At 71.3% G+C, this 44,218-nt stretch carries 43 protein-coding genes, 1 other RNA gene, 3 pseudogenes and 1 riboswitch; of the genes and pseudogenes, 29 read left to right on the top strand and 18 right to left on the bottom strand.

Features of this window, described 5'->3' with window-relative positions; all coding sequences use genetic code 11:
* Positions 1-59: 59 nt before the first annotated feature.
* Complete coding sequence (locus ACLZN2_RS47945) at positions 60-476, bottom strand: transglycosylase SLT domain-containing protein (RefSeq protein ID WP_416986367.1); 417 nt, start codon at positions 474-476, stop codon at positions 60-62.
* Positions 477-896: 420 nt separating this feature from the next.
* Between ACLZN2_RS47945 and ACLZN2_RS47940 the strand changes: the two are divergent.
* A pseudogene (locus tag ACLZN2_RS47940) lies at positions 897-1,607 on the top strand (phosphotransferase); the annotation flags it as partial.
* On the opposite strand, the gene ACLZN2_RS47935 reads toward ACLZN2_RS47940, so the two are convergent.
* Positions 1,511-1,951 (bottom strand): nuclear transport factor 2 family protein, encoded by a 441-nt coding sequence (locus tag ACLZN2_RS47935; RefSeq protein ID WP_416986366.1) that lies wholly within the window; start codon positions 1,949-1,951, stop codon positions 1,511-1,513. The pseudogene ACLZN2_RS47940 and the gene ACLZN2_RS47935 sit on opposite strands and share 97 nt — an antisense overlap.
* Before the next feature lie 327 nt (positions 1,952-2,278).
* Here ACLZN2_RS47935 and ACLZN2_RS47930 point away from each other — a divergent pair, with 327 nt between their 5' ends.
* Positions 2,279-5,611, top strand: coding sequence for a S8 family serine peptidase (locus ACLZN2_RS47930; protein WP_416986365.1), 3,333 nt, complete (start codon positions 2,279-2,281; stop codon positions 5,609-5,611).
* Between the two features lie 101 nt (positions 5,612-5,712).
* Here ACLZN2_RS47930 and ACLZN2_RS47925 read toward each other — a convergent pair whose 3' ends face one another.
* A complete protein-coding gene (locus ACLZN2_RS47925) occupies positions 5,713-6,738 on the bottom strand; it encodes an MBL fold metallo-hydrolase (protein ID WP_416986364.1) in 1,026 nt (341 codons plus the stop codon).
* A gap of 112 nt (positions 6,739-6,850) precedes the next feature.
* Here ACLZN2_RS47925 and ACLZN2_RS47920 point away from each other — a divergent pair, with 112 nt between their 5' ends.
* The 3 genes from ACLZN2_RS47920 to ACLZN2_RS47910 all read left to right on the top strand — a co-directional run bounded on the left by ACLZN2_RS47920 (position 6,851) and on the right by ACLZN2_RS47910 (position 9,447).
* On the top strand, positions 6,851-8,308 hold the full coding sequence (locus tag ACLZN2_RS47920) for an aldehyde dehydrogenase (protein WP_416986363.1): 1,458 nt from the start codon (positions 6,851-6,853) through the stop codon (positions 8,306-8,308).
* An 8-nt stretch (positions 8,309-8,316) separates the two neighbouring features.
* Positions 8,317-8,550 carry a ferredoxin gene (locus tag ACLZN2_RS47915; protein WP_416986362.1) on the top strand — a complete coding sequence of 78 codons (234 nt, stop codon included), beginning with the start codon at positions 8,317-8,319 and terminating at the stop codon, positions 8,548-8,550.
* Between the two features lie 90 nt (positions 8,551-8,640).
* Positions 8,641-8,816: riboswitch (TPP riboswitch) on the top strand.
* Between the two features lie 40 nt (positions 8,817-8,856).
* Entirely contained in the window at positions 8,857-9,447 is a 591-nt protein-coding gene (locus ACLZN2_RS47910; protein WP_416986361.1) for a hypothetical protein, read from the top strand.
* Here the strand turns inward: ACLZN2_RS47910 and ACLZN2_RS47905 are convergent, their stop codons facing one another.
* Positions 9,448-10,083 (bottom strand): TetR family transcriptional regulator, encoded by a 636-nt coding sequence (locus ACLZN2_RS47905; protein ID WP_416986360.1) that lies wholly within the window; start codon positions 10,081-10,083, stop codon positions 9,448-9,450. It lies immediately after the preceding gene.
* A 220-nt stretch (positions 10,084-10,303) separates the two neighbouring features.
* Between ACLZN2_RS47905 and ACLZN2_RS47900 the strand changes: the two genes are divergently transcribed.
* From ACLZN2_RS47900 to ACLZN2_RS47890, 3 genes are read left to right on the top strand one after another with little or no spacing between them, the layout of a single operon-like run.
* Positions 10,304-11,686 (top strand): glycosyltransferase family 4 protein, encoded by a 1,383-nt coding sequence (locus ACLZN2_RS47900; RefSeq protein WP_416986359.1) that lies wholly within the window; start codon positions 10,304-10,306, stop codon positions 11,684-11,686.
* Positions 11,680-12,426 carry a class I SAM-dependent methyltransferase gene (locus tag ACLZN2_RS47895; RefSeq protein ID WP_416986358.1) on the top strand — a complete coding sequence of 249 codons (747 nt, stop codon included), beginning with the start codon at positions 11,680-11,682 and terminating at the stop codon, positions 12,424-12,426. Before ACLZN2_RS47900 ends, ACLZN2_RS47895 begins: the two co-directional genes overlap by 7 nt.
* A complete protein-coding gene (locus tag ACLZN2_RS47890) occupies positions 12,423-13,493 on the top strand; it encodes a prenyltransferase (protein ID WP_416986357.1) in 1,071 nt (356 codons plus the stop codon). Before ACLZN2_RS47895 ends, ACLZN2_RS47890 begins: the two co-directional genes overlap by 4 nt.
* Before the next feature lie 20 nt (positions 13,494-13,513).
* Here ACLZN2_RS47890 and ACLZN2_RS47885 read toward each other — a convergent pair whose 3' ends face one another.
* From ACLZN2_RS47885 to ACLZN2_RS47865, 5 genes are all read right to left on the bottom strand, one after another.
* Positions 13,514-14,524 carry an LLM class F420-dependent oxidoreductase gene (locus ACLZN2_RS47885; RefSeq protein ID WP_416986356.1) on the bottom strand — a complete coding sequence of 337 codons (1,011 nt, stop codon included), beginning with the start codon at positions 14,522-14,524 and terminating at the stop codon, positions 13,514-13,516.
* Between the two features lie 99 nt (positions 14,525-14,623).
* Positions 14,624-15,436 (bottom strand): hypothetical protein, encoded by an 813-nt coding sequence (locus ACLZN2_RS47880; protein WP_416986355.1) that lies wholly within the window; start codon positions 15,434-15,436, stop codon positions 14,624-14,626.
* A gap of 169 nt (positions 15,437-15,605) precedes the next feature.
* Positions 15,606-16,586: an N-acetylmuramoyl-L-alanine amidase gene (locus tag ACLZN2_RS47875; protein WP_416986354.1), complete on the bottom strand. Its 981-nt coding sequence runs from the start codon at positions 16,584-16,586 to the stop codon at positions 15,606-15,608.
* 173 nt (positions 16,587-16,759) lie between these two features.
* Positions 16,760-17,584 carry a hypothetical protein gene (locus ACLZN2_RS47870; protein WP_416986353.1) on the bottom strand — a complete coding sequence of 275 codons (825 nt, stop codon included), beginning with the start codon at positions 17,582-17,584 and terminating at the stop codon, positions 16,760-16,762.
* Positions 17,584-18,123 carry a SigE family RNA polymerase sigma factor gene (locus ACLZN2_RS47865; RefSeq protein ID WP_416986352.1) on the bottom strand — a complete coding sequence of 180 codons (540 nt, stop codon included), beginning with the start codon at positions 18,121-18,123 and terminating at the stop codon, positions 17,584-17,586. The genes ACLZN2_RS47870 and ACLZN2_RS47865 overlap by 1 nt, the downstream gene beginning before the upstream one ends.
* A 208-nt stretch (positions 18,124-18,331) precedes the next feature.
* On the opposite strand from ACLZN2_RS47865, the gene ACLZN2_RS47860 reads away from it, so the two are divergent.
* Together ACLZN2_RS47860 and ACLZN2_RS47855 are read left to right on the top strand one after the other, a co-directional pair.
* Positions 18,332-19,861 (top strand): MFS transporter, encoded by a 1,530-nt coding sequence (locus ACLZN2_RS47860; protein ID WP_416986351.1) that lies wholly within the window; start codon positions 18,332-18,334, stop codon positions 19,859-19,861.
* A gap of 217 nt (positions 19,862-20,078) precedes the next feature.
* Positions 20,079-20,735 carry a class I SAM-dependent methyltransferase gene (locus ACLZN2_RS47855; protein WP_416986350.1) on the top strand — a complete coding sequence of 219 codons (657 nt, stop codon included), beginning with the start codon at positions 20,079-20,081 and terminating at the stop codon, positions 20,733-20,735.
* Positions 20,736-20,780: 45 nt separating this feature from the next.
* Here ACLZN2_RS47855 and ACLZN2_RS47850 read toward each other — a convergent pair.
* Positions 20,781-20,852 (bottom strand): annotated as a pseudogene (locus tag ACLZN2_RS47850) (DNA-binding response regulator); the annotation flags it as partial.
* A gap of 453 nt (positions 20,853-21,305) precedes the next feature.
* Here ACLZN2_RS47850 and ACLZN2_RS47845 point away from each other — a divergent pair.
* The 3 genes from ACLZN2_RS47845 to ACLZN2_RS47835 are packed head-to-tail and all read left to right on the top strand — an operon-like array spanning position 21,306 to position 24,294.
* Positions 21,306-22,163, top strand: coding sequence for a MaoC/PaaZ C-terminal domain-containing protein (locus tag ACLZN2_RS47845; RefSeq protein ID WP_416986349.1), 858 nt, complete (start codon positions 21,306-21,308; stop codon positions 22,161-22,163).
* A 55-nt stretch (positions 22,164-22,218) separates the two neighbouring features.
* Entirely contained in the window at positions 22,219-23,295 is a 1,077-nt protein-coding gene (locus ACLZN2_RS47840; protein ID WP_416986348.1) for a Zn-dependent alcohol dehydrogenase, read from the top strand.
* A gap of 15 nt (positions 23,296-23,310) precedes the next feature.
* Positions 23,311-24,294 carry a 3-oxoacyl-ACP reductase gene (locus ACLZN2_RS47835; protein ID WP_416986347.1) on the top strand — a complete coding sequence of 328 codons (984 nt, stop codon included), beginning with the start codon at positions 23,311-23,313 and terminating at the stop codon, positions 24,292-24,294.
* Between the two features lie 77 nt (positions 24,295-24,371).
* Here ACLZN2_RS47835 and ACLZN2_RS47830 read toward each other — a convergent pair whose 3' ends face one another.
* Together ACLZN2_RS47830 and ACLZN2_RS47825 are read right to left on the bottom strand one after the other, a co-directional pair.
* Complete coding sequence (locus tag ACLZN2_RS47830; protein WP_416986346.1) at positions 24,372-24,542, bottom strand: hypothetical protein; 171 nt, start codon at positions 24,540-24,542, stop codon at positions 24,372-24,374.
* A gap of 95 nt (positions 24,543-24,637) precedes the next feature.
* Positions 24,638-25,795: a hypothetical protein gene (locus ACLZN2_RS47825; RefSeq protein ID WP_416986345.1), complete on the bottom strand. Its 1,158-nt coding sequence runs from the start codon at positions 25,793-25,795 to the stop codon at positions 24,638-24,640.
* Positions 25,796-26,103: 308 nt separating this feature from the next.
* On the opposite strand from ACLZN2_RS47825, the gene ACLZN2_RS47820 reads away from it, so the two are divergent.
* From ACLZN2_RS47820 to ACLZN2_RS47810, 3 genes are read left to right on the top strand one after another with little or no spacing between them, the layout of a single operon-like run.
* Entirely contained in the window at positions 26,104-26,961 is an 858-nt protein-coding gene (locus tag ACLZN2_RS47820) for a Nif3-like dinuclear metal center hexameric protein (protein WP_416986344.1), read from the top strand.
* Complete coding sequence (locus ACLZN2_RS47815; protein ID WP_416986369.1) at positions 26,958-27,701, top strand: zinc ribbon domain-containing protein; 744 nt, start codon at positions 26,958-26,960, stop codon at positions 27,699-27,701. Before ACLZN2_RS47820 ends, ACLZN2_RS47815 begins: the two co-directional genes overlap by 4 nt.
* Before the next feature lie 12 nt (positions 27,702-27,713).
* The gene (locus ACLZN2_RS47810) at positions 27,714-29,225 is read left to right on the top strand and encodes a bifunctional RNase H/acid phosphatase (protein WP_416986343.1); all 1,512 of its coding nucleotides are present in this window, start codon (positions 27,714-27,716) and stop codon (positions 29,223-29,225) included.
* Here ACLZN2_RS47810 and eda read toward each other — a convergent pair.
* The 4 genes from eda to ACLZN2_RS47790 form a co-directional block, all read right to left on the bottom strand.
* The gene (eda, locus tag ACLZN2_RS47805; RefSeq protein WP_416986342.1) at positions 29,197-29,859 is read right to left on the bottom strand and encodes a bifunctional 4-hydroxy-2-oxoglutarate aldolase/2-dehydro-3-deoxy-phosphogluconate aldolase; all 663 of its coding nucleotides are present in this window, start codon (positions 29,857-29,859) and stop codon (positions 29,197-29,199) included. The genes ACLZN2_RS47810 and eda overlap by 29 nt on opposite strands.
* A 109-nt stretch (positions 29,860-29,968) precedes the next feature.
* Positions 29,969-30,751, bottom strand: a complete 783-nt coding sequence (gene yaaA / locus ACLZN2_RS47800) for a peroxide stress protein YaaA (protein ID WP_416986341.1) — start codon at positions 30,749-30,751, stop codon at positions 29,969-29,971.
* 90 nt (positions 30,752-30,841) lie between these two features.
* Positions 30,842-31,333 carry a hypothetical protein gene (locus ACLZN2_RS47795; RefSeq protein WP_416986340.1) on the bottom strand — a complete coding sequence of 164 codons (492 nt, stop codon included), beginning with the start codon at positions 31,331-31,333 and terminating at the stop codon, positions 30,842-30,844.
* The gene (locus tag ACLZN2_RS47790; RefSeq protein ID WP_416986339.1) at positions 31,330-32,082 is read right to left on the bottom strand and encodes a MerR family transcriptional regulator; all 753 of its coding nucleotides are present in this window, start codon (positions 32,080-32,082) and stop codon (positions 31,330-31,332) included. The genes ACLZN2_RS47795 and ACLZN2_RS47790 overlap by 4 nt, the downstream gene beginning before the upstream one ends.
* Positions 32,083-32,255: 173 nt before the next feature.
* Between ACLZN2_RS47790 and ACLZN2_RS47785 the strand changes: the two genes are divergently transcribed.
* From ACLZN2_RS47785 to ACLZN2_RS47740, 10 genes and pseudogenes are all read left to right on the top strand, one after another.
* Positions 32,256-32,837 carry a Uma2 family endonuclease gene (locus ACLZN2_RS47785; RefSeq protein WP_416986338.1) on the top strand — a complete coding sequence of 194 codons (582 nt, stop codon included), beginning with the start codon at positions 32,256-32,258 and terminating at the stop codon, positions 32,835-32,837.
* 41 nt (positions 32,838-32,878) lie between these two features.
* Positions 32,879-33,700, top strand: a complete 822-nt coding sequence (locus ACLZN2_RS47780) for a helix-turn-helix domain-containing protein (protein ID WP_416986337.1) — start codon at positions 32,879-32,881, stop codon at positions 33,698-33,700.
* A gap of 19 nt (positions 33,701-33,719) precedes the next feature.
* Positions 33,720-34,499 (top strand): annotated as a pseudogene (locus ACLZN2_RS47775) (DMT family transporter); the annotation flags it as partial.
* Between the two features lie 115 nt (positions 34,500-34,614).
* Positions 34,615-35,022, top strand: an RNA gene (gene rnpB / locus ACLZN2_RS47770) — RNase P RNA component class A.
* 1,121 nt (positions 35,023-36,143) lie between these two features.
* Positions 36,144-36,413 (top strand): hypothetical protein, encoded by a 270-nt coding sequence (locus ACLZN2_RS47765; RefSeq protein ID WP_416986336.1) that lies wholly within the window; start codon positions 36,144-36,146, stop codon positions 36,411-36,413.
* On the top strand, positions 36,406-37,029 hold the full coding sequence (locus tag ACLZN2_RS47760; protein ID WP_416986335.1) for a DUF6879 family protein: 624 nt from the start codon (positions 36,406-36,408) through the stop codon (positions 37,027-37,029). Before ACLZN2_RS47765 ends, ACLZN2_RS47760 begins: the two co-directional genes overlap by 8 nt.
* A gap of 490 nt (positions 37,030-37,519) precedes the next feature.
* Positions 37,520-39,451, top strand: coding sequence for a tetratricopeptide repeat protein (locus ACLZN2_RS47755; RefSeq protein ID WP_416986368.1), 1,932 nt, complete (start codon positions 37,520-37,522; stop codon positions 39,449-39,451).
* A gap of 75 nt (positions 39,452-39,526) precedes the next feature.
* Complete coding sequence (locus ACLZN2_RS47750; protein WP_416986334.1) at positions 39,527-39,679, top strand: hypothetical protein; 153 nt, start codon at positions 39,527-39,529, stop codon at positions 39,677-39,679.
* Complete coding sequence (locus ACLZN2_RS47745) at positions 39,676-40,050, top strand: hypothetical protein (RefSeq protein ID WP_416986333.1); 375 nt, start codon at positions 39,676-39,678, stop codon at positions 40,048-40,050. Before ACLZN2_RS47750 ends, ACLZN2_RS47745 begins: the two co-directional genes overlap by 4 nt.
* Positions 40,051-40,055: 5 nt before the next feature.
* On the top strand, positions 40,056-40,496 hold the full coding sequence (locus ACLZN2_RS47740; RefSeq protein ID WP_416986332.1) for a DUF6262 family protein: 441 nt from the start codon (positions 40,056-40,058) through the stop codon (positions 40,494-40,496).
* A 70-nt stretch (positions 40,497-40,566) separates the two neighbouring features.
* Here ACLZN2_RS47740 and ACLZN2_RS47735 read toward each other — a convergent pair whose 3' ends face one another.
* Together ACLZN2_RS47735 and ACLZN2_RS47730 are read right to left on the bottom strand one after the other, a co-directional pair.
* Positions 40,567-41,208: a hypothetical protein gene (locus ACLZN2_RS47735; RefSeq protein WP_416986331.1), complete on the bottom strand. Its 642-nt coding sequence runs from the start codon at positions 41,206-41,208 to the stop codon at positions 40,567-40,569.
* Entirely contained in the window at positions 41,168-41,614 is a 447-nt protein-coding gene (locus ACLZN2_RS47730) for a hypothetical protein (RefSeq protein ID WP_416986330.1), read from the bottom strand. The genes ACLZN2_RS47735 and ACLZN2_RS47730 overlap by 41 nt, the downstream gene beginning before the upstream one ends.
* 197 nt (positions 41,615-41,811) lie before the next feature.
* Between ACLZN2_RS47730 and ACLZN2_RS47725 the strand changes: the two genes are divergently transcribed.
* The 3 genes from ACLZN2_RS47725 (at position 41,812) to ACLZN2_RS47715 (ending at position 44,126) form a co-directional block, all read left to right on the top strand.
* Entirely contained in the window at positions 41,812-41,991 is a 180-nt protein-coding gene (locus tag ACLZN2_RS47725) for a hypothetical protein (RefSeq protein ID WP_416986329.1), read from the top strand.
* Positions 41,992-42,098: 107 nt separating this feature from the next.
* Positions 42,099-42,452 carry a hypothetical protein gene (locus ACLZN2_RS47720; RefSeq protein ID WP_416986328.1) on the top strand — a complete coding sequence of 118 codons (354 nt, stop codon included), beginning with the start codon at positions 42,099-42,101 and terminating at the stop codon, positions 42,450-42,452.
* Between the two features lie 48 nt (positions 42,453-42,500).
* Positions 42,501-44,126, top strand: coding sequence for an NB-ARC domain-containing protein (locus ACLZN2_RS47715; protein WP_416986327.1), 1,626 nt, complete (start codon positions 42,501-42,503; stop codon positions 44,124-44,126).
* Positions 44,127-44,218 lie beyond the last annotated feature (92 nt).

Genomic DNA, 44,218 nt, shown 5'->3' with positions numbered 1-44,218 from the left:
GGCGGCGGCCCCCGATCCCCGGGGGCCGCCGCCTCAAGTGTTCACGCCGTCGTCGTGGCTCAGTACCAGCCGTTCGCCTGCCAGAAGTTCCAGGCCGCGGCCGGGCTGCCGTAGCGGGAGTTCATGTAGTCCAGACCCCACTTGATCTGGGTGGCGGCGTTGGTCTTCCAGTCGGAACCGGCCGAGGCCATCTTGGAGCCCGGGAGGGCCTGGACGAGGCCGTAGGCGCCGGAGGAGGCGTTGGTGGCGCTGACGTTCCAGTTGCTCTCGTGCTGCACGATGTTGGCGAAGGCGTTGTACTGGCCGGCGTCCGGGATCATCTTGTGCGCGATCGCCTGGGCCTGGGAGGCGCTGGTCACGGTGGCCGCGTGGGCCGGCGCCGCGGTCATGGCGATGCCGGCGGTGGCGGCGGCCAGGGCGACGGTGGTGATGGCCTTCTTCGGGCTGGCGATGCGGCGGATGACGGAGACGGACACGGAGAACCTTTTTTCTTCGGGGACATGTGCGGTCGCCTGCATGCCGGAGTCACGCGGTGCGTGGCCGCTCCGCGTGAGGTGCGGTAGGTGGCTGCATGCGTCGGCGCCGAGGCCCGTGGGCTTGTCGGCGCCGTGCGACGTCATCCAGAGAAGCAGGATCGGCAGCCGTCCGCAAAGACCCCTTTTGCTAGTTGTGGCCGTACTTGGGGTGAACGCCGTTTGTGTGACCTGGCTCTCAAAGTGCAGGTCAGAGGGGCTGATGGCGTGGACATGGCGTCCGATATGCACCACTAGGGTGGTTAGTAGGTGATGTGAGTCATGTGGGGTGCTTCACCGCTCAACCATGATCGTGTGACAGCGGGCGTACGGAGGCTCACGGAGCGGGCGCGTCGAATGTGACGGGCGCCTCGAAGACGGCCCGGCTCCGGCCGTGCGGCGGACGTGTACGAGATCGACGAGGCGTGGGTGCTGCGCCGCGACCGGGAGGGCTGGTTCGACGCGGCGGTCGAGGCGGCGGTCATGGCGCACGTACGGCGGCACGGCTATCCCGCGCCCGCCGTGCGTGGCGCCGCCTCGCGCACCGACCTGGTGATGGAGCGGCTGGAGGGGCCGACGATGCTCCAGGCGTTCGCGGCGGGCGAGCTGGACTCCGCGGAGGCGGGCGCGCTCCTCGCGCGGTTGTTGCGCGAGCTGCACGCCGTGCCCGGGCGCTCGCCGGACGCACCCGGCCTGCGCGTGCTGCATCTCGACCTCCACCCCGAGAACGTGATCCTCACCGCCGACGGCCCGCGGGTCATCGACTGGGGCACCTCGGAGGACGGCGACCCCGGCCTCGACTGGGGCATGTCCTCGGTGATCCTCGCCCAGGCCGCCGTCTCCGCCGAGCCCTACGCGCCGGCGCTCCGCTGGAAGTCCAGTGCGTTACCTGCGGGTTCGTTGTGGCTGGTCGCGCCCACGCGGCGGAGCCGCATGTCGATAGAGCCCCGCGCCCCTTTGGGGCGCTGCCGTACCGTAGCGGACTTCGCCCGGGCTGCTCAGAGGCGGGGCGTGGGGCGGTCGCAGGGGAGGCGTAGGGTGCGGGCCGCGAGGAGCCAGGAGCCGTCGGGGGTGCGGCGCAGGGTGTCCTCGTAGTGGCCGATCCCTACGGGGGTCGGGGCCGGGACCGTGGGCGGCTCGGCGTCCACGCGGTACGTCGTGAAGTACGACATCGCCCGCGCCGTGTCCGGGGAGGTCACCTCGACGCGTACGTCCGCCATCAGCCGGCGGGCGTGCCGGTCGGCGGGGCGGGAGCCGAAGTGGGCGCGCAGGGCGGCGCGTCCCTTGACCAGACGGTCGCCCTCAGGCCAGGTCCAGACGCCGTCCTCGGTGAACAGCTCGGCCACGGAGCCGGGTTCGTCGAGGTCGAGACGGCGGACGAGGTCGAGGAGCAGGCGCTGGCAGGCTCGTTCGGCGAGAAGCTGCGCGATCGGGTCCATGGGTGTCGGCACCTAGGGGTCCGGGACGGGTGTGGTGAGCACCGTAGGGGCGCGTCGTGAACGGCGTGGTTCCCTTCCGTGAACGGCACCGCTCACGGGAGTCCCGCCGAGGGCGCCGTTGCCGTTCCGTTATCGACCGGTCCAGGCTCGGTCACACGCCGGTTGCAGCCTCGTGGGGCGTGATCATTCCCGGGTTCCAGAGATCCAGAGATCCCGAGATTCAGAGATCACGAGATCAGAGATCCGAGAACCCCCCGAGGCGAGAGACAGGTAATGGGTATACCCACACCCCCCAGCAGACATTTACGTACGGCGACCCCGCTGGCGGTGATCGCCCTGGCCGTCGTACTGGCCGCGACCGGAGTTCCCGGCGTGGGTCGGGCCGTCGCGGCCTCCCCCGACAGTTCGGCGGGCGCGGGCGGGAAAGCCGTCCGGACGGTGACCCTGATCACCGGTGACAAGGTGACGGTCGCCGGGGACGGCTCGGTCACCGGGATCGAGCGGGCCGAGGGACGCGAGGGCGCTTCGTTCTCGGTCCGGAAGGTCGACGGGCACACCTACGTCACCCCCGGCGACGCGGCGCTGCCGGTGGTCCAGGGCAAGCTGGACCGGCGGCTGTTCGACATCACCCAGCTGCTGGCGTACGGCTATGACGACGCGAGCCGGTCCGACCTGCCGCTGATCGCCACCTACGGCGGGGACGAGACACCCGCGGCGAGCGCCTTCCGTGACGCACGGGCCCGGGTGAGTCAGACGCTGGACAGCGTCAACGGCGTGGCGCTGCGGGCCGAAAAGCGCGGTGGTTCCGCGTTCTGGGACACCTTCACCGACGGCGCCGACCACGGCGAGGGCACCGCCCGGCTGGCCGGCTCACCGGCGGCGAAGAAGATCGAGAAGGTCTGGCTGGACGGCAAGCGCAAGGCCGACCTGGACAAGAGCGTGCCCCAGATCGGCGCGCCGACGGCGTGGGACGCCGGATTCGACGGCACGGGCGCCAAGGTCGCCGTGCTGGACACCGGCGTCGACGAGACCCACCCCGACCTGGCGGGCCAGGAGATCGCCGAACGCAACTTCTCCGACGTGGCGGACAGCGTCGACCGCAACGGGCACGGCACCCACGTGGCCTCCACCATCGCCGGTACGGGCGCCAGGTCGGAGGGGAAGTACAAGGGCGTCGCGCCGGGGGCGCGCATCCTCGCCGGCAAGGTCCTGGACGACCAGGGCTACGGCTGGGACTCCGACATCATCGCGGGCATGGAGTGGGCGGTCGCCGAGGGCGCCGATGTCGTCAACCTGAGCCTGGGCGGCACCGACACCATGGGCGTCGACCCGCTGGAGGAGACGGTCAACCGTCTCTCCGCCGAGTCGGACACCCTGTTCGTCATCGCCGCGGGCAACGCGGGCGACGGCGAGAGCACCGTCGGATCACCGGGCAGCGCCGACTCCGCGCTGACGGTCGGCGCGGTGGACAAGGCGGACCAGCTCGCCGACTTCTCCAGCCGCGGCCCGCGCGTGGGGGACGGCGGTCTCAAGCCGGATCTGACCGCGCCGGGCGTCGACATCGCGGCCGCCGCCTCCACCGCGAGCGACATGGAGGAGTGGTACCCCGCGGGGACGGCCGGTTACGCCAGCCTGAGCGGTACCTCGATGGCCACCCCGCATGTCGCGGGTGCCGCCGCCCTCCTGGCGCAGGAGCACCCGGACTGGTCCGGTGAGCGGATCAAGGCGGCGCTGACCGGCTCGGCGAAGCCCGGCCCGTACAGCGCGTACCAGCAGGGCACCGGTCGTACCGATGTGGCGCGGGCGATCGGGCAGACCGTCGTCGCCGAGAACGGCCCGATCAGCTTCGGCCGCCCCGCCTGGCCGCACACCGACGACGAGCCGGTGGCCAAGGAGATCACCTACCGCAACCTCGGGACCGAGCCGGCCGTCCTGGACCTGTCCGCCGAGGCGCTCGGGGTGGACGGCAAGCCCGCCCCCGAGGGAATGTTCGAGATCTCGACGCGGCAGGTGACCGTCCCCGCGGGCGGTACGGCGAGCGTCACGGTGACCGCCGACACCCGCGTCGGCGGCGACACCGTCGGCTCCTGGGGCGGCTCGGTGACCGCGGCCTCCGCCGACGGCGGGACCTCGGTGCGCACCGCGTTCGGCGTGGAGCGCGAGGCCGAGTCGTACAACCTGACCATCAAGCAGCTCGACGACGAGGGCAAACCCTCCGGCAACGGCTGGACGATGATCAACGGCCGGGACAGCGACTACACAGCGGATCTCGCCGATTCGGACGGTGAGGTCACCGTGCGCCTGCCCAAGGGCAGTTACGCCCTCACCGGGATCCTCGGGGGCGGTGCCGAGTCGGCCGTCGACTCGTACTTCCTGGCTCCGGCCGTGGAGTTGGACAAGGACACCACGGTCGTCATGGACGCCCGCGAGGCCGAGTCCGCGGCGATCACCATGCCCGACACCGAGGCCGCCAACAACCACGCCCAGCTCGTCCCCGGCTACACCGACACCGACGGGAACGCCCTCGACGCCTGGGCCGTCTACGCCTACCCCGATTTCCAGAGCTTCAAGGTCGCGCACGTCGGCCCGGAAGCGGCGAAGGACGCGGCATACGCCCAGTACAGCGGCTTCTGGACGCGTGAGGACGCCGACGGGCGCGCCGTGAACTACCGCATGGCGTGGAACCGTACGGGTTCGCTCGGCGCCTTCACCGCCGACGTCCGGCGCGAGGACCTCGCCAAGATCGACCTCACGTTCGGCGCGCCCACCCCGGACACCGGGCTGCTGTTCGCGATGCCCCTCTCGCCCGACGACCGGATCGCGGCCGACTTCAGCACCGTCGTCTGGCGGGAACTGCCGCTGCAGACCACCGAATACGTCCTCGGCAACGGCGTGAAGTGGGCGTACTCCGCGGAACAGCGGAACGCGCTGTCCTCGCTGCAGGGGCAGTTCAGGGCGTACGAGCCGGGCAGGAGCTACACCAAGAGGCTCAACATCGGCGTCTTCGGTCCGTCCCTGCCCCCGGGCGAGGGCGAACCGTCGGATGTGTATCCCGGGCTCGCGCGGCGCGGGAACACGGTCAAGGCGAGCCTGCCCCTGTTCGGCGACGGTGAAGGGAACCCGGGCCAAAGCTTCTACACGGTGGACGCCTCGCTCCGCGCCGACGGCGAGGAGATCCCCGCCGACGGCGATCCGCTGTACCGGGCCAGCTACACGGTCCCCGCGGGGGACCGTGCGTACGAGCTGACCCTCGACGCGTCCCGTGACCCCGAGCTGTACCCGGTCAGCACCCGGGTGCAGGCGAAGTGGACGTTCCGCTCGGCGGAGGTGTCCGAGGACAGCTGGACCAGGCTGCCGCTGTCCGTGGTCCGTTTCTCTCCCGAGCTGTCGCAGGCCAGCACGGCGAAGGCGGGCGAGCGGTTCGACGTGCCGTTCACCGTGGAGGGCGCGGCCGGCCGACGGACCGTCAAGAAGCTGAAGTTCCAGGTGTCGTACGACGAGGGCAGGACCTGGACCGCGGCGAAGGTGGTGGCCGGCGACCGGCTGTCGCTCAAGCACCCGGCCGAGCCGGGCACCGTCTCGCTGCGGGCCGAGCTGACCGACCGTGACGGCAACACCCTGGTCCAGACCGTGGAGCGGGCCTACCTCACGGTCCAGTAGCCCTCACCGTCCAACAGGGCGAGGGCACCACGGCGTGTCCGGGACCCACGGGACCCGTTTCCCGGACACGCCGTGCGGAGTTGCCCCTAGGCCGACAGGCCCTAGCATGCCACGTACGTCACCGGATCGCTCCCCGTCACCGCCTCCGCCCGCCCCTGCTTGACCAGGCGCCGCAGATGCGCCTCCGCCTCCGAGACGGCGATGGTGCGTGACCCGTAGGGGATCTGGTCCCAGGGGCGGTTCCACTCCATGCGTTCGGCCAGCTGCCAGGGGGTGAGGGGGGTGGCGAGGAGGGTGAGGAGATCGCTGAGGCGGGTCTCGTGGTGGGTGAGCAGCTCCCGTACCCGGGACGGGGCGTCGGTGAAGGGGTGCTGGTGGGCGGGGAGGATCTCGGCGGGGGCGAGGCGGCCGACGCGTTCGAGGGAGTCGAGGTAGTCGCCGAGGGGGTCGGTGACGGTGGTGTCGTCGGGGTCCTCGTAGAGGCCGATGTGGGGGCTGATCTCCGGGAGGAGATGGTCCCCGGAGAACAGGCGGCCGTGTCCGGGGAGGCCCGCCGGGTGCTCCTCCTCCAGGTGGAGGCAGACATGGCCGGGGGTGTGGCCCGGCGTCCAGATCGCCCGCAGCCTACGGCCGGGCAGTTCGAGGAACTCGCCGGGGACGATCTCCCGGTCGGGCAGGGCGGGGGAGAGGCCGGGGAGCCTACGGCGCCGGGACGTCCGCAGCGGGGCGATGTGCTCCTCGGGGGCGCCGGCCGCGGCCAGCTTGTCGGCCATGTACGTGTACCAGCGCTCGGCGCGGGTCTCGCGCGCCCGGCGCACGATCGACGCGTCCGCCGCGTGCATCGCGACCCACGCCCCTGAGATCTCCCGGACCTTGCCGGAGAGGCCGTGGTGGTCCGGGTGGTGGTGCGTGATGACCACCCCGTGCACCTCCGCCACCGCCGTACCGCAGGCCGCGAGCCCGGCGACGAGCGCGTCCATCGACTCCGGGTCGTCCCACCCCGTGTCGATCAGCACCGGCCCCCGGTCGGTGTCCACGACGTACACCAGCGTGAACCCCAGGGGGTTGTCCGGGATGGGCACCCGCAGGGACCGCACACCCCCACCATGATCGAACGTCGCCGTCATCTGCCCTCCGTCCCCCGGCCGTCGGCCGATCCATGGCCATTGCCCACTATAACTAGAACTGGTATCAGTTTCTGAAACACCGTCAGAAATGATGCGGACGAAGGCAGTGGCCATGGCTGAGCTCGTGGAACACGGAAAGCTGTTCATCGGCGGAGAGTTGACGGACCCCCTGGGCGATGCCGTCCTCGAGGTGGTCTCGCCGCACACCGAGGAGGTCATCGGGCGGGTGCCGCACGCCTCGGCGGCCGATGTGGACCGGGCCGTCGCGGTCGCCCGGCGGGCGTTCGACGAGGGGCCCTGGCCGCGGATGACCCTCGACGAGCGGATCGCGGTCGTCACCCGTATCAAGGACGGGATCGCGATGCGCCACGAGGAGATCGCCCGGGTGATCTCCTCCGAGAACGGCTCCCCGTACTCCTGGAGCGTCCTCGCGCAGGCCCTCGGCGCGATGATGGTGTGGGACGCGGCGATCACCGTCGCCCGGGACTTCACCTACGAGGAGCGCCGCGACGGCGTGCTCGGCAAGATCCTCGTACGGCGTGAGCCGGTCGGGGTCGTCGCGGCCGTCGTCCCCTGGAACGTCCCCCAGTTCGTCGCCGCCGCCAAGCTCGCGCCCGCGCTGCTCACGGGCTGCTCGGTGATCCTCAAGCCGTCGCCGGAGTCGCCGCTGGACGCGTACCTCCTGGCGGACATCACGCGGGAGGCCGGGCTGCCGGAGGGCGTGCTGTCGATCCTGCCTGCGGACCGCGAGGTCAGCGAGTACCTGGTCGGGCACCCCGGTGTCGACAAGGTCTCCTTCACCGGCTCGGTCGCGGCGGGCAGGCGGGTCATGGAGGTGGCCTCGCGCAACCTCACGCGCGTCACACTGGAGCTCGGCGGCAAGTCGGCGGCGATCGTGCTGCCGGACGCCGACCTGCAGAGCGCGGTCGCCGGGATCGTCCCGGCCGCCTGGATGAACAACGGGCAGGCCTGCGTGGCCCAGACCCGCATCCTGCTGCCGCGCTCGCGCTACGACGAGTTCGCCGACGCCTTCGCCACGGCGGCGGGCGCCCTCGTCGTCGGCGACCCGCTGGACCCGGCGACCCAGGTGGGCCCGCTGGTCGCCGAGCGGCAGCAGCGCCGCAACCTCGACTACATCCGCATCGGGCAGGAAGAGGGCGCGAAGGTCCTCACCGGCGGGGGCCGGCCGAAGGGGCTGGAGCGTGGCTGGTACGTGGAGCCGACGCTCTTCGGCGACGTCGACAACTCCATGCGCATCGCCCGCGAGGAGATCTTCGGCCCCGTGATCTGCCTCCTGCCCTACGGCGACGAGACCGAGGCGCTGAAGATCGCCAACGACTCCGACTACGGGCTGAGCGGCAGCGTCTGGACGGCGGACGTGGCGCACGGCATCAAGGTCGCGAAGCAGGTCCGCACGGGGACGTACTCCGTCAACACCTTCAGCCTCGACATGCTCGGACCCTTCGGCGGCTACAAGAACTCCGGGCTGGGGCGCGAGTTCGGGCCCGAGGGGTACGGCGAGTACCTCGAGCACAAGATGATCCATCTGCCCGCGGGCTGGGAAGGCTGACGGGGGCCATGGGTGACCGTTGGCACGTAGAGGTCGACCGCTCCCTGTGCATCGGCTCCGCCCAGTGCGTCCACCACGCCCCGGACGGCTTCCGCCTCGACACCGCCCGCCAGTCCCACCCGGTCGACCCGGACACGGACGCGAACGAGCGGGTGCTGGCGGCGGCGGAGAGCTGTCCGGTGGAGGCGATCGCGATCACGCTGGTGGGGAGCGGGGAGGCGGTGTTTCCACCGGAGGACTGAGCGGCCCTTGAGACGACCCCTGGGGGCGGAAAAATCTTGCCCTCAGGGGGTTCCATTCACTTCTGTCCGTATTATCCTGGTATTGGCCTACGAGGCGAGTGAGGGAGTCCAACCGGAGTAGCCGACTTTGGCGAGACGCGAAGGCATCCGCTGGGGCCGACGTCGACGGTTGGGCTGAGAGGCCGGAAAGCAGCAGTCGGGCTGGAAGGCGACCCCCAACACCTGATCCGGACCATGCCGGCGAAGGGAACCCGTCTCGTAGGTTTTCGCATGCGGTCGTGCGGTGGGGTGCCGTAGCGTGCGGTCGTGACCGAGCACTGGTACAGCGCGGCCGATATCCGTGTCGTAGAGGGCGGCGAAGCCGTGCGCCGCAGGCCGGGCATGTACTTCGGCGTCGGCCTGGACAGCCCGGAACTCCCCTCGCGGGCGTTCGGCCAGGTGGTGGGCTGGTCCCTGCACCCGGCCACGCGGGTCGCGCCCGCGCACACCCTGCGCGTCGAGGCGGAGATCCGCGGCGACCTCGCCTTCTCCGTCTTCGACGACGCGTCCGACGCCTTGGGCGTGGACGGAGTGCCGATCATCGGCTTCGGCTCGTTGATCGGCCCCCACCGCTGGTGCGGCTGGGCCGCCTCCGCGGTGAGCTCGCGCACGGTGGTCGAGGTCTGGCGGGACGGCGTCGGCTTCCGCCAGGAGTTGGCGGTCGGCAGGCCGCTCGGGGACCCGGAACGGTTCGTGCCGCCGGCCGGGGCGGGGACACGGGTGGAGTTCGAGCTCGACGAGGCGCTTCTCGCGCCCGGCGCGGCGATCACCGCCGACCTGGGCTCGCTGGACCTGTGCGGGTCGGCGTGCGCGGAGTCCGCTGGGTCGGCCGGCCTCCGGTTGCGCGACCTGCGGTGATCAGTCCGACGCGAGGTCCGGCGACCGCTTCGGGTCCGTCACGTCGATCAGGCGGCACACCGTCTCGATGTCGATGCGGACCTGGGCGATGGACGCCCGGCCCGAGAGCCAGGTGATCAGGGCCGAGTGCCAGGTGTGCTCGATGACGCGGACCGCCGAGAGCTGCTCGGGCGTGGGGTCGGTCAGACCCATCGCGTCGAGGATGATCGCCGTCGTCTGGCGGGAGACCTGGTCGACCTCGGGGGAGACGCTGCGGTCGGCGAAGGTCAGGGCGCGGACCATCGCGTCGGCCAGATGCGGCTCGCGCTGCAGGGCGCGGAAGGCGCGCATCAGGGTCTCCGCGACCCGCTCCGCCGGGCGGTCTCCGGACGGGGGCTTCTTGCGGAGCGTGCCGTGCATGTGCTCCAGCTGGTCCTGCATGGTGGCGACCAGCAGATGCACCTTGGAGGGGAAGTAGCGGTACAGCGTGCCGAGGGCGACCTGTGAGGACTCGGCGACCTCCCGCATCTGCACCGCGTCGAAACCGCCCCGGCTGGCCAGCTGCGCGCTCGTGTGCAGGATGCGCCGGCGGCGGGCCTCCTGCCGCTCCGTGAGGGAGGAGGAGGCGGGGCGCTGGGTGGTCTCTTCCGCAGGCATGGGCACCGTTCCGTGACAGTCGGTGAGGCTCGGTGATCACACAGCATGGCAGGGCCGCCCGGGCCGCGCGGGTCGTGGCGTGAATCACCTGATCCACTTCTCCCAGCACCCCTACCTGCCGGTAGATTCGGAGCCTCCCGAACGATCAAGTCTGAAACTTGTTCTAGATTAGCGTCTCGTCGTAACCTCGCGGGACAGTGCAGGCAGAAGGGGGCCCGGAGTGACCGCTGAGGCCAGTCAGGAGGGGTCCCGACGTGACCTCGCCGCTGACGGCGGGCGACCGCTCGACATCGCGCTCCTCACCTATAAGGGGAACCCGTTCTGCGGCGGCCAGGGCGTCTACGTACGGCACCTGTCGCGCGAGCTGGTCCGGCTCGGCCACCGCGTCGAGGTCATCGGCTCACAGCCGTACCCCGTGCTCGACGAGGGGTACGACGGCCTGAGTCTGACCGAGCTGCCGAGCCTCGACCTCTACCGTTCCCCGGACCCCTTCCGCACCCCGAAGCGCGACGAGTACCGCGACTGGATCGACGCCCTCGAGGTCGCGACCATGTGGACCGGCGGCTTCCCCGAGCCACTGACCTTCTCCCTGCGCGCCCGCCGCCATCTGCGCGCCCGGCGCGGCGAGTTCGACGTCGTGCACGACAACCAGACCCTCGGCTACGGCCTGTTGGGGGACGTGGGTGCACCGCTCGTCACCACCATCCACCACCCCATCACCGTGGACCGGCGGTTGGAGCTCGACGCCGCCGACGGCCGGCAGCGCCGCTACTCCGTGCGCCGCTGGTACGCGTTCACCCGGATGCAGAAGCGCGTCGCCCGCCGGCTGCCGTCCGTGCTCACCGTCTCCGGCACCTCCCGCCAGGAGATCGTCGACCACCTCGGCGTCCGCGACGACCGGATTCACGTCGTCCACATCGGCGCCGACACCGATCTGTTCTCCCCGGACCCGTCCGTGCCCGTCGTACCCGGCCGGATCGTCACCACGTCCAGCGCGGACGTGCCCCTGAAGGGCCTGGTGTTCCTCGTCGAGGCGCTGGCGAAGGTGCGCACCGAGCACCCCGACGCCCACCTCGTCGTCGTCGGTAAGCGTCCCGCCGAGGGGCCCGTCGCCCAGACGATCGAGCGCTACGGCCTCGAAGGCGCCGTCGAGTTCGTCAAGGGCATCTCCGACGCCGAACTCGTCGACCTGGTGCGCTCGGCGCAGGTCGCCTGCGTGCCGTCCCTCTACGAGGGCTTCAGCCTGCCCGCCGCCGAGGCCATGGCCACCGGGACCCCGCTCCTCGCCACCACCGGCGGCGCCATCCCCGAGGTCGCCGGACGCGACGGCGAGACCTGCCTCGCCGTACCCCCGGGCGACGCGGGCGCGCTCGCGGCCGGCCTCGGCCGGCTCCTCGGCGACGCCGCCCTGCGCGCCCGGCTCGGTGCGGCCGGACGCGAGCGCGTGCTCGCGAACTTCACCTGGGCGCGGGCCGCCGAGGGAACCGTCGCCCGCTACCGCGAGGCCATAGCCGGGGGCGCCCGCCGGCCGGCGACCGGGGTGCCCCAAGATGTTGACGTCGTAAACCGAGCATCCGATCGCGAAAGCAGGGCCACGTGCTGACCGTCGACTTCTCCCGGTTCCCGCTCGCCCCGGGCGACCGAGTCCTGGACCTCGGCTGCGGGGCCGGCCGGCACGCCTTCGAGTGCTACCGGCGCGGCGCCCAGGTCGTGGCCCTCGACCAGAACGGCGAGGAGATCCGCGAGGTCGCCAAGTGGTTCGCCGCGATGAAGGAGGCCGGCGAGGCTCCCGAGGGCGCCACCGCGACGGCCATGGAGGGCGACGCCCTCGCCCTGCCCTTCCCCGACGAGTCCTTCGACGTCGTCATCATCTCCGAGGTCATGGAGCACATCCCCGACGACAAGGGCGTGCTCGCGGAGATGGTCCGGGTGCTGAAGCCCGGCGGCCGCATCGCCATCACCGTGCCCCGCTACGGCCCAGAGAAGGTCTGCTGGGCGCTCTCCGACGCCTACCACGAGGTCGAGGGCGGCCACATCCGCATCTACAAGGCCGACGAACTGCTCGGGAAGATCCGCGAGGCGGGACTGAGGCCGTACGGCACCCATCACGCCCACGCGCTGCACTCGCCGTACTGGTGGCTGAAGTGCGCGTTCGGCGTCGACAACGACAAGGCGCTGCCGGTGCGGGCGTACCACAAGCTGCTGGTCTGGGACATCATGAAGAAGCCGCTGGCCACCCGGCTCGCCGAGCAGGCGCTGAACCCGGTCGTCGGCAAGAGCTTCGTCGCCTACGCCACCAAGCCGCATCTTCCCCCGGTGGGTGCCGAGGTGGCCGACCAGTGACCACCCCCCGGACAGAACACCTCGTCCTGCCCGGGGTCCTCACCGCCGAGCAGGCCGCCGCGACCGTCGCCGGCATCCTCGCCGTACAGCGGGAGGACGGCGCGATCCCGTGGTTCCGGGGCCATCACCTCGACCCGTGGGACCACACCGAGGCCGCGATGGCGCTGGACGCGGCCGGTGAGCACGAGGCCGCCGAGCGGGCCTACCTGTGGCTCGCCCGGCACCAGAACGAGGACGGCTCCTGGTACGCGGCCTACGCCGACGGAGCCCACGACGACGTCACCGACACCGGGCGCGAGTCGAACTTCGTCGCCTACATAGCCGTAGGCGTCTGGCACCACTACCTCTCCACCGGCGACGACACCTTCCTCGACCGCATGTGGCCGGCCGTCTACGCGGCCGTCGAGTGGGTGCTGCGGCTGCAGCAGCCGGGCGGGCAGATCGGCTGGCGGCGCGACCACGACGGCACCCCCACCGCCGACGCGCTGCTCACCGGGTCCTCCTCCGTGCATCAGGCGCTGCGCTGCGCGCTGGCGATCGCAGAGCAGCGCGAGGAGGCCCAGCCGGACTGGGAACTGGCCGCGGGCGCGCTGCGGCACGCCATACGGCGCCACCCGGAGCGGTTCCTCGACAAGGACCGCTACTCCATGGACTGGTACTACCCGGTGCTGGGCGGCGCGTTGACCGGCGCGGAGGCCAAGTCCCGTATAGAGGCGGACTGGGAGCGCTTCGTCGTGCCCGGACTCGGTGTGCGGTGCGTCGTGCCCAACCCGTGGGTGACGGGTGGGGAGTCGGCCGAACTCGCCCTGGCGCTGTGGGCGATGGGGGAGTCGGACCGGGCGCTGGAGATCCTGCAGTCCATCCAGCATCTGCGGGACGCGGAGTCGGGGCTGTACTGGACCGGTTATGTCTTCGAGGACGAGGCGATATGGCCCCGGGAGCTGACGACTTGGACCGCCGGGTCGTTGCTGCTCGCGGTGGCCGCGTTGGGTGGGCACGAGGCCACGTGTGCGGTGTTCGGGGGAGAGCAACTGCCTTGGGGGCTTGAGGTGGACTGCTGCGGCTGACGTGAAAGACCGGAACGGCGCTAGGAGCTGAGGTCGGCCAGCGCCCGCAGAGTGTCCGGGTCCGGGGCCACGGCCAGCAGGTCCGTCACCGGACCCTTGCGCCACAGCTCCAGCCGCTCCGCGATCCGCTCGCGCGGGCCGACCAGGGAGATCTCGTCGGCGAACGCGTCGGGCACGGCCAGCACGGCCTCCTCCCGGCGCCCCGCGAGGAACAGCTCCTGGATCCGCCGCGCCTCCTCCTCGTACCCCATCCGCCCCATCAGATCGGCGTGGAAGTTGCGGGTGGCGTGCCCCATGCCGCCGATGTAGAAGCCGAGCATCGCCTTGACCGGCAGCAGCCCCTCCGCGACATCGGCGCACACCTTGGCCCGCACCAGCGGCGCGACGACGAACCCCTCGCGCAGCTCGCTCAGCCCCGGCCCGTACGCGTCCGGCCGGCTCGGTGACCAGTACAACGGCAGCCAGCCGTCCGCGATCCGCACGGTCTGCGCCACGTTCCGCGGCCCCTCGGCCCCGAGCAGCACCGGCAGACCGGACCGCAGCGGATGCGTGATGGACTTCAGCGGCCGCCCGAGCCCGGTGCCGTCCGCGCCACGATAGGGGTGGGAGTGGAACCGCCCGTCGAGCTCCACCGGCGCCCGGCGCGCCAGCACCTGCCGTACGACGTCCACGTACTCCCGGGTCGCGGTCAGCGGCGACTTCGGGAACGGCCGCCCGTACCACCCCTCCACGACCTGCGGGCCCGACAACCCGAGCCCCAGCGTCATCCGCCCGCCCGACAGATGGTCCAGCGTCAGCGCGTGCATGGCGGTCGTGGTGGGGGAGCGCGCCGCCATCTGCGCGACGGCCGTCCCCAGCCCGATTCGCGAGGTCCGCGCCGCGATCCAGGTCAGCGGAGTGAACGCGTCCGACCCCCACGACTCCGCCGTCCACACCGAGCCGTACCCGAGCCGCTCCGCCTCCAGCGCCAGCTCCACATGGCCGGGGTCGGGGCCACGGCCCCAGTAACCGAGCGCGAGACCGAGCCGCATACCTGCCTCCTGACGATCCGTCAGATACGGGGGTTGCGACTGTACGACAACGGCCCCCCGCCCGGAAGGGCGAGGGGCCGTCGGCGAGGACCGCGAAACTCAGCCGCGCTGGATACCGGAGGTGTCCCGCAGCACGCCGCGCCGCCCGTCCTGGGTCTGCGCGATCAGACCCTGGGCGCCCTGCTCGACCGCGAGGTACCAGGTACCCGGCGCCAGCTCCGCGATCGGCATCGGCGCACCGTCCTCCGCGTACAGCGGGCGCGGCACCGGCACCGCGAACCAGAACGGCGAGAAGTCCGGCGCCGGCGGCTGCGCGGCCGGACCCGGCTGCCCGCCGAACGGCTGCCCCTGCTGCGGCTGCCCACCGAACCCGGGCGGCTGCTGCGCCCCCGGGTACCCGTAGCCGGCGGGCGGCTGGGCGCCGTAGGGCTGCGGCGTCGGCGGCTTGGGGGCGGGGACGAGACCGGCCTGGAGGGCGGGGACGAGGGGGGTGGCCACCGCGCCGGCGGCCATGAGCAGCGTGGCGATCAGGGCGATGATCAGGCCCGTGCCCGCGCTCGGGGCGTTGGAGTTGTCGCCGCCGAAGTTGTCCAGACCGCCCACCGGGTCGATGACGTTGCCGAGGGCGCTCCACGCGGCGAACAGCGCGAACGCGACACCGAAGGGACCGAGCTCCAGACCGGCCACCTTGCGGGGCTGCGGCAGGGCGCGGGCCACGACGACGAGCGCGGCACCGATGAGGCCGGCCAGGACGACACTGAGGAGAACCGGTCCGTTCGACCACAGACTCGGGATGTCGAGGCTGTCGGGAGCGTCGTCGTACGAGTAGTTGTCGAGGAACGACGCGATGAACAGCAACACCGCTGCTCCGATCACCACGCCGTCGCCCCGAGTGAGGGAGCGGATATTCACTTCAGGTCCTTCGTCAGTCGTCTCGTCGTCATCGGTACGTCCGGTAGAGGCGTCGCTGTCACCATGCCGCCCTCGGGCCCCGGTGTGAAGCGCGTGGGTCCCCCTGATCGCAGGGACGACACTATCGCCCGTGTGATCGGACTGTCCGCCGGGATCAGCGCCCCGATCACTACCCGCGCAGGAAACTCACGATTCCCTCAGAGATCCCCTGCGCCGCCTTCTGCCTCCAGGCGCCGCTGGTCAGCAATGCCGCGTCCTTGGTATCGCGCATGTTGCCGCACTCGATGAACACCTTGGGAACCGTTGACAGATTGAGACCGCCGAGGTCCTCACGCGTGACGAGGCCGGTGCCGTCGCCGATGTAGTTGGACGGTGAACTGCCCGTGCTGTGCGCGAAGTCGTCCGCGATCAGCTCTCCGAGTTCCCTCGACGGGGCGACGATCCCGCGGGTGTCCGCGGCGCCCTCGCGCACCGTGCCCGGCAGGATCACATGGAAGCCCCGGTTGCCCTCCGCCGAACCGTCCGCGTGGACCGACACCACCGCGTCGGCGTGCGCCGCGTTCCCGATCCGGGCCCGCTCGTCGACGCACGGCCCGAACGGCCGGTCCCCGTCCTGGGTCAGCTTCACCGTCGCGCCCTGCTCCCGCAGCAGCGTGACCAGCCGGTGCGCCACGTCCAGCGTGAACCTCGCCTCGCTGTAACCGGAGTTGGTGGACGTCCCCGTGGTGTCGCACTCCTTGAGGTTGGTGCCGATGTCCACCTTGCGGTTGATCTCGGCGGTGTGCTGGGAGTTGGTGACGTTGTGGCCGGGGTCGATGACGACGACCTTGCCCTTGAGGGGGACGGTCTCCTGGCTGGGGGAGGCGGAGAGGGTGCCGGGGTTGTCGGAGGAACCGGAGTCGGAGTCGGCCGGTGAGCCGGGGGTGCTTGTCTGGGCCCCCGCCCCCGCCCCTGCCCCCGCCGCCGCGTTCGTCCCGCCGTCCCCGCTGCCACCGGTCCCGCCGAGCACCCCGTACGCCAGCCAGCCCAGCAGCGCGCCGGGCACCAGCACGGCGAGCGCGATGGCCGGCGGGCGGCGCAGCGGGGAGCGACGGGCGCTGGGCTGGTCGCGGGGATCGAAGGGGCTGGGGTCCGGGCCTGTGTACGACACGCTTGCCACCCTAGCGGGCACCCTGTCGAAGGCATCTGGGTGTGGAGCCGGGCAGCGGGCCAGCGGCGCACGCCAGGATGATTCGGCACCGCAAAGCCCATGCCTGCGGCGTGGAACGGCGCCGCACCCACTCCTCCCCCTGCACATCTGAACGGAATTCCTGACTCAGAAGGCTAGTCCGTCACCTCCGCCGACTCGTACTCCGTGCCCTGCGGGGCCAGGCACACGAACCAGCCGTACGGGGAGCCCTCGGCGGTGCGGATCGCCGGCTCGTCGGCGGCGACCTCGGTGTTGGCGGGGGCCTTGGTGAGCTTGGTCGTCGTGCCGTCCTTCCAGGCGCAGGTGACGCGCTGGGTGGTCGGGGAGACATGGCCGATGACCAGACGGGAGGGGCCGTCGTCGTCGGCCGGGTCCAGGGGCATGGCCACCGTCTCGTTGTCGGTGCCCGACTGGGTGTCCGAGGCGGGGACCGAGGCCTGCAGCGTCACGGAGCCCTGGCTCGCGAAGCCGCCGTAGGCGCGCTGGACGAAGTACGAGGTCTTGCCGACCAGCTCGGCGCCCTCGTCCTCGTCCACCGGCGCCTCGCCGTACTCCCACATGGCCGCCAGCTGGCCCTCGGCCTCCGCCGCGTCGCGCGGGGCCGGCCACACGTCGACGTAGACCCGCCAGTGACTGCCCTCGTCGACGCCGCGCGCGAGCGTCGTGCGGTACGGCCGCAGGACGTCCCGCGACACCTCGGCCGACGGCTGCCCGGCCGGGGTCACCCGCTGCCCGTCGCCGCCCGGCAGACCGGTCAGGGCCAGCGCCCCCGTCGAGCCGGCGACGACCAGAGCGGTGGCCGCGGCGACCGCCCAGCGCCGCGCCTTGCGACGGCGGCCGCCGCGGATCAGCGCCTGGGTGGGGGCTATACCGATCTCGACCTCGTCGGCGGCGTCGGCCATGAGGAGGGCGATGTCCTGCTGTGTCATGTTGTGGTTCTTCTCCCGGTCCGCGCTCATCACTTCCGCCCTCCGTGCGTCACCATCTCCGCCAGTCCCGGTATGGCGCGCAGTTTCGCGATCCCCTTGGCCGCGTTGCTCTTCACCGCGCCGACCGAACAGCCCATCGCCTCGGCCGTCTGCGTCTCCGTCAGGTCCTCCCAGTAGCGCAGGACCACTGCCTCCCGCTGCCGCGCCGGCAGCTGGGCCAGCGCCTTCAGCAGGGCATGCCGGTCGTCTGCCTGGGCGATGCGGTCACCCGAGTCGGCGACCTCGTGCGTCAGCCCCGAGTCGTCCCTCGGAGCGAGGAACTCGCGCAGCCTTCTGCGGTACCTGCGGGCATGCGCGTTGATCATCACGCGCCGTACGTACGCCTCCGGGTCCTCGGCCGAGGCGACCCTGCGCCAGGCCACGTAGACCTGCTCCAGGGTCGACTGGACCAGGTCCTCCGCGGTGTGCTGCTCCCCCGTGAGGAGAAATGCCGTGCGCATCAGCCGCGGCCAGCGGCCGATGACGAAGGCCTGGAACTCCATGTCCCGGGCCTGCTTCCGATCCCCCATGAGCACCTCCTAGATATGCAAAGGAGGCCATGAGAGGCCAGGACCGTTGCCTCGACCGGGAAACTTTCTTCGCGAAGTCCGAGGAGGCCCGGACTCCCAAGAGAAGCTAAAGAAACCGTTAGTACGCCAAAGCATCGGAATAGTTGCCCGTGCATACAGGTTCAGCTTCCACGTACCCCTGAACGCCCCGCCCCGGAGGCCCCACCCCATGACGCACACGACCGACCGGCCCACCCGCGGAGCGAGCGGAGCCGTCGTCCCCGTGCTCGCCTTCGCGGGCATCGTGGTCGCGGTGATGCAGACCCTGCTCGTCCCGGTCATCAAGGACCTGCCGCAGCTGCTGGACACCGCCCCCAGCAACGCCACCTGGGTCCTGACCTCCACCCTGCTCTCCGGCGCCGTCGCCACCCCGATCATGGGACGCCTCGGCGACCTCTACGGCAAGCGGCGCCTGCTGATCCTCAGCCTCGCCGTGATGGTCGTCGGCGCGCTGGTCAGCGCCCTCACCAGCGACCTGCTCACGATGATCGTGGGCCGCACCCTCCAGGGCTTCGCGATGGGCGCGATACCGCTCGGCATCGGTCTGATGCGCGACATGCTGCCCCGCGAGCGGCTCGGCTCGGCGATGGCCCTGATGAGCTCCTCGATCGGCGTCGGCGGCGGCCTCGCCCTGCCCGCCGCGGCGCTCGTCGCCCAGCACGCAGACTGGCACGCCCTCTTCTACGGCGCCGCAGGCCTCGGCGCCCTCTCCATCGCCCTCACCCTCCTCGTCGTACCGGAGTCCCCGGCGCGCGCCGAGGGAACCTTCGACCTGCCGGGCGCGCTCGGCCTCTCCGCCGGCCTGGTCCTCTTCCTCCTCCCGATCACCAAGGGCAGCGACTGGGGCTGGACGTCCGGCACCACCCTCGGCCTGTTCGCCGCGTCGGCCGTCGTGCTCGTCCTGTGGGGCGCGTACGAGCTGCGCGCCGCCGCCCCGCTGGTGGACCTGCGGACGACGGCCCGACCCGCCGTCCTCTTCACCAACCTCGCCTCGATCATGGTCGGCGTCAGCTTCTACGTCGTCTCGCTGGTCCTGCCGCAGCTCCTCCAGCTGCCCACCGCCACCGGGTACGGCCTCGGCCAGTCCATGGTCGTCGCCGGTCTGCTCGTGGCGCCGCTGGGCCTGACGATGATGGTCACCGCGCCCGTCTACGCCCGGCTGTCCGCCAAGTACGGCCCCAAGGTCACCCTGATCATCGGCATGCTGATCATCGCGATCGGCTACGGCGCCGGCCTCGGCCTGATGAACGCGGCCTGGCAGAGCCTCGTCATCGCGGTGGTGCTGGGAGCGGGCATCGGCCTCGCGTACTCTTCGCTGCCCGCGCTGATCGTCGGCGCGGTGCCGGCCTCGGAGACCGGCGCGGCCAACGGCCTCAACACCCTGATGCGGTCCATCGGCACGTCCGTGTCGAGCGCCGTCATCGGCATGGTGCTGGCCAACACCGCGAACCACGTGAACGGGGTCGCCGTCCCGACCATGCACGGCTTCCGGGTCTCCTTCCTGATCGCCACCGCCGCCGTCGCCGTCGGACTGCTCTTCGCCCTGATGCTGCCGAAGGCGAACCGGGCTCCGCAGTTGCTCGCCGGCAGCGAGGAGGCGTTGCGCGCCCGGGCCGAGGTCACGCTGATCGACCATCGGGGGCGGGAGGCGGGGGCCACCGTCTCGGGGGATGACGGCAGCTCCCCGGGGAGACGGTGACGGCGTAGCGCCCGGTGGGTTGTGTTGTGTGGCGGCTGCGGGTTGGTTGTGGCTGGTCGCTCCCCCACTCTCGGCTGCGCTCGAGCGGGGGGACCCCCATCGCGGCGGAGCCGCATGTCGATACGGCCCCACGCCCCTTCGGGGCGCTGTTGGTACCCGTCGTTGAATAGGCGAGCATGGGGCGCCAGAGCGTCGTACGACCGAGAGGAAGCGCCCCATGGCTGCCGCCGACCCCAAGCCCTCGATTCTTGCCGCGTTTGAGGCGGCGAAGGGGTTCATGCCCTTGGACGAGGGGCTTGCGTTGTATGCGGCTGCTGTTGAGGCGGGAGCGCTTGGGCTGCCGCTGCTGGAGGTCGGGACCTACTGCGGGCGGTCCACCGTTCTGCTGGCCGACGCGGCTCGGGAGGCGGGAGTCGTCGCGCTCACCGTCGATCATCACCGGGGGAGCGAGGAGCAGCAGCCGGGGTGGGACTATCACGACCCGGAGACCGTCGACCCCGAGATCGGGCTGATGGACACGCTGCCCACCTTCCGCCGCACCCTGCACCGGGCGGGCCTGGAGGAGCATGTCGTCGCCCTGGTCGGACGCTCCCCGCAGATCGCGAAGATCTGGAACTCGCCCCTCGGCCTCGTCTTCGTCGACGGCGGTCACACCGACGAGCACGCCACCGCCGACTACGAGGGCTGGGCCCCGCATGTCGCCGAGGGCGGCCTCCTCGTCATCCACGACGTCTTTCCCGACCCCGTCGACGAGTTCACCGGGCAGGCCCCCTACCGCGTCTACCTGCGCGCCCTGGCCTCCGGCGCCTTCACCGAGGTCTCCGACACCGGCTCGCTGCGCGTACTGCGGCGAACCGGCGGCGCCGGGATCTAGGCCCTGACAACCCCGGTCCCGGCGGCCCCGGTCCGCTACAACCAGCCCCTGGCGGCGGGCCTCGCGCAGGGCCTCCGTGCGGTTGCGGGTGTCCGTCTTGCCGATGGCCGAGGAGAGAGGGGGCTTCCAACCCGGGCGGGCTGAGGTTCACGGGCGCTCGAACGGCTGGCGGCCGCTGTCACCCCTCCGGCACCGGCTGTTCGCCGGGGGCGGGGGATCCCGCCCTGTCCTGCCGCGATGTCGGCGACCGTCGCTCCGCCCGCAGTGCCATCTCTGCTCCCTGCGTTCCAGCGGTGTCCACTCCTTCGACGCTACAACCGCGGACGGCGCTTCGGCAGATCCGGACGTCACCGGTTCACGCTTGGCGAGCCTCCCCGCCCGCCCTCTCTGACACCCCGTCAGGAGCCTTCACAACTGTCGAGCCCTGGGCTATACAAAAGGCGCCGGACTGGAACGCGTTCTAGATCGGTGCGCGACGGCCTCGGTGCGCCCGATCGGTGCGGACGGTCGCACCGAGGTCTTGGACAGGACCGTGACCTCGACGGACCTCGACGGACACTCAGGAGCCCCATGCCCATCGACGCAGCCAAGGCGGTCGCCGCCGAACCCCGGTCCGGCGAGATCTCCTGGACCCGCAAGGACGTCCAGCTCTACCACCTCGGGATCGGCGCCGGCCTCCCCGCCACCGACCCCGACGAGCTGCGCTACACCCTGGAGTCCCGCCTGCACGTCCTGCCGAGCTTCGCCACCGTCGCGGGCTCCGGCTCGCCCGGTGTGATCAGTGGACTGTCCATGCCCGGTGTCGACGTCGACCTCGCCCGCGTCCTGCACGGCGGCCAGCGCCTGGAGATCCACCGCCCCCTGCCGACCGAGGGCACCGCCACCGCCACCGGCCGGATCGCCGCCGTGTACGACAAGGGCAAGGCCGCCGTCCTCGTCATGCGCACCGAGGTGGCCGACGCCGAGGGCCCGCTGTGGACGAACGACGCCCAGATCTTCGTACGCGGGGAGGGCGGTTGGGGCGGTGACCGGGGGCCGTCCGGACGCCTCGACCCGCCCGCCGGGGAGCCGGACCGGACCGTCGAGCGGGCCGTACGCGAGGACCAGGCGCTGCTCTACCGCCTCTCCGGCGACTACAACCCGCTGCACGCCGACCCCGAGTTCGCCAAGCGCGCCGGGTTCGACCGGCCCATCCTGCACGGCCTGTGCACCTACGGGATCACCCTGAAGGCGGTCGTCGACACCTTGCTCGACGGGGACGTGAGCCGGGTGCGGTCGTACACCACCCGCTTCGCCGGTGTCGTCTTCCCCGGCGAGACCCTGCGCGTCCGGATGTGGCGCGGGCAGGGCGAGGTGCGGGTGGCCGTGAGCGCCGTCGAGCGGGACGACGCACCCGTCCTCGCCGACACCGTCGTAGAGCACTCCTGAACCACCCATTTCCGTAAGGGGATCGCCCCGTAAGGGCACCGAGGGGAGCCGCACCATGCGCGCAGCCGTACTGCACGAGATCGGCCAGGACAAGCTGGAGGTCCTCGACGACGTCGAGGCGGTGGGGTTCGGCCCGGGCCGGGTCAGGATCCGGGTCCGGGCCACCGGGCTGTGCCACTCGGACCTCTCCGCGATGGGCGGGGTGCTGCCGCAGCCCGCGCCGTTCGTGCCCGGACACGAGGGCGCGGGCGAGATCCTGGAGGTGGGGGAGGGCGTCACCCGGGTGAAGCCCGGTGACCGGGTCGTCGTCTGCTGGCTGCCCGCCTGCGGCGCCTGTCCCGCCTGCAAGCGCGGCCAGACCGAGCTGTGCCTGGCCGGGTTCATGAACGCGGGGACGCCCAACTTCCGCCGCCCCGGAGGGGATGTGTTCGGTTTCGCCGGCACCGGCACCTTCGCCGAGGAGGTCGTCGTCGACGCGGGCTGCGCGGTCCCGATCCCCGATGACGTGCCCTTCGACATCGCCGCGCTCATCGGGTGCGGGGTGACCACGGGTCTGGGCGCCGCGCTCAACACCGCGGACGTGGAGGCCGGGTCGTCCGTAGCGGTCATCGGCTGCGGCGGGGTCGGCATCTCGGCCGTGCAGGGCGCGCGGCTCAAGGGCGCCGCCGAGATCGTCGCCGTCGACCCGGTCGCCTCGCGCCGCGAGTCCGCCCTCAGGTTCGGGGCCACGAGGGCGGTCCCGCCGGAGGAACTGCCCGGCGCCAAGCAGGAGGTCACCGGCGGCGAGGGCTTCGACTACGTCTTCGAGGTCGTCGGCCGCTCCGCCACCGCCCGCACCGCCTACGAGAACACCCGGCGCGGCGGCACCCTCGTGGTCGTCGGCGCGGGCGCCATGGACGACCACCTCCAGCTCAACATGTTCGAGCTGTTCTTCGACGAGAAGCGGATCCTGCCCTCGATGTACGGCGGCGGAGACGTCCTGACCTCCTACGAGCGCACGATCGCCCTGTGGCGGGCCGGCCGGATCGACCTCGCCGGGCTGATCACCCACCGTGTCCCGCTCGCCGAGATCAACGAGGCGCTGGACCAGATGCGCACCGGGACGGCCCTGCGCACCTGCATAGAGATCTGAGGGGCGGGCCCACGGATGTCACGCCCACGGACGTCACTGCCTCCGGAACTGCCTCCGGAACTGCCACTGGAGGGGCTCGCGGCGGTCGTCACCGGTGCCGGGCGCGGGCTCGGCCGGGCCGAGGCACTGGAGCTGGCCCGGCTGGGCGCGGCGGTCGTCGTCAACGACTACGGACAGCCCGGGCGCGACGGCTCCGGCGAGGCGTCGGCCGCCCCGGCGGAGGAGGTCGCGGCCGAGATCCGGGCGGCGGGCGGCACCGCCCTCGTCCACACGGGCGACGTCTCCGACTTCCGGCAGGCCCGTGAACTGGTCGAAACGGCGATCGCCGAGTTCGGCAGGCTGGACGTCGTCGTCAACAACGCGGGCATCCTGCGCGACCGCATGGTCTTCTCGATGGCGGAGGGGGAGTGGGACGCGGTGATCCGGGTCCACCTCAAGGGCCACTTCAACACCACCCGCTTCGCTGCCGCGCACTGGCGGGAGCGCGCCAAGGCGACGGGCGCCCCCGTCTACGGGCGGATCGTGAACACCTCGTCGGAGGCGTTCCTCGCAGGGTCGGCCGGGCAGCCCAACTACGCGGCGGCGAAGGGCGGGATCGTCGGCCTGACGACGTCCAGCGCGCTGGCCCTCGCCAAGTACGGCGTGACGGTCAACGCGATCTGCCCGCGGGCCCGGACCCGGATGACGCAGGACGTCTTCGCCGGGTTCGAGCAGCCCGCCGAAGGACTCGACCCGCTCGCCCCCGAGCATGTGGCGCCGCTCGTCGGGTACTTGGCGTCACCGGCCGCCGCGCGGATCAACGGGCAGCTGCTCGTCGTGCACGGCGGGATGGTCGCGGTGGTCGAACGGCCGCGGGTGCGGGCGAAGTTCGACAGCAAGGGCGACACCTTCGGCTTCGAGGAGCTGGACACCGTCCTGGGCGCCCACTTCGCGGACCGGCCGGAGGGGGAGACGTTCGCGGCGGCGGAGGTGCTGGGACTGAAGAGAGAACAGCAGTAGGAGAGCGGTGCATGTGCAGGGGCCCGGTCGTCCGGGTGCGGACGACCGGGCCCCNCCGGGCCCCTGCCGCGTACTTGTCAGGCGGCTGCGGCTGCGGCCGCCTCGGCCTTGTTCTCGGCCGGCTTGCGGTGCCGCCCGCTGGGGGCCGCGTTGCCGTCCTGGGCCGAGATCTGCCCCCGGTGCCGGCCGTGACCCGCCGCCTCCTGGGCGTCGGCGGACAGCGGCTGCGTCGTGCTTGCGTCGCTCATCTGGTGAGTTCACCCCGTCAACATGATCTTCTTACAGCCGGGTGATTTTATCCGGCGCACCACGGGGCGAATCCAGGCAGCCGCGCCAACCGCAGCTAGTTCGTTACAAGTCGGCTCAGAGGAGCCTCCTGCAAGGGCACGGGGCGCGGAGTCGTGGGCTCTGGAGCCGTCGGTTCCGGTGGGGCCGGCTCCGGTTCCGCGGTGGGGGCGGGGACGGTGGGCGGGGTCAGCCGGGCCACCGCGCAGGGTTCGTCCGCCGTGGCGTACGGCAGGCGCAGCACACCGTCCGCTGTCCACAGGCCGCTGCCCGCCAGCCAGCCCTCGGGGACGGCGAGTTGGTGGAGCCGCCGTTCCGCCGCGCGCCAGGTGCCGACCCAGGTGCCGCAGGGGCCGTCGATGCGCAGCGCCACCGCGCAGCCCTCCGGGAGGAGCAGTTGCCCGGGCTGGACGGCGAACGGGGTGAGCGTGCAGTCGGGCAGCCGCAGGGACTCCGGGAACCGGACCGGCAGCGTGCTGCCGACCACGCCCCACCCGAGCCGGGGCGTGCCGGGGGAGGGGGCGTCCGAGCGGATCACCAGCAGGCCGCTGTCCGGGTCGGCGAGCAGGAGACGGTCGTCGCTGTCGGCGGCGATCTGCAGCAGCGGGGAGACCTCGCCGCACTCCAGGTCCACCACGACCGTCTTGGTCCGGCCGTCGAGTTCCCGGTCCAGGGCGAGCAGACGGCCCGTACGGTCCAGCCAGACGCCGCCCGAGCAGCGCCCCGGGACGTCGGCGAGGCGCTCGGGGCCGAAGGCGCCGCCTGCCACCAGCCACACGGTGCTGGTGCGCTCACCCACGGCGAGGGCGTAGGCGCGTTCGCCGCAGGGCGCCGGCGCCAGCAGGTGCAGCCGGGCCCCCTCGCCGCGGCACTCCACGGCGCCCAGGGGGAGTTCGCCGGTGCCCGGGCCGGTGGGGTAGAGGAGGGAGAAGGTGTGCCGGTCCTGGACGGACCGGCACACCAGCACCCGGCCGTCGGCCAGCGGCTGCACCTCCGTGCCGGGCTCCTCGGGCTGGTGGACGGGCAGGGGTACCGCGTAGGGCTCGGGGCCGTCGAGGGTCCAGCGCTCCGGGAACCAGGCGTCGGCGTGGGGGCCGCGGGCGAGGCGCGCGGCGTAGGCGCCGTCCGCGCTGATCACACAGGGGGTCGGGAGGACGGGCGGGGTGGGGTCCTCGTCGCCGCCCTCCGCGGTGGGTTCGATCGCACAGGCCGTCATGGGTCGGTCACCTCCGCCGAAGAAGCTAGTTTTCGTACGCGCGGCCGGGCGAGCGGGAGCCGGGGGGCTTCCCTCGTACGAGTGGTGCAGAAGCGATTCATCAGAGGCGGACGGGGTGGCTGTGCTGTTCCCCGCCGGATGCGGCGGTCCCGGATGCGCCGGCGCCGGACGCGGCCGCGGTGCCGACGGGTGTCCGGCGCCCGGAGTCCCGCCGGATGTGGCCGACGCCGGTGGCGGATGCGGCGGTGTCATGTGCACACACTCCCGTCCGTCCCAGGTCCGCGAAGCGGCCAGGTAGCCTTTTCCCCGTGCCCCGTCTGTCTGAAGTCATCGCCGCGCTGGAGAACCTGTGGCCCGCCGAGCGGGCCGAGTCCTGGGACGCGGTCGGCACCGTCGTGGGGGAGCCGGATCAGGACGTCTCCCGGGTGCTGTTCGCCGTCGACCCCGTGCAGGATGTCGTCGACGAGGCGGTGAAGCTCGGCGCCGGTCTGCTCGTCACCCACCACCCCCTCTATCTGCGCGGGACGACGACCGTCGCGGCCTCCACCTTCAAGGGCCGGGTCGTGCACACCCTCATCAAGAACGACATCGCCCTGCATGTCGCCCACACCAACGCCGACACCGCCGACCCGGGCGTGAGCGACGCCCTCGCCGGCGCGCTCGACCTGCGGGTCGTGCGGCCCCTCGTGCCCGACGCGAGCGACCCCGAGGGGCGGCGCGGCCTCGGCCGGATCTGCGAGCTCGACCACCCGGTCACCGTCCGCGAGTTCGCCGCCCGCGCCGCCGAACGGCTGCCCGCCACCGCGCAGGGCATCCGGGTGGCCGGCGACCCCGAGGCGCTCGTGCGCACGGTCGCCGTCAGCGGCGGCTCCGGGGACAGCCTCTTCGATCACGTCCGTGCCGCCGGCGTCGACGCCTTCCTCACCGCGGACCTCCGCCACCACCCGGCGTCCGAGGCCCGCTCCCGCAGTCCTCTCGCGCTGCTCGACGCGGCGCACTGGGCCACCGAATGGCCCTGGTGCGAGCTGGCCGCAGCCCAGCTCGACGAGATCTCCGACCGCAACGGATGGGGCCTGAGGGTCCACGTCTCGCACACGGTCACCGACCCCTGGACCGCCCACGCGGCGTCCAGCCCCACCTCTAGCGCACTGGGAGCCCCCAACTGAACGCCGCGCCCGCCGACCAGATCCGCCTTCTCGACGTCCAGGCCCTCGACGTCCGTCTGCAGCAGCTCGCGCACAAGCGCAGGTCGCTGCCCGAGCACGCCGAGATCGAGTCGCTGACCAAGGATCTGACGCAACTGCGCGACCTGCTCGTGGCCGCGCAGACCGAGGAGAGCGACACCGCCCGCGAGCAGACCAAGGCCGAGCAGGACGTGGACCAGGTGCGCCAGCGCGCCGCCCGCGACCAGCAGCGCCTGGACTCCGGCGCGGTCACCTCCCCCAAGGACCTGGAGAACCTCCAGAAGGAGATCGTCTCCCTCGCCAAGCGCCAGGGCGACCTCGAGGACGTCGTCCTGGAGGTCATGGAGCGCCGAGAGTCCGCGCAGGAGCGGGTCGCCGAGCTGACCGAGCGCGTCGGCGCCGTCCAGGGCAAGATCGACGACGCGACCGCCCGCCGTGACGCCGCCACCGAGGAGATCGACGGCGAGGCCTCCTCGGTCACCAAGGAGCGCGAGGTCGTCGCCGGGTCCGTCCCCGCCGACCTGCTCAAGCTGTACGACAAGCTGCGCGAGCAGCAGGGCGGCATCGGCGCGGCCAAGCTGCACGCCCGCACCTGCCAGGGCTGCCGCCAGGAGCTCGCCATCACCGAGCTCAACGAGATCCGTCAGGCCGCGCCCGACACCGTCGTACGGTGCGAGAACTGCCGCCGGATCCTGGTGCGCACATCCGAGTCCGGGCTGTAGGGGGACTGCGGCGTGCGGGAGTTCATCGTCGAGGCGGACGGCGGGTCGCGGGGCAACCCCGGGCCCGCGGGGTACGGCAGTGTCGTGATCGACGCGGCGACCGGGGAGACCCTCGCCGAGCGCGCCGAGTTCATCGGGGTCGCCACGAACAACGTGGCCGAGTACCGGGGGCTGCTGGCCGGTCTGCGCGCCGCCCTCGAACTCGACCCGTCGGCCACGGTGCGGGTGCGGATGGACTCCAAGCTCGTCGTCGAGCAGATGTCGGGCCGCTGGAAGATCAAGCACCCCGACATGAAGCCGCTGGCCGCCGAGGCCGCCCGGCTCGTCGCGCCCGGGCAGGTCAGCTACGAGTGGATCCCGCGCGAGAAGAACAAGCACGCCGACCGGCTCGCCAACGAGGCGATGGACGCGGGCCGACGCGGCGAGCAGTGGGACCCGGAGGCCTCCCGGGCCGCCCTGGACACGGCCGCTTCCGCCAGGGCCGCCAGGGCCGTGCCGGAGCCGTCCGGCCCGCCCGGAGACGCGACGGCGGGCGCGGCGAAGGCCCGCGAGGCCCTGGCCCAGGCACGTACGCCCCACCCGACGGAGCCCTCGAAGGAGGCGGAGATGCCCACCCCGACAGGCGCCGCGACCACCGACTCAACAGACGTCACCGGTCCCGTCCGTCCCGTCGGCGCCACTGGCTCAGCCGACGTCACCGGTCCCGCCCGCCCTGTCGGCGCCACTGGCTCAGCCGACGTCACCGGCCCCGCCGACACGGACCCCACCGCCGTCCCGAAGGCCGCCGCCGATCTGCGGGCGGCCCGCACGGTCGCCACCCCGGTCGGTACGGGCGCGACCTCGGCCGGTGGTATGGCCACGAGCCCCTCCGTCGGCTGGGGTTCCGCTCCCGACCTGGGTGCCCCCGCCACCTTCGTCCTGCTCCGGCACGGCGAGACCCCGCTCACCCCCCAGAAACGGTTCTCCGGCCGCGGTGGCACCGATCCCTCGCTCTCCGAGGTCGGCCGCGAGCAGGCAGAGCGGGTCGCGGCGGCGCTCGCCCGGCGCGGCACGATCCAGCACATCCTCGCCTCCCCGATGGCCCGCACCCGCCAGACCGCCGGTGCCGTCGCCGCCCGCCTCGGTCTGGAGGTGACGATCGAGGAAGGGCTGATCGAGACGGACTTCGGCGCCTGGGAGGGGCTCACCTTCGGCGAGGTCCAGGAGCGCTACCCCGACGACCTGACCCGGTGGCTCGCCGACCCCGAGGCCGAACCGACCGGCGGCGGCGAGAGCTTCACGGCCACCGCCACCCGGGTCGCCGCCACCCGCGACAAGCTGGTCGCGGCGTACGCGGGCCGCACGGTCCTGCTGGTCACCCATGTGACCCCGATCAAGACGTTCGTACGGCTCGCCCTGGGCGCCCCGCCCGAGTCCCTGTTCCGCATGGAGCTGTCGGCGGCCTCGCTGTCGGCGGTGGCGTACTACGCCGACGGCAACGCCAGCGTCCGCCTCTTCAACGACACATCGCACCTGCGGCCCTGAGCGCGGAGGCGGCGCGTGCCAGGTCCTCGATCCGGGCCCAGTCCCGCGCCGCCACCGCGTCCGCCGGCAGCATCCAGGTCCCGCCCACGCACGCCACGTTGGGCAGCGCGAGGTACTCCGCCGCGTTGTCCGGGCCGACCCCGCCCGTCGGACAGAAGCGGGCCTGCGGGAGCGGCCCGGCGAGGGACCTGAGGTAGGCGGTCCCGCCGGCCGCCTGCGCCGGGAAGAACTTCATCTCCCGCACCCCGCGCTCCAGCAGCGCCACCACCTCGGACGTGGTCGACACCCCCGGCAGATACGGCAGTCCCGACGCCCGCATCGCCGTCAGCAGTACGTCCGTCCAGCCCGGGCTCACCAGGAACCGCGCCCCGGCCGCCGCGCACGCCGTCACCTGCTCCGGCGCGATCACGGTCCCGGCCCCGACGACGGCGTCCGGGACCGCCCCGGAGATCTCCCGGATCGCGTCGAGCGCGACCGGCGTCCGAAGCGTCACCTCGATCGCGGGCAGCCCGCCCGCCACCAGCGCCCGCGCCAGCGGCACGGCGGCGGACACGTCGTCGAGGACCACCACGGGCACGACCGGGGCCAGATCCAGTACCGAGGCAGCCGAAGGGGAGGGCGACGGTGAGGTCATGCGCCTCATCCTGCCCTCGGGGGTGCAACCCGCGCAAAGGCCATTGCGTATGTTGCAACAGGCGCCCAAAAGGCGTCCAAAAGGTGCCCACCGGGCGCTTGGCGCCGGCTCAGTGCACCTCGTCCACCAGCACATCCAGCGTCCAGGGCGTCCCCGCCCCCGCCGGCTCCCGCACCTCCACCACGTACCCGAGCCCGCGCAGCGCCTCCACCAGCTCCGCCGGGCCCTTCGGCGCGATCCCGGCCGCCAGCAGGCCCCGTACGATCCGCCCCTTCGTCGCCTTGTTGAAGTGGCTGACGACCTTCCGGGTCGGCGCGTGCAGCACCCGCACGGTCGCCGTCCGCCCGGCCACCTCCCCCTTCGGCTTCCACGCGGCCCCGTACGCCGCCGACCTCAGGTCGAGCACCAGCCCGTCCCCGGCCGCCTCGGGCAGCACCTCCGCCATCGGCGCACGCCAGTGCGTGCCCAGCGCCCCGAGCCCCGGCAGCCTCACCCCCATCGAGCAGCGGTACGACGGGATCCGGTCCGTCACCCGGACGGCACCCCACAGCCCCGAGAACACCAGCAGCGACCGTGCCGCGCGCCTCTTCGCCGCCGCGTCCAGGGAGGCCAGGTCGAGGGCGTCGTACAGCACCCCCGTGTAGATCTCCCCGGCCGGCCGGGCGCCCGCGGTGCGCAGTTCCGCGTTCTTGGCGACCTCGCCGCGCAGTCCCTCGCTGAGCCCGAGCACCTCGCGCGCCTTCTCCTCGTCGCTCGCGCACAGCTCGGCCAGCTCGCCGAGCACGGCCTCCCGGGCGGCGGTCAGCCCCGGCAGCGCCAGCGACTCCAGCTTCAACGGCGCGCCACGACCGGACGAGGCCTTCCCCTCGGAGGGCGGCAGCAGGACAAGCACGGGGTCTCCTTCTGTAGAGCCCTACTTCTGTAGAACTCTTTCTGTAGAACTCTGCGACAGCGTACGGCGTGCCACCGAGCCGCCTTCGCCCTACGCTCGCCGTATGCCCCGCCGCCACATCCATGTGACCGGCGCGCCCCCCAAGCCGTCCTGCGGGCCGCCCTCGACACACTGCGCACCGAGCTCAAGGTCCCGCTCGCCTTCCCGCTCGGCGTCCTGACCGAGGCGATGGGGGTCCCCCCCCCGCTCGAGCGAAGCCGAGAGTGGGGGAGCGCGGCGAAGGCCCCGGCGCTGCCGCCGTACGACGCCACTGACACCCCCTTCCTCACGATCGACCCGCCCGGCGCCACCGACCTCGACCAGGCGGATCCGGTGCGCGGTGGGCCGGTCGCGCAGCAGCACCGACATGGTGAACGTCTCGACGAGGCACACGAAGGCGAACCCGGCCGTCATCGCGCCCTGCCCCCGCACATACCCGAACGCCCGCCCGTCCCCGACCCCGTGCAGCCGCCGGGCCGCCCACAGCGCCAGGCTGACGAGGAGCCGTATCTCGTGCAGGACGAGGGCCCGGGCCGCTCTCACGACTCCTCCATGAGGATCCGCAGGGTCCGGCGGACGGCCTCCGCCTGGGCCGGGGCGAAGTCGGCGTAGAGCGCGCGCATGAAGGTGTGCTCGTGGTCGACGGCGGCGCCGTCCGGGAGCAGCTCGCGCGGGGTGCAGTCGGCGAGCCGCCGGGCGGCCGTCTCCACCCTGGGGTCGTCGGGGTCGGCGTCGGCGAGCGCGTCCAGCAGGGCGTACGCCTCGTTGGCGCGGGCCACCGCCTCCGGCGACTCCATGATCGCCTCGACCGCCGCCAGCAGCCGCTCCCGCTCCGCCGGGGAGGCGGCCGTCTCGATCAGGGCGAGCACCTCGCGGTCCCGGGCGGCCATGGGCGAGTCCGAGAACCGGTCGGCCGTCCGGGCGAACAGCGCCGACAGCTCCGGCGAGACCGGCCCCTCGGCGGGCAGCCGCCCCGCGTCCAGCAGCACCCGCAGCCGGGCCCGTCGCTCCCGGATCGCGACCTCCTGCCGGGCCAGGTCCTGATCGAGCTCGGTGAGCACCTCCACGAGGTCCTTGCCCGCGTCCTCCGCGAGGACGTCCCTGATCTCCGCCAGCCCGAGCCCCAGCTCGGTCAGCCGCCGGATCCGCGCGAGGACGACGGCGTGCCGCAGCGTGTAGTCCCGATACCCGTTGGCCAGCCGCTCGGGCTCGGGCAGCAGCCCCAGCTGGTGGTAGTGCCGCACGGCCCGCGTGGTGACGCCGACGGCCTCGGCGAGTTCTCCGATCCGCATACGACCAGTAGAGACGTTGACGTCGCGGCAGGGTCAAGCACGGGCGGGGCGGCGCCGTGCCTGACCGTGGCCCCGATCGTGTGCCACGATCGAGGGAACGGTTCCCGATCTCACGGACAGGTGATCCACCGATGCCCGAGTCTGGCGAGCGACCGAAGAAGGAGGGGCGTGACATGACTGCCATGGCCCATGAGCCGCTCACGCAGGAAGAATTCCTGCTGGACGGCTTTCTCGCCCTGGACACCCCGGAGGGTTTCCGGGCGGAGCTTGTCGAGGGGGAGATCGTAGTGACACCGCCGCCGGATGGGGATCACGAGGACTACATCGGGCTCATCCTGGAGCAGGTTCTTGAGCGGTCACAGACCAGGATGCAGTTCTCGGGTCACAAAGGGCTGACGCTGGGGAAGGCGGAGGGGTGTCCGAAGGACCACGTCATCCCGGACGGGACGTTTGCCCCCAGGGCACTGCGCCTCTTTCGGGGAGCCGACTCTTGGATGCCCAGCGACGGCGTAACCCTGGTGCTGGAGGTCACCTCCACCAAGCCCAAGGCCGACCGCGAGGTCAAGCGCCGCTGCTACGCCCGCGCCGGCATCCCGTTCTACCTGCTTGTCGATCGCGACACGTCCGAGATCACGCTCTTCAGTGACCCCAGCGACGGCGGCGACTACACCCAACGCTGCGGCGTCTCCTTCGGCAAGCCCCTCACCCTCCCCGAGCCCTTCGCCTTCGACCTGGACACCTCGGACTTTCTCTGACCCTCCCCGTGTTGCACTCCTTCGGAGGAAAGGGGTGCGGTATGGAACAGGCGCTGTGGACGAGGGCGAGGCTGGGCCGGTGCGGCCCGCCGCTCGATCTTCTGACGGCGCGCTTCGACAAGCACGTCTACGCCCCGCACGCCCACGACGAGTTCACGGTGGGCGTGTGCACCGGCGGCTCGGAGATCATCGACTACCGGGGCAGCCAATTCCGCCACGGCCCCGGCGCCATCGTCGTCCTGGCCCCCGGCGAGATGCACACGGGCGGCCCCGCCACCACCACCGACGGCTACGCCTACCGCGCCCTGTACGCCGGCCCGGCCCTGCTCACCGAGGGTGTCCTCGGCGGTGAACCGCACTTCCGCGAACCACTGATCGACGACCCGGAACTCGCCGCGGCCCTCCGCTCGGCCCACACGGACCTGAGCGCCTGCCCCGACCCCCTGGAGACGGAGTCCCGCCTCCCCTGGCTGCTGACGGCCCTGGCCCGCCGCCACTCGACGGCCCGCCCGGTCGAGGACACCGTCCCCGGCGCGGGCCGCATAGCGCTCGTGGTCCGCGACCGCCTGGCCGACGAACTCCTGGCACCCCCGTCCCTGGCCGACCTCGCCGCCTCCCTCGGCCTCTCCCGATACCAGCTCCTGCGGGCCTTCCGTACGACGATGGGGGTACCGCCGTACGCCTGGCTGGCCCAGCACCGGGTGCACCGCGCCCGCGCCCTCCTGGACAGGGGACTGCGCCCGGCCGAGGTGGCGCCCCTGGTCGGCTTCGCGGACCAGGCCCACCTGACCCGCTGGTTCCGCAGAGTCCTGGGCGTGACGCCGGCGGCGTACCGCAACAGCGTTCAAGACAGTCGACCGTGATCCGGCCGAGACTGCGCGTATGACTGCACGCGGCTGGTTTCTGTTCTCCCTGATGGGAGTGGTCTGGGGCATTCCCTATCTGCTGATCAAGGTGGCGGTGGAGGACCTCTCCCCGTCCATGGTGGTGTTCACACGGTGCGCGCTGGGCGCACTGATCCTGCTGCCCTTCGCGATGAGGCAGGGCGGTTTTCTCCCGACCGTCCGCGCCCACTGGGCCCCGATGCTGGCCTTCGCGTGCATAGAGATTGTCGGACCCTGGTTCACCCTCACCGACGCCGAACGCCACCTGTCCAGCTCCACGGCGGGCCTGCTGATCGCGGGAGTTCCGATCGTCGGCGTCGTCGCGGCCCGTTTCTTCGGGGAGGGCGAGGTGCTGGGCGCCCGCCGGACGACGGGCCTGGCGGTGGGCCTGGCGGGGGTGGGAGTCCTCACGATCCCCCACCTGACCGGCGGAGACGCGAAGTCCCTGGCCGAGGTGCTGCTGACGGTGGTGGGCTACGCGACGGCCCCTCTCATAGCCGCCCGCCGCCTGAAGGACGTCCCGACCCTGCAACTGATCGCCCCCTGCCTGACCCTTTCCGCCCTGGTCTACGCCCCGGCGGCGGCGCTGACCTGGCCGGCCGAGACACCGTCCGCGTCGGTCCTGGGCGCCCTCGCGGCCCTGGGCGTGATCTGCACGGCGGTGGCGTTCGTCGCCTTCCTGGAACTGATCAAGGAGATAGGCCCGACGCGCTCGACGGTCATCACGTACGTCAACCCGGCGGTCGCGGTGGCGGCGGGCGCGATCTTCCTGGACGAGCCCCTGACGGCGGGCGTCCTGGCGGCCTTCGCCCTGATCCTCGCGGGTTCGGTGCTGGCGACGGCGGCGGGACCGAAGAAGGACGCGCGCCCGGTAACATGGTCGACACGGCAGACGAGCCGGGCGGACGGCCGCGTGGAGTCCCCCTAGGGGGCTTCCCGAGGAACGTCCGGGCTCCACAGGGCAAGGTGGTGGCTAACGGCCACCCGGGGTGACCCGCGGGACAGTGCCACAGAAAGCAAACCGCCCAGCACCTCGGTGCTGGGTAAGGGTGAAACGGTGGTGTAAGAGACCACCAGTGCCCAGGGTGACCTGGGCAGCTAGGTAAACCCCACCCGGAGCAAGGTCAAAAGGAGCCGCTGTGAAAGGCGCGCTCTGCGCGGACGTTCGAGGGCTGCCCGCCCGAGTCCGCGGGTAGACCGCACGAGGCCGGTGGCAACACCGGCCCTAGATGGATGGCCGTCTCCCCGGCCGCCGCGAGGCAGCCGGGCGACAGAACCCGGCGTACAGCCCGACTCGTCTGCCGCCACCTGCGGCTTTGCCTTGGAAAGGGCCTCTGATCTGCGACGGAGGCCCTTTCCGGTCTTTCAGGGGCTTGCCGCGTTAGGCGGCGGAAAGTCCCTCGGAAGTCCCTCGGACAGCGCTGAAAGTCCCTGAAAAGTCCCTGGAGCGGAGGGGCGGATGACGCCTCTGAGCTGGGGGTCGATGGGACATCACGCTGTCGCTCTGCCCCGCAGTTGACCGAAGCGAGCGTCACGGCCTAGCGGTTTTGCTCGGCTATGTCACCGGCTGGACTGCCGGCCGCGCGCAGGGCCTGCGCGGCATCGTCTCGGGCTCGGTGCAGTCTGCCGCCCCGGACAGCGGCGGGTGGTCTGACTCGGCTCATTTGAGCGGCGTCTGGAAAGGTTCAGAGATTCGGGCTGCGGTGAGGATGGTTGCGCCTCTACCGTGGGTCAGTCGAAATGAGACCGGGAACGTGTAGTCGAGGAGACGCCTTGGATCCGGTATCGGTGGGAGTGTTGGCGGCGCTGGCAGGCGGGGCCGGGGGCGAGCTGGGTCGGCAGGCCTGGGCAACGCTGAGTGAGTTGGTGCGGAGACCGTTCGGCAGGCAGGCGGCCTCCCCGGCACCCGGGGAGGCCGAGTTGGTGGCGCTGAGCGAGGCGCCAGGCGAACCGGCACGGGCAGAAGCGTTGAGTGGTGCCCTCGCCGCGCGGGCGGCCGTTGACCCGGAGTTCGCTGCCGCGCTGGACTCGTGGCGTGGCCAGATTCCAGCGTTGGCTGACGGCTCGGTGACCAACACAGTCAGTGGCGGTACCCAGCATGGTCCGGTGATCCAGGGTCGGGACTTCTCCGGCATCACCTTCAACAGTCCTACAGCTCCTCCCGCGCGGGAGAGTTGAAGGCTTCGGTCGACCCTTGCGACGTCCCGGGCGGCCCCGGTTCGGATGCCGTCGACGTAGGGGGTTGCGTCCCACCATCTGAATGACTTGGATCACCCGTGCGGTATTGAGCGGTAGCTCAGGACGTCCGAGCGTCCGCTGGGGGAGTGCTGCGTGGACTGGCGGTTTTCCTGATGTACGCATCCAGGTGTGCCCGGTATCGTTGAGGACACTGTCAGTGATGTTGTGGATACTGGAGGCAGTCGTGGCCCGCGCATGGGAAGCCGATCCGTCTGCGTTATTCGTCAAGCGCCTCGGTAAGTCGGCGGCGGAGCTGGGCAACTCCAAGGACGACGACGAGTGCCCGGACATCTGGCAGCTGAGCAACGGTGACGTTGCCGTGATCGGCCGCGATCTCACCGCGCACTACCGGTCGTGCCTGCCGAGCGAGGTGAACCTGGGGCCGGACGAGCGGTTGGTCGTCATCCCGGGCAACATGCTGAGTGCGGCGAAGGTGGACATTCCCGATGCTTGATCTCCTCGCTCCTGGGCTCCCGGACGAGCTGGGTGAGCGGCTCACACGCCAGGACTACAAGCGGGACTTCCGGGAGCGGCGCGCCGCGATCCGCGATGGGGAGTCCTGGAAACTGGAGCGGTTGCAGCACTTCGAGGAGACGAACGACGACAGCCGGGAGGCGCTGCGTCAGGGGGACTGGCCAGCAGTGTTGCGGCTGTTCGAGGCCGAACGTGACGCCTTGGTTCGAAGGGCCAGGGACGAAGTGTCGCGCGGGGCGGTCTTTCATCGTATTCGTGTGGTTGAGGAGCCGCTGACGCCGTATGTGCAGTGGGAGCTGCACTGGCTACGACTGAGTGCGGAATGCGGGCATTCCGTTCGCGTCCTGCCTGCTTCCGCGGTCGCCGCCGCGGAGGGCGATGCGCTGCTGCCGGAGTTGAACCTTCTGGACAGTCGGGTTCTCTACCGTGTGCTGTACACCGCTGCCGGTCAACCGGACGGGGCGATGCGCTTCACCGATCCCAGCACCGTGAGGAACTGGGCGGAGTATCTGCAGGAACTGTACGCGGCTGCGGAGGACGTCCAGGCGTACTTCAGCCGTGCCGTGGCCGACCTGCCTCCGCCGCCCGCGGCCTGACCAGGGCGCATCGATCGACGTGCCTACAGAGGGCAACAGGCGACCCGGAGACTCGCAGAACGACCTCTCCGGGTCGTCTCGCGATGTCGTACAGGCCGGGAGCGTCACTGGTGACATCCACTTCCACCACGCCGCCGCCCCGGGGCCATCGGGGCCCGTCCCACGCCAGCTCCCAGCCGACGTGAACACCTTCGTCAACCGCTCCCACGAACTGGGACAGCTGAACGCGGTGCTCGCCGACCGAAACGGCGGACGCGTCGTCGTCTCCGTTCACGTGGTGGCCGGCACGGCGGGCGCGGGCAAAACCTCGCTGGTCCTGCACTGGGCGCACCAGGTCAAGGACCAGTTCCCCGACGGCCAGCTCTTCGTCAACCTCCGCGGGTACGATCCCGGAGAACCAGTCACAGCCGCGCAGGCACTTCAGCGCTTCCTGCGGGCCCTGGGCGTGGCCCCGGCCGAGGTTCCCCAGGACGTCGACGACGCAGCAGCGATGTACCGCTCACTGATCGCCGACCGCCGGGTCCTGATCCTCCTGGACAACGCGGCCACGGTCAGCCAAGTCCGGCCGCTGCTCCCCGGCGGAGGAGACAGCCTCGTCGTGGTCACCAGCCGCAGCCGCCTGGCGGGTCTCTCGGTGCGTGACGGCGCCCAAAGGATCACCCTTGGCACGCTTCCGGAGCCGGAGGCAGTCGCTCTGCTGCGCGCGGTCACGAGGGGCTACCGACCCGAGGACGACGGCGACAAACTGGCAGAACTGGCGCGCCTGTGCGCCCGTCTGCCGCTTGCCCTGCGGATCGCCGCGGAACGGGCCGCCAGCCACCCGCACATGCGACTCGACGATCTCATCAGCGATCTGCGTGACGAGTCCGCCCTCTGGGACGCCCTCAGCACCGGCATCGATGACGAGGCCGAAGCAATCCGTTCGGTTTTCACCTGGTCCTATCGCGCTCTACCCACGCACTCGGCCCGCCTCTTCCGCCTCCTTGGCCTGCACCCTGGAGCGGCGTTCAGCCTCCCCGCTGCCGCCGCCCTCGGTGAAGCCACACCCAGCCGAACACGCCAGCTACTCGACGATCTGGTCGGGGCCCACCTGCTGGAGCAGACCGCTCCGGACCGGTTCCAGTTCCACGACCTCTTACGCGCGTACGCCACCGACCTTGCGCAGGCAGAGGAGTCGTCCGACCAAAGGCAAGCTGCGCGACGACGCGTCCTGAGCTGGTACCTCCACACCGCCGACGCCGCCCAGACGTGGCTCTATCCGTCAGAGGACCACCTGCCACTGCCTGAACCCTTGCCGGAAGTCACTCCCCTCGTCTTCACCGACTACAACGCCGCCGTCGACTGGTCCGAACGGGAACAGGGCAACTTCCTCCCCGTCGTGCGCGACGCCGCCCGAAACGGAATGGACGAGACGGCTTGGCAGTTGGCCACCATCCTGTGGTTCGCACGTCCCGCCTCCTCGTCGGAGCGGGACTGGCTGGAGCTGGGCCGAATCGGATTGGAGGCAGCGACAAGACGAGAGGAACAGAGAGCGCAGACACGGCTGCTCATCAACACGGGCATCGCGCACAGGGCTCTGAACAATTTCTCCGAGGGCCTGGACGCTCTGGAGCGAGCCGTCACGTTGGGTCGCAGCTCGCAGAGCCGGTTCGACGAGGCCCAGGCCCTCAACCTCATGGGCCTGATCCATCTACGACAGCGCGAACTCGACTTGGCGGACGCGCATTTCGGGCAGGCCATGTCCGTCTTCCGAGACCTGGGAATTGGTCAACGAGCCGCTACCGCGCTGTCCAACATCGCCAGCACTCGCCTGAGCGCCGGCCGCCTGCCCGAGGCCGCCTCGGTCATCGACGAGGCGCTTGCCGCGCACCGGGCCCTGGCCAATCGTGGCGGTGAAGGAAACCTCCTTCGGATCGCAGCCGCCCTGCGACTCGAAGAGGGCGACACGGATGCCGCCCGGCGATCCATCGACGAGGCGCTCGACATCGCGCTCGCCCTCCGCGACCACACCCGAGAAGGCTTCTGGCTCCTCACCCTCGGCGACATCCAGCGCACCGGCGGCCAGCACGGCGACGCCCTGACCTCCTACCAGCGCTCCGCCATGCTCCACCGACGCCTCGGCGACCGCAGCCGCGAAGCCCTGGCCTGGCGTGGCACGGGCCAGACGTATGCCGCGATGGACCGCCACGGCGAGGCCACCACCTTCCACCGCCAGGCCGCGGCCGTTCACCGCGACCTAGGGGACACGTGGCAGCTCGCCCTGGAACTCGACCACCTGGCCGCAGCCGTTCACCCGGAGGACCCCGAGACTGCCCGTGGCCACTGGATCGAGGCCCTGACCCACCTGACCCCTTATACCGACCCCCGGGCCACGTCCATCCGCTCCCGCATAGAAGCGTTGCTGACCCGAGCTACCGGTTGACGCCGTCGCTGATGTGGCCAACGACGCCACCAAGCTCGACGGAGATCCAGCCCGTTCGAGGAACGCCGGGCCCAGGTGGAGGACGCCCTCTTCGGCTCCCCACCCCTGGCGCCCGCGCTCCTGGTCGAGGACGAAGCCGGTGACATCGTCGGCCTCGCCGCCTACTCGTTCCTCTGGCCCAGCGCCGGTTCCACGCACTCCCTCTTTCTCAAGGAGGGGTCCAAGTGACAGGTAGCTCCATTCTGCCCAACGGGCTGTGCCTGCTGCCGCCCCGTCAGGCGTGCGCGAAAGGAAACGCCTGCCTGACCTGCGACAAGTTCGCCACGGACGCCACTTTCCTGCCTGAGCTCACCACTCAGCGACAGCGCACCGCCCAGCTCATCGAGGAACGGCAGAACGCGTTCACAGCCCGGACCGGACAGCCGATGGGTGCGGGCAACGTCTGGCTCGCCGGACGCCGCCAGGAACAGGACGCCCTCGGCCGCATCATCCTCAAACTGGAACAGACCCGCCTCGCAGACGGGCCCCCGCAAGCCGTCCGCGGTGCGGGCGTCGACGCCCACACCCACGGGATCACCCGAAGCCAGGACGGGAGCTGACCAGCATGCGAGGCAACCTCGACAACCTCCGACAGGCCGCCGCCCTCAAGAGCGCCGCCGCCCAGGACCGCGCCGAGAAGGGCCTGCGCGAGATGATCTGCCGCAGGCAACCCGTCACCTTCCGCGGCCTCGCCCAGACCGCCGACGTCTCGCTCGACTTCCTCTACCGGTCCACCGAACTCCGCCGACGTGTCGAACAGCTCCGGGGCCAGCAGCGAAACCACCCGCCGAGGCCGGCCCCACATCTGCCCGACGACTCGCCCAGCAGCGTCGTGCGCACCCTCACCGCCCAGCTCACCGAACTCAAACGGCGGCAGCGCGACGAGGTCCAGGCGCTGAGGCAGGCCCTCGAAGTCGCCCAGAGCGAGAACCTCGAACTGCGACGCCGACTCGGTCGAGGGTCGACACCAAGCCGGTCCACAAGCAGCGATCAAGCGGAGCCGTAACGAGCGCCAGACTAGCTCGTGGTGTCCCGTGATCGGGAACACTCCAAGGTGCCAGGGCTACGGCTCGCGCTCAACTGTGGCTTGCCGTCCCGAAATCCGAGATGAGCCCCTGGCAGCCCGAAATACAATGGTCACAGCTGATTTTGATCCCTGGTGTGAACTCTGGGCCCAAGGCCTGCCGGAGGTCCTCAACGTCGACTCCGAGGCTAGTGATTCTGGTGACCTGCCACCGCGGCCGACCAACCAACGCAACCGCTTCGATCACGCAATCCGTGATGCGGCTGTTGCACACTTGCCCGTCGTACTCGTTGCCCGGGATGTGGTCGCAGTCATCAGGATCTGCACCGCAGACAGAACACTCGGAGCCGCGAACACGCATCTCGGGACTCAGCCCCTCTCGGCGGTGCGCAAGGTCGACAGGGCACTCGCGGTAGTAGGCGCCTTCGCGGTACTCCAGGACGCATGACTCCCGATAGCTACGGCGGATGATTCCGCCCACCTCATCCAGCAGCCTGTGAGCGCGTTCGAACAGCTCCGGATCGTTTCCCTCTGACCGGTCCATGACCTCTCGCAGCTCTGCGCGGAGACGGAGAAGAACCTCTTTGACATGCTCGTCGGGGTGGCGCGCGCTCCGCGCCCCCTCGACCTCAACCTCGCACTGCTGGAACCGCTCACGCACGAGGAAGCCTTTCATGCTCGTCGGGGCCGCCATTGCGGAGCTGCTCGGCTGCCGCGAGAACGTCCTGCACGGAACCGTCCAGGACAGTCCGCTCATCGCCCCGGATGACTTCCAGGTGCAGCAGGGGCTGCTCGACACCAGGCTGCTGATCGCTCCCGGAACGAGAAGGCAGGTAGCTCTTGATCAACTCGACCAGGACGCCGCTGAGGACAGCCGAGGTGATTGCGGCGCCGAACTCAAGGATCGGCAGCCAGAACTCTGCCGCGTCGTGGGTCACATACTCTCGGTCGAGCTTCTCGTCTTCGAACGAGACCGTGAGGCCCTCCGCCCGAAGCAGCTTCGCGACCTTGATCGCCTCATATGGGTAGGTGCCCGGCGTGCCGCTGCGCGGCACGCTCGGGAGACCGGAGACGCCCCGTTTGATCAGTACTTCAGTCATTCATCCCCCCGACCAGTCAATCGCGACGAGTAATTATCGCATAACACCACGTCACCACAGTCGAACCTCGTGCGGACGCGACCGCAAGCGCTCTACCTGCACAAACAGCACCAGCTCACCTGTTTGCCCAAGATAGTCTCTGGCACACCACGTACCTCGGCCTGGTCGTTGACGAACTGGTCGGCGCTGGCCGCGAGGTGGACGCCGAGGTCCTGGCGCACATCTCCCCGGCCCGCAGCTCGGCGGTCAACTACTACGGCTCCATCACCGTCGACTACGACCGCGAACTCGCCCAGCTCGACGAGCACGGGCGCCGGCCGCTGCGCACCGCCGTCGGCGCCGCTGATCCCGCGCGAGGAGCTGCGGAACCGTGGTGACGCGGGACGCGTTTCTTGTTTTGCGTGAAATCATGGCGAGACCATACGAATTGGCGGACCGTCAGCCGATCTGAGGGGCCCGCCGGAGGCGAAGGGGGAAGGCGGGCATGACGCAGGGTTGGAAGATCACGGTCATCGTGCTGGCGGCCGTGGGGATTGTCTCCACGCCGCTAATCTGGCTGTTGGGCAGTCCTGGTGCGGGACAGCTGGCCGGGGCCTGCGTCCAGGCCGCCGTCGGCATCGCGGCCCTGGTCTGGGCCCTGTTCCAGCATCCGGGAAACCGTACCGAGGATACGGCCGTACGGACCGGGGCTGCGCGCGCGAGCGGCGGAGGCCGGGCCACCACGGGTGTCAAGCGTCCTCAGGGCCGCGGCAGCGGATCGGCGAGGGCGGAGAAGACCGGGAACGCCACCGCCACCGGCGACGGCAGCAGCGCCACCAGCGGCATCGACTACAGCTGACCGGACTGGCCGAAGCGCGGGCAGTAGAGGCGGAAGAAAGACGATCGCATGGCCGAGGAAGACAGCAACCGGCGCGCCTCCTGCGAAGCCGGCGCAGAGGTCACGGTGACCGACACCGGGGACGCTGCGGCCTCATCCGGGGGCACGGCGGTGACCGGCTACCGCGCCCTCGGCGCTCCGGTACGCCTCTCCCACACCGGGGACGCGACCGCCATCGGGGGCGGAATCGCCAACACCGGCTACCTGAACATCGGCACGCTGACCGTGCAACCGCGCGCGCCTCAGGAACCGGCCCTCTGGCCGCACCAGGTCGGCGTCATCCCCACTGCGGCGCGGTCTTTCCAGCACCGCACTGAAACGGACCGGCTGCGCACGGCGGTCGACGGTAGCGACACCATTGTGCTGACCCAGCTGCTGACCGGGATGGGCGGGGTCGGCAAGACCCAGCTCGCCGCCGACTACGCCCGCACCGCCTGGAACGACGACAGCACAGCCAGCGGCCTGGACGTCCTGGTATGGGTCACCGCAAGCGCCCGCTCACCCATCGTGACCGGATACGCCCAGGCCGGCGTGGAGCTGTGCCGGGCCGACCCAGGCGACCCGGAGAAGGCCGCCCGGTCCTTCCTCGCCTGGCTCACCCCCAAGGCCGGAGCAAAGCCGTTCCGGTGGCTGATCGTCCTGGACGATGTCACCGACCCCGCGGACCTGAACGGCCTGTGGCCGCCGGCCAGTCCTCACGGCCGCACCCTCGTCACCACCCGCCGCCGGGACGCCGCCCTCACCGCCCACGGCCGCCACACCATCGAGGTCGGCCTGTTCACCCGAGACGAAGCCCTCACCTACCTCACCAGCTCTCTGACCGACCGCAACGAATCCGCCGACCAGCTGACCGCCTTGGCCAAAGATCTCGGATATCTGCCCCTGGCCCTCTCCCAGGCGGCCGCCTACCTCATCGACACCGGCGAGACCGTGGCCGACTACCGCCACCTGCTGGCCGACCGCACCACCACTCTCGCCCACACCGCACCCGATGCCCTGCCCGACGACCAGGCTCTGCCCCTGGCCGCTGCCTGGTCCCTGTCTATCGATCGCGCCGACACCCTGCGCCCTGTCGGCCTGGCCCGCCCGATGCTTCAGCTGACCTCCCTACTCGATGCCAACGGCGTCCCCGAGACCGTCCTGACCAGCAAGCCCGTTCTCATCTACCTCGCCACACACCGCACCCGCACCGATCCGGCCCCCGCCGGGGGACCGGCCCCGGTAACCCCTCGGGACGCGAAGCGCGCCCTGAGCGCCCTGCACCGGCTCAGCCTCATCGACCACACATCCACCACCCCGCACCAGGCCGTCCGCGTCCACCAACTCATCCAGCGCGCCACCCGCGACACCCTCACCCCCCACCAACACGACCAGACCGCGCGTACCGCCGCGGACGCCCTACTCATCGTCTGGCCCGCCATCGAACGCGACACCACCCTTGTCCAGGCCCTCCGCGCCAATACACAAGCCCTGACCGCCTGCGCCGAAGAGGCCCTATACCGGCCGGATGCCCATGCGGTGCTGCACCGCATGGGCAACAGCCTCGGCGAGGCCGGCCAAGTTACCGCCGCCCGCGACCACTACCAGCACCTCACCCAAACCGCACGCCACCACCTTGGCTCTGACCACCCTTAGAGGGCAGTACGTGACGTGATGCCCGTTTCGGGCTTTCGGGTGGGGCTGTCGGGCTGGTCGTGGCCTGACCAGGCGGCTACGACTGTGGCTTG

Source organism: Streptomyces sp. T028 (assembly GCF_048159505.1).
GTDB lineage: Bacteria > Actinomycetota > Actinomycetes > Streptomycetales > Streptomycetaceae > Streptomyces.
The sequence above is the reverse complement of the archived record's forward strand: the minus strand, read 5'-3'. Positions and strand labels throughout refer to the sequence as shown.

What these genes read in the sequence shown, in the direction of transcription:
- ACLZN2_RS47870 (WP_416986353.1), bottom strand. Translation starts at nt 17,584, where the DNA reads ATGAGCGCGGACCGGGAGAAGAACCACAACATGACACAGCAGGACATC.
- ACLZN2_RS47760 (WP_416986335.1), top strand. Translation starts at nt 36,406, where the DNA reads ATGCTTGATCTCCTCGCTCCTGGGCTCCCGGACGAGCTGGGTGAGCGG.
- ACLZN2_RS47740 (WP_416986332.1), top strand. Translation starts at nt 40,056, where the DNA reads ATGCGAGGCAACCTCGACAACCTCCGACAGGCCGCCGCCCTCAAGAGC.
- ACLZN2_RS47755 (WP_416986368.1), top strand. Translation starts at nt 37,520, where the DNA reads ATGTACCGCTCACTGATCGCCGACCGCCGGGTCCTGATCCTCCTGGAC.
- ACLZN2_RS47905 (WP_416986360.1), bottom strand. Translation starts at nt 10,083, where the DNA reads ATGCCTGCGGAAGAGACCACCCAGCGCCCCGCCTCCTCCTCCCTCACG.
- ACLZN2_RS47935 (WP_416986366.1), bottom strand. Translation starts at nt 1,951, where the DNA reads ATGGACCCGATCGCGCAGCTTCTCGCCGAACGAGCCTGCCAGCGCCTG.
- eda (WP_416986342.1), bottom strand. Translation starts at nt 29,859, where the DNA reads ATGACCTCACCGTCGCCCTCCCCTTCGGCTGCCTCGGTACTGGATCTG.
- ACLZN2_RS47825 (WP_416986345.1), bottom strand. Translation starts at nt 25,795, where the DNA reads ATGACGGCCTGTGCGATCGAACCCACCGCGGAGGGCGGCGACGAGGAC.
- ACLZN2_RS47830 (WP_416986346.1), bottom strand. Translation starts at nt 24,542, where the DNA reads ATGAGCGACGCAAGCACGACGCAGCCGCTGTCCGCCGACGCCCAGGAG.
- ACLZN2_RS47860 (WP_416986351.1), top strand. Translation starts at nt 18,332, where the DNA reads ATGACGCACACGACCGACCGGCCCACCCGCGGAGCGAGCGGAGCCGTC.
- ACLZN2_RS47735 (WP_416986331.1), bottom strand. Translation starts at nt 41,208, where the DNA reads ATGGCGGCCCCGACGAGCATGAAAGGCTTCCTCGTGCGTGAGCGGTTC.
- ACLZN2_RS47855 (WP_416986350.1), top strand. Translation starts at nt 20,079, where the DNA reads ATGGCTGCCGCCGACCCCAAGCCCTCGATTCTTGCCGCGTTTGAGGCG.
- ACLZN2_RS47785 (WP_416986338.1), top strand. Translation starts at nt 32,256, where the DNA reads ATGACTGCCATGGCCCATGAGCCGCTCACGCAGGAAGAATTCCTGCTG.
- ACLZN2_RS47790 (WP_416986339.1), bottom strand. Translation starts at nt 32,082, where the DNA reads ATGCGGATCGGAGAACTCGCCGAGGCCGTCGGCGTCACCACGCGGGCC.
- ACLZN2_RS47885 (WP_416986356.1), bottom strand. Translation starts at nt 14,524, where the DNA reads ATGCGGCTCGGTCTCGCGCTCGGTTACTGGGGCCGTGGCCCCGACCCC.
- ACLZN2_RS47840 (WP_416986348.1), top strand. Translation starts at nt 22,219, where the DNA reads ATGCGCGCAGCCGTACTGCACGAGATCGGCCAGGACAAGCTGGAGGTC.
- ACLZN2_RS47780 (WP_416986337.1), top strand. Translation starts at nt 32,879, where the DNA reads ATGGAACAGGCGCTGTGGACGAGGGCGAGGCTGGGCCGGTGCGGCCCG.
- ACLZN2_RS47715 (WP_416986327.1), top strand. Translation starts at nt 42,501, where the DNA reads ATGGCCGAGGAAGACAGCAACCGGCGCGCCTCCTGCGAAGCCGGCGCA.
- ACLZN2_RS47865 (WP_416986352.1), bottom strand. Translation starts at nt 18,123, where the DNA reads ATGGGGGATCGGAAGCAGGCCCGGGACATGGAGTTCCAGGCCTTCGTC.
- ACLZN2_RS47730 (WP_416986330.1), bottom strand. Translation starts at nt 41,614, where the DNA reads ATGACTGAAGTACTGATCAAACGGGGCGTCTCCGGTCTCCCGAGCGTG.
- ACLZN2_RS47925 (WP_416986364.1), bottom strand. Translation starts at nt 6,738, where the DNA reads ATGACGGCGACGTTCGATCATGGTGGGGGTGTGCGGTCCCTGCGGGTG.
- ACLZN2_RS47915 (WP_416986362.1), top strand. Translation starts at nt 8,317, where the DNA reads ATGGGTGACCGTTGGCACGTAGAGGTCGACCGCTCCCTGTGCATCGGC.
- ACLZN2_RS47720 (WP_416986328.1), top strand. Translation starts at nt 42,099, where the DNA reads ATGACGCAGGGTTGGAAGATCACGGTCATCGTGCTGGCGGCCGTGGGG.
- ACLZN2_RS47920 (WP_416986363.1), top strand. Translation starts at nt 6,851, where the DNA reads ATGGCTGAGCTCGTGGAACACGGAAAGCTGTTCATCGGCGGAGAGTTG.
- ACLZN2_RS47835 (WP_416986347.1), top strand. Translation starts at nt 23,311, where the DNA reads ATGTCACGCCCACGGACGTCACTGCCTCCGGAACTGCCTCCGGAACTG.
- ACLZN2_RS47845 (WP_416986349.1), top strand. Translation starts at nt 21,306, where the DNA reads ATGCCCATCGACGCAGCCAAGGCGGTCGCCGCCGAACCCCGGTCCGGC.